This is a genomic window from Streptomyces sp. NPDC006997, assembly GCF_040635175.1.
GTDB lineage: Bacteria > Actinomycetota > Actinomycetes > Streptomycetales > Streptomycetaceae > Streptomyces.
Genome location: NZ_JBEYHH010000029.1, coordinates 1 through 57,671 on the forward strand (window position 1 = coordinate 1; position 57,671 = coordinate 57,671).

Annotated in this window: 46 protein-coding genes, 1 tRNA gene and 1 rRNA gene (1 of these 48 running past the window's edge); 29 read left to right on the forward strand and 19 right to left on the reverse strand. The window is 72.0% G+C overall.

From position 1 onward, the window contains the following. The 3 genes from rrf to ABZ659_RS25990 all read left to right on the forward strand — a co-directional run. Nucleotides 1–91 (forward strand): 5S ribosomal RNA (gene rrf, locus ABZ659_RS25980); the annotation flags it as partial. Nucleotides 92–205: 114 nt separating this feature from the next. Continuing rightward, complete coding sequence (locus ABZ659_RS25985) at nucleotides 206–865, forward strand: DegT/DnrJ/EryC1/StrS family aminotransferase (RefSeq protein WP_360224562.1); 660 nt, start codon at nucleotides 206–208, stop codon at nucleotides 863–865. A gap of 62 nt (nucleotides 866–927) precedes the next feature. Further along, nucleotides 928–1,000, forward strand: a tRNA-Thr gene (locus tag ABZ659_RS25990). 50 nt (nucleotides 1,001–1,050) lie between these two features. On the opposite strand, the gene ABZ659_RS25995 is transcribed toward ABZ659_RS25990, so the two are convergent. After that, nucleotides 1,051–3,804, reverse strand: coding sequence for a SpoIIE family protein phosphatase (locus ABZ659_RS25995; protein WP_360224424.1), 2,754 nt, complete (start codon nucleotides 3,802–3,804; stop codon nucleotides 1,051–1,053). Between the two features lie 313 nt (nucleotides 3,805–4,117). Here ABZ659_RS25995 and ABZ659_RS26000 point away from each other — a divergent pair, with 313 nt between their 5' ends. The 10 genes from ABZ659_RS26000 (at nucleotide 4,118) to ABZ659_RS26045 (ending at nucleotide 19,268) form a co-directional block, all read left to right on the forward strand. Beyond that, nucleotides 4,118–9,577, forward strand: coding sequence for a HAMP domain-containing protein (locus ABZ659_RS26000; RefSeq protein WP_360224426.1), 5,460 nt, complete (start codon nucleotides 4,118–4,120; stop codon nucleotides 9,575–9,577). 307 nt (nucleotides 9,578–9,884) lie between these two features. After that, a complete protein-coding gene (locus ABZ659_RS26005) occupies nucleotides 9,885–10,565 on the forward strand; it encodes a response regulator (protein ID WP_360224428.1) in 681 nt (226 codons plus the stop codon). A gap of 168 nt (nucleotides 10,566–10,733) precedes the next feature. Continuing rightward, entirely contained in the window at nucleotides 10,734–13,466 is a 2,733-nt protein-coding gene (locus ABZ659_RS26010) for a DNA translocase FtsK (RefSeq protein WP_360224430.1), read from the forward strand. A gap of 314 nt (nucleotides 13,467–13,780) precedes the next feature. Beyond that, a complete protein-coding gene (locus ABZ659_RS26015; protein WP_360224432.1) occupies nucleotides 13,781–14,626 on the forward strand; it encodes a RodZ domain-containing protein in 846 nt (281 codons plus the stop codon). Nucleotides 14,627–14,720: 94 nt separating this feature from the next. Further along, entirely contained in the window at nucleotides 14,721–16,205 is a 1,485-nt protein-coding gene (gene rimO / locus ABZ659_RS26020; protein WP_360224434.1) for a 30S ribosomal protein S12 methylthiotransferase RimO, read from the forward strand. Next, entirely contained in the window at nucleotides 16,202–16,978 is a 777-nt protein-coding gene (pgsA, locus tag ABZ659_RS26025; protein WP_360224436.1) for a CDP-diacylglycerol--glycerol-3-phosphate 3-phosphatidyltransferase, read from the forward strand. Before rimO ends, pgsA begins: the two co-directional genes overlap by 4 nt. After that, nucleotides 16,975–17,520 (forward strand): nicotinamide-nucleotide amidohydrolase family protein, encoded by a 546-nt coding sequence (locus ABZ659_RS26030; RefSeq protein ID WP_360224438.1) that lies wholly within the window; start codon nucleotides 16,975–16,977, stop codon nucleotides 17,518–17,520. The genes pgsA and ABZ659_RS26030 overlap by 4 nt, the downstream gene beginning before the upstream one ends. 109 nt (nucleotides 17,521–17,629) lie before the next feature. Beyond that, a complete protein-coding gene (locus tag ABZ659_RS26035; RefSeq protein WP_309097037.1) occupies nucleotides 17,630–18,010 on the forward strand; it encodes a helix-turn-helix transcriptional regulator in 381 nt (126 codons plus the stop codon). Nucleotides 18,011–18,285: 275 nt separating this feature from the next. Next, the gene (locus ABZ659_RS26040; protein ID WP_360224564.1) at nucleotides 18,286–18,756 is read left to right on the forward strand and encodes a DNA starvation/stationary phase protection protein; all 471 of its coding nucleotides are present in this window, start codon (nucleotides 18,286–18,288) and stop codon (nucleotides 18,754–18,756) included. Between the two features lie 152 nt (nucleotides 18,757–18,908). Continuing rightward, nucleotides 18,909–19,268, forward strand: coding sequence for a hypothetical protein (locus ABZ659_RS26045; RefSeq protein ID WP_360224440.1), 360 nt, complete (start codon nucleotides 18,909–18,911; stop codon nucleotides 19,266–19,268). A 10-nt stretch (nucleotides 19,269–19,278) separates the two neighbouring features. Here the strand turns inward: ABZ659_RS26045 and ABZ659_RS26050 are convergent, their stop codons facing one another. From ABZ659_RS26050 to ABZ659_RS26060, 3 genes are all read right to left on the reverse strand, one after another. Continuing rightward, the gene (locus ABZ659_RS26050) at nucleotides 19,279–20,079 is read right to left on the reverse strand and encodes a DNA-formamidopyrimidine glycosylase family protein (RefSeq protein WP_360224442.1); all 801 of its coding nucleotides are present in this window, start codon (nucleotides 20,077–20,079) and stop codon (nucleotides 19,279–19,281) included. Nucleotides 20,080–20,107: 28 nt separating this feature from the next. After that, a complete protein-coding gene (locus ABZ659_RS26055; RefSeq protein WP_360224444.1) occupies nucleotides 20,108–25,045 on the reverse strand; it encodes an ATP-dependent helicase in 4,938 nt (1,645 codons plus the stop codon). A 263-nt stretch (nucleotides 25,046–25,308) separates the two neighbouring features. After that, nucleotides 25,309–26,244, reverse strand: coding sequence for a hypothetical protein (locus ABZ659_RS26060; RefSeq protein ID WP_360224446.1), 936 nt, complete (start codon nucleotides 26,242–26,244; stop codon nucleotides 25,309–25,311). A 78-nt stretch (nucleotides 26,245–26,322) separates the two neighbouring features. On the opposite strand from ABZ659_RS26060, the gene ABZ659_RS26065 reads away from it, so the two are divergent. The 4 genes from ABZ659_RS26065 (at nucleotide 26,323) to recX (ending at nucleotide 30,051) form a co-directional block, all read left to right on the forward strand. Then, on the forward strand, nucleotides 26,323–26,517 hold the full coding sequence (locus ABZ659_RS26065) for a DUF3046 domain-containing protein (protein ID WP_360224448.1): 195 nt from the start codon (nucleotides 26,323–26,325) through the stop codon (nucleotides 26,515–26,517). A gap of 149 nt (nucleotides 26,518–26,666) precedes the next feature. After that, nucleotides 26,667–27,833, forward strand: a complete 1,167-nt coding sequence (locus ABZ659_RS26070) for an AI-2E family transporter (protein WP_360224566.1) — start codon at nucleotides 26,667–26,669, stop codon at nucleotides 27,831–27,833. 227 nt (nucleotides 27,834–28,060) lie between these two features. Then, nucleotides 28,061–29,188, forward strand: a complete 1,128-nt coding sequence (gene recA / locus ABZ659_RS26075; protein ID WP_360224450.1) for a recombinase RecA — start codon at nucleotides 28,061–28,063, stop codon at nucleotides 29,186–29,188. A gap of 2 nt (nucleotides 29,189–29,190) precedes the next feature. Then, nucleotides 29,191–30,051, forward strand: a complete 861-nt coding sequence (gene recX / locus ABZ659_RS26080; protein WP_360224452.1) for a recombination regulator RecX — start codon at nucleotides 29,191–29,193, stop codon at nucleotides 30,049–30,051. 29 nt (nucleotides 30,052–30,080) lie between these two features. Here the strand turns inward: recX and ABZ659_RS26085 are convergent, their stop codons facing one another. The 8 genes from ABZ659_RS26085 to ABZ659_RS26120 all read right to left on the reverse strand — a co-directional run bounded on the left by ABZ659_RS26085 (nucleotide 30,081) and on the right by ABZ659_RS26120 (nucleotide 36,541). Next, nucleotides 30,081–30,482: a rhodanese-like domain-containing protein gene (locus ABZ659_RS26085; protein WP_360224454.1), complete on the reverse strand. Its 402-nt coding sequence runs from the start codon at nucleotides 30,480–30,482 to the stop codon at nucleotides 30,081–30,083. Then, a complete protein-coding gene (locus ABZ659_RS26090) occupies nucleotides 30,479–31,018 on the reverse strand; it encodes a cysteine dioxygenase (protein WP_360224456.1) in 540 nt (179 codons plus the stop codon). Before ABZ659_RS26090 ends, ABZ659_RS26085 begins: the two co-directional genes overlap by 4 nt. Before the next feature lie 69 nt (nucleotides 31,019–31,087). Further along, complete coding sequence (locus tag ABZ659_RS26095; protein ID WP_313960178.1) at nucleotides 31,088–31,174, reverse strand: putative leader peptide; 87 nt, start codon at nucleotides 31,172–31,174, stop codon at nucleotides 31,088–31,090. 57 nt (nucleotides 31,175–31,231) lie between these two features. After that, complete coding sequence (locus tag ABZ659_RS26100; protein ID WP_360224568.1) at nucleotides 31,232–32,932, reverse strand: FAD-dependent monooxygenase; 1,701 nt, start codon at nucleotides 32,930–32,932, stop codon at nucleotides 31,232–31,234. Nucleotides 32,933–33,119: 187 nt separating this feature from the next. After that, a complete protein-coding gene (locus tag ABZ659_RS26105) occupies nucleotides 33,120–34,028 on the reverse strand; it encodes an amino acid ABC transporter permease (RefSeq protein ID WP_360224458.1) in 909 nt (302 codons plus the stop codon). Next, nucleotides 34,025–34,702, reverse strand: a complete 678-nt coding sequence (locus tag ABZ659_RS26110; RefSeq protein WP_360224460.1) for an amino acid ABC transporter permease — start codon at nucleotides 34,700–34,702, stop codon at nucleotides 34,025–34,027. Before ABZ659_RS26110 ends, ABZ659_RS26105 begins: the two co-directional genes overlap by 4 nt. Before the next feature lie 135 nt (nucleotides 34,703–34,837). Then, nucleotides 34,838–35,686: a glutamate ABC transporter substrate-binding protein gene (locus ABZ659_RS26115; protein ID WP_360224462.1), complete on the reverse strand. Its 849-nt coding sequence runs from the start codon at nucleotides 35,684–35,686 to the stop codon at nucleotides 34,838–34,840. Between the two features lie 78 nt (nucleotides 35,687–35,764). Beyond that, nucleotides 35,765–36,541, reverse strand: a complete 777-nt coding sequence (locus ABZ659_RS26120; RefSeq protein WP_360224464.1) for an amino acid ABC transporter ATP-binding protein — start codon at nucleotides 36,539–36,541, stop codon at nucleotides 35,765–35,767. 308 nt (nucleotides 36,542–36,849) lie between these two features. Between ABZ659_RS26120 and ABZ659_RS26125 the strand changes: the two genes are divergently transcribed. Continuing rightward, entirely contained in the window at nucleotides 36,850–37,536 is a 687-nt protein-coding gene (locus ABZ659_RS26125) for a response regulator transcription factor (RefSeq protein ID WP_360224466.1), read from the forward strand. Between the two features lie 9 nt (nucleotides 37,537–37,545). Beyond that, nucleotides 37,546–38,970: a HAMP domain-containing sensor histidine kinase gene (locus ABZ659_RS26130; RefSeq protein ID WP_360224468.1), complete on the forward strand. Its 1,425-nt coding sequence runs from the start codon at nucleotides 37,546–37,548 to the stop codon at nucleotides 38,968–38,970. A gap of 46 nt (nucleotides 38,971–39,016) precedes the next feature. On the opposite strand, the gene ABZ659_RS26135 is transcribed toward ABZ659_RS26130, so the two are convergent. Beyond that, nucleotides 39,017–40,018, reverse strand: a complete 1,002-nt coding sequence (locus ABZ659_RS26135; RefSeq protein WP_360224470.1) for a TAXI family TRAP transporter solute-binding subunit — start codon at nucleotides 40,016–40,018, stop codon at nucleotides 39,017–39,019. Between the two features lie 113 nt (nucleotides 40,019–40,131). On the opposite strand from ABZ659_RS26135, the gene ABZ659_RS26140 reads away from it, so the two are divergent. Together ABZ659_RS26140 and ABZ659_RS26145 are read left to right on the forward strand one after the other, a co-directional pair. Then, a complete protein-coding gene (locus ABZ659_RS26140) occupies nucleotides 40,132–40,536 on the forward strand; it encodes a MazG nucleotide pyrophosphohydrolase domain-containing protein (RefSeq protein ID WP_360224472.1) in 405 nt (134 codons plus the stop codon). Between the two features lie 91 nt (nucleotides 40,537–40,627). Beyond that, nucleotides 40,628–41,419: an AfsR/SARP family transcriptional regulator gene (locus ABZ659_RS26145; protein WP_360224474.1), complete on the forward strand. Its 792-nt coding sequence runs from the start codon at nucleotides 40,628–40,630 to the stop codon at nucleotides 41,417–41,419. Nucleotides 41,420–41,444: 25 nt separating this feature from the next. Here ABZ659_RS26145 and ABZ659_RS26150 read toward each other — a convergent pair whose 3' ends face one another. From ABZ659_RS26150 to ABZ659_RS26165, 4 genes are all read right to left on the reverse strand, one after another. Continuing rightward, complete coding sequence (locus ABZ659_RS26150) at nucleotides 41,445–42,674, reverse strand: ROK family transcriptional regulator (RefSeq protein WP_360224475.1); 1,230 nt, start codon at nucleotides 42,672–42,674, stop codon at nucleotides 41,445–41,447. Between the two features lie 13 nt (nucleotides 42,675–42,687). Continuing rightward, nucleotides 42,688–43,968 carry an ABC transporter permease gene (locus ABZ659_RS26155; protein ID WP_360224477.1) on the reverse strand — a complete coding sequence of 427 codons (1,281 nt, stop codon included), beginning with the start codon at nucleotides 43,966–43,968 and terminating at the stop codon, nucleotides 42,688–42,690. Then, nucleotides 43,965–44,741, reverse strand: a complete 777-nt coding sequence (locus ABZ659_RS26160; protein ID WP_360224479.1) for an ATP-binding cassette domain-containing protein — start codon at nucleotides 44,739–44,741, stop codon at nucleotides 43,965–43,967. Before ABZ659_RS26160 ends, ABZ659_RS26155 begins: the two co-directional genes overlap by 4 nt. Before the next feature lie 120 nt (nucleotides 44,742–44,861). Then, on the reverse strand, nucleotides 44,862–45,947 hold the full coding sequence (locus ABZ659_RS26165) for a substrate-binding domain-containing protein (protein WP_360224480.1): 1,086 nt from the start codon (nucleotides 45,945–45,947) through the stop codon (nucleotides 44,862–44,864). A gap of 315 nt (nucleotides 45,948–46,262) precedes the next feature. On the opposite strand from ABZ659_RS26165, the gene miaB reads away from it, so the two are divergent. Both miaB and ABZ659_RS26175 read left to right on the forward strand, forming a co-directional pair. Beyond that, on the forward strand, nucleotides 46,263–47,789 hold the full coding sequence (gene miaB / locus ABZ659_RS26170; protein ID WP_360224482.1) for a tRNA (N6-isopentenyl adenosine(37)-C2)-methylthiotransferase MiaB: 1,527 nt from the start codon (nucleotides 46,263–46,265) through the stop codon (nucleotides 47,787–47,789). 116 nt (nucleotides 47,790–47,905) lie between these two features. Further along, the gene (locus ABZ659_RS26175) at nucleotides 47,906–48,652 is read left to right on the forward strand and encodes a class III extradiol dioxygenase subunit B-like domain-containing protein (protein WP_360224484.1); all 747 of its coding nucleotides are present in this window, start codon (nucleotides 47,906–47,908) and stop codon (nucleotides 48,650–48,652) included. An 85-nt stretch (nucleotides 48,653–48,737) separates the two neighbouring features. Here ABZ659_RS26175 and ABZ659_RS26180 read toward each other — a convergent pair whose 3' ends face one another. After that, a complete protein-coding gene (locus tag ABZ659_RS26180) occupies nucleotides 48,738–48,992 on the reverse strand; it encodes an antitoxin (protein WP_360224486.1) in 255 nt (84 codons plus the stop codon). Nucleotides 48,993–49,015: 23 nt separating this feature from the next. Next, nucleotides 49,016–49,327 (reverse strand): hypothetical protein, encoded by a 312-nt coding sequence (locus tag ABZ659_RS26185; protein WP_360224488.1) that lies wholly within the window; start codon nucleotides 49,325–49,327, stop codon nucleotides 49,016–49,018. 184 nt (nucleotides 49,328–49,511) lie between these two features. Here ABZ659_RS26185 and miaA point away from each other — a divergent pair, with 184 nt between their 5' ends. The 6 genes from miaA to hflX form a co-directional block, all read left to right on the forward strand. Continuing rightward, nucleotides 49,512–50,450, forward strand: coding sequence for a tRNA (adenosine(37)-N6)-dimethylallyltransferase MiaA (gene miaA / locus ABZ659_RS26190; RefSeq protein ID WP_360224490.1), 939 nt, complete (start codon nucleotides 49,512–49,514; stop codon nucleotides 50,448–50,450). 107 nt (nucleotides 50,451–50,557) lie between these two features. Beyond that, complete coding sequence (locus tag ABZ659_RS26195; protein WP_360224492.1) at nucleotides 50,558–51,085, forward strand: hypothetical protein; 528 nt, start codon at nucleotides 50,558–50,560, stop codon at nucleotides 51,083–51,085. 63 nt (nucleotides 51,086–51,148) lie between these two features. Further along, complete coding sequence (gene dapF, locus ABZ659_RS26200) at nucleotides 51,149–52,027, forward strand: diaminopimelate epimerase (protein ID WP_360224494.1); 879 nt, start codon at nucleotides 51,149–51,151, stop codon at nucleotides 52,025–52,027. A gap of 264 nt (nucleotides 52,028–52,291) precedes the next feature. Continuing rightward, complete coding sequence (locus ABZ659_RS26205) at nucleotides 52,292–54,469, forward strand: HD domain-containing protein (RefSeq protein WP_360224496.1); 2,178 nt, start codon at nucleotides 52,292–52,294, stop codon at nucleotides 54,467–54,469. Between the two features lie 79 nt (nucleotides 54,470–54,548). Next, on the forward strand, nucleotides 54,549–56,093 hold the full coding sequence (locus tag ABZ659_RS26210; protein ID WP_360224498.1) for a M1 family metallopeptidase: 1,545 nt from the start codon (nucleotides 54,549–54,551) through the stop codon (nucleotides 56,091–56,093). Between the two features lie 245 nt (nucleotides 56,094–56,338). Beyond that, nucleotides 56,339–57,671, forward strand: partial view of a GTPase HflX gene (gene hflX, locus ABZ659_RS26215; RefSeq protein WP_360224500.1) — the 5' portion only. Its footprint extends 161 nt past the window's final position; 1,333 of the gene's 1,494 nt are visible here — the first part of the coding sequence; its start codon is at nucleotides 56,339–56,341; its stop codon lies beyond the right edge, outside the window.

Below are 57,671 nucleotides of genomic sequence, written 5' to 3' on the forward strand. Positions count from 1 at the left end.
GCCCGGTTACATTCCGAACCCGGAAGCTAAGCCTTACAGCGCCGATGGTACTGCAGGGGGGACCCTGTGGGAGAGTAGGACGCCGCCGAACAATTATTAGAAGGGTTGGGCCCGAAACTTCGGTTTCGGGCCCAACCCTTTTTTGCTTTGCGTCACTTGGAGTTCACGTTCCGCGCCCAGCATCCCCAGCATGGGTACTGCTGCAATGCTCAGGGCCGCCGGCATCGGAGTCGGCGACGAGGTCGTGGTCCCGGCCTTCGGGAACGTGGAGGTCGCCGAGGCCGTGGTGCTGGCCGGAGCGCGGCCGGTGTTCGCCGAGGTGGATCCGGTGACGTACTGCCTGGACGCGTCGGCGGTCGAGGCGGTCGTCAGTACGCGGACGTCGGGTGTCGTCGTCGTCCACCGGTTCGGGCGGCCCGCTGATGTGGAAGGGCTGCGGGCCGTGGGGCAGCGGTACGGGCTACTCGTGTTGGAGCAGGGGGAGTCCGAGGCGCCGTATGACGAGGTGGCGCAGCGCAGGCAGCGGGCCGCTTATCTCGATGGGAAGTTGAAGGGCGTGCGCACGCCGGACGGAGGCGTGGGGCACACCTATCAGCAGTACGTGGTGCGGGTGCCCGGTAACGGGCGGCCGGACCGGGACGCTTTCGCGCGGGCCTTGCGGGCAAGGGGTGTTGACTGCCGGGTGCCGGTGAAGACGCCGGTGCACCGCCTGCCCGAGTTCCGGCAGTGCGTGTCCCTGCCGGAGACGGAACGGGCGGCGGACGAGACGCTTTCGCTGCCGGTGGACGCGTCGTTGACCAAGCGGGACATGCAGCGAATAGCCTCCGCGTGCAATGCCCTCGGCGGACTCTTGCAGGTGGGTTAGGAGCACGCGCTTGTTCGGGGTATGATCTATTCCGTTGCCGCGGGGAAGTCCGCGAGTGACAGGCCCCTATAGCTCAGTCGGTAGAGCGTCTCCATGGTAAGGAGAAGGTCAACGGTTCGATTCCGTTTGGGGGCTCGGAGATTGAGAAAGGCCCCGCCCGGTTGGGCGGGGCCTTCTTCGTGTCCTCAGGAGTGGTGCGGGACCGGTACCCGCATCGCCAGGATGGCCATGTCGTCGGACGGGGCGTCGGAGGCGAAGCGTTCCACGGCGCGCATGATGCGGGCCGCGACCGCGCCCGCGGTGAGGCCCGTGCATGTCGTGAGGACGTCGGCGAGGCCGTCGTCGCCCAACATGCGGGTGCCCTCGCGGCGTTCGGTGACGCCGTCCGTGACGCAGAGGAGGACGTCGCCGGGGTCGAGGGTGACCGTCTGCTCGTACAGCTCCAGGTCGTCCAGGACGCCGAGGAGCGGCTGGGGTTCGGCGGCTGCCTCGACCGTGCCGTCCTGGCGGAGGCGGAGCGGGAGGGGGTGGCCCGCGCAGACCACCTTCAGCTCGGCGCTGCCGTCCTCCTGAGGTCGCATCTCGCCGTAGAGGAGGGTCAGGAAGCGGCTGCGGGCGCCCTCGTCGAGGATCGCGGAGTTGAGGCGCTGGAGGACGGCCGGGCCGCTGAGGCCCTCGCGGGCGAGCAGGCGCAGGGCGTGCCGGGCGAGGCCCGTGACGGCCGCCGCGTTCGGGCCCGTACCGCAGACGTCGCCGATGGCGAAGCCGTAGGCGCCGTCGCGGATGGGGAAGACGTCGTAGAAGTCACCGCCGACCTCGTTGCCCTCGCCCGCGGCGCGGTAGATGACCTCGACCTCGACGCCGTCGATCTGGGGGAGTTCGGGCGGCAGGAGGCTGCGCTGGAGGGACTGGCTGATGGCGGTGCGCTCGCTGTAGAGGCGGGCGTTGTCCAGGGCGAGGGCGGCGCGGCGGGAGAGGTCCTCGGCGAGTTCGAGGATCTCCTGGCGGAAGTGGTCGTCGGTGGGCTTGCCGAGCGTCAACATGCCGATGACGCGGTTGCGGGCGACGAGCGGGAGGACGACGGTCTCGCCGCCGACGGCGCCGGCGGTCGCGAGCGTCGTGCCGATGCCGGAGCTGACGGTGGCGGGTTCGCCGAGGCCGAGGCTGCGCATGGAGGTGCGCAGGGCGGCCTGGTGCGCGACCTCGGCCGGGGCCGACCAGACGCGGGCGCCGGGGGTGGGGACCGGGTCGGGCGGGGCGATCTTGGAGAGGAGGGACTTGATGCCGTCGATGAGTTCCTCGTCCTCGTGGAGGACGTAGGAGAGGTACGGCTCCGAGGCCTGGTCGGCGATCGTGTAGACCGCGCACCAGGTGGCCAGGGTGGGGACCGTCATCTGGGCCATCAGCGCGAGGGTCTGGTCGCGGTCCAGGGTGCCCGCGAGGAGGTCGGACGCCTCGACGAGGAAGCTGAGGGAGCCACGGCGCAGGCGTTCGAGTTCGCCGAGGCGGGCGGACTCGACGGCGAGGGCGATCCGGTCGGCGGCGAACTGGAGACGGAGCGCCTCCTCGTTCGAGTAGCGGCCGGGAGCCTCCGCGGCGACGCCGAGGGAGCCGGTGAGGCGGCCCTCCACCTTGAGGGGGACGGTGACGACGGAGCGCATCCCGGTGCCGTTGAGGAGGGGGACGGCTCCGGAGACGGCGGTGAGGTCGTCGTGGACGGCGGGCATCCGGGCGGAGCCGTAGCGGCCGGAGCCCCCTTCGACGGGGACGCGGGCGAAGCGCTGGCGGGCCGAGGGCAGGCCGGTGGAGGCGCGTACCTCTAGTTCCGTCTCGTCGTCGGTGGCGAGCAGCAGGAAGGCGGCGTCGCCGTCGAGCATGTCGCGGGCGCGTTCCACGGTGCGCTGGAGGAGGCCGTCGAGGTCGTCGGGGGCGGGGGAGCCGATGAAGACCTCGAAGGGGTCGGTGCTCTGGCCCTCGGAAGTACTACCTGAGTCGGAGGAACCGGTCACCCGCGTGGGCGTCTGCAGGACGGCCCGTTCATGGTCCCGTACCAGCAGGCAGACCGTGGACGGGTCGCCGGAGGTGTCGCGGACGCGCAGGTGGGAGGCGTAGACGGGGGTGACGCGGCCGTTGGCGGCGCGGATGCCGTAGCTGCCCTCCCAGCGGGACAGCCGCAGCGCCTCGGCGATGCCGGTGCTGGTGCCGGGGGTGTGCGGCCAGGCGGCGAGGTCGGTGAGGGGCTTGCCGATGACCAGTTCGGCCGGGTAGCCGAAGAGGTCCTCGGCGTCGTCGTTCCAGGCGGTGACGGCGCCGCCGCGGTCGATCTGGATGACGGCGACGCGGACGCGGCCGTCGGCGAGCGGCAGGAGGTCCGCGGGGAGGGAGGGGCCCGCGGTGCGGGTGCCGACGGAGCGCTGCGGGAGGTCGAGCTGGAACCAGACCTGTTTGTGGGTCGGGGTGTACTCGACGCCCCAGCGGCCCGCGAGGGCGGCGCAGAGCTGGAGGCCGCGCCCGCCTTCCCGGTCGGGGCTGCCCATGTGGACGGGGGAGCCCTGGAGGGGGACCTCGCGCTCGGGGTAGTGGTCGGCGACCTCGATGCGGACCCCGTCCTCCGAGCGCAGGCACAGGACGTCCGCGGCGGTGCCCGCGTGGATGACGGCGTTGGTGACCAGTTCGCTGGTGAGGACGACGGCGTCGTCGACGATGTCACCGAAGCCCCAGCCCTGCAGCGTGTCGCGGACGAAGGAGCGGGCCGACGCGACCGAGCGCCCCACGGGTTCGAAGCTGGCGGCCGCGCGCGCGGTGATCACGGAACTACTCGACCTGCTTTCGACGTGCTGGGCCCCGGGGTCGACGGGCATCCGTCGGGTCTGCGACGGCAGGATGCCCGTCGGCCGGGGGTCCGGGGGCTGTCCCCCCGGGATCAGTCCGGTGGTCATGTTGCGGCCGCCCCTCCGAATGCCCGCTCGTATCCGTGCCACCGCCCAGGCCGGACCGGACCGGCGTGGCTGGACAGCCTCATGCAAGGTTACTTACCTTCGCCGTCTCCGCGGATGCCGGTCGCCTGTGTTTCCGTCCGGAGGGTGTGCGGGCGATGTGCGAAGCTGCCGAACTGTTATGGCCTGGTTCGGCATGGGTGAAACACTGGGCAGGCTTGTGGTGAAGGTCCGGGCAGGCCGAGTGTGATCCGTGTACGGCGGGCAGCAGCACCCGAGCACAGCAGAGATGGTCGACCCCTGCGGGAGGGACACAGTGGAGTCTGGCGCAGCGACGCGGGGCACGAAGACGCGCGCGAAAGGCGGACGGTCCCTGGGCAGTCGGAACGGGACCACCGAGGTCGACACGGCTTCCCTGAACAGGTTGCTGGCGGCTCTGGTGGCGATGCGGGACGGCAATTTCCGCAAGCGGCTCACGGTGTCCGGCGACGGCGTGATGTCGGAGATCGCCGCCGTGTTCAACGAGGTCGCCGACCGCAATCTCCACCTCACGGGTGAGCTGTCGCGCGTACGTCGCATGGTGGGGCGTGAGGGGAAACTCACGGAGCGGCTGGAGACGGGCGCCAGTGAGGGGTCCTGGGCGGCGGCCATCGACGCCTCCAACGCGCTGGTCGACGATCTGGTGTGGCCGGTGTCCGAGGTCAGCCGGGTGCTGTCGGCGGTCGCGGACGGTGATCTGTCGCCGCGGATGGATCTGCGGACGCAGGCGCCGGACGGGACCGGGCATCCGCTGCGGGGCGAGTTCCTCAAGGTCGGGCGGACGGTCAACAACCTGGTCGACCAGTTGTCGACGTTCACCGACGAGGTCACGCGGGTGGCCAGTGAGGTGGGCACCGAGGGCAAGCTGGGCGGGCAGGCCCGGGTGCGCGGTATGTCGGGTTCGTGGAAGGACCTGACCGAGTCCGTCAACACGATGGCGTACCGGCTGACGGCGCAGGTGCGGGACATCGCGCTGGTGACGACGGCGGTCGCGAAGGGTGATCTGTCCCGGAAGGTCACGGTGCACGTGGCCGGGGAGATGCTGGAGCTGAAGGAAACCGTCAACACGATGGTGGACCAGCTCTCGGCGTTCTCCTCCGAGGTGACCCGGGTCGCGCGCGAGGTCGGGACCGAGGGTGAGCTGGGCGGTCAGGCGCAGGTGCCCGGGGTGGCCGGGGTGTGGAAGGAGCTGACCGACTCCGTCAACACCATGGCCGGGAACCTGACGGCCCAGGTGCGCGGGATCGCCGAGGTGACGACCGCGGTGGCCAGCGGTGACCTGTCGCGGAAGGTGACCGTGCCCGCGCGGGGCGAGGTCGCGCAGCTCGCCGAGACGATCAACCAGATGACCGAGACGCTGCGGATCTTCGCCGACGAGGTCACGCGGGTGGCCAACGAGGTCGGCGGCGAGGGGCGGCTCGGCGGGCAGGCGAACGTACCGGGGGCGGCGGGGACGTGGAAGGACCTGACGGACTCCGTCAACACCGTCTTCCGGAACCTGACCACCCAGGTGCGGGACATCGCCACGGTGACCATGGCGGTGGCGGGCGGTGACCTGTCGCAGAAGGTCACCGTGGACGTGGCCGGGGAGATGCTGGAGCTGAAGAACACCGTCAACGGGATGGTGGACCAGCTCTCCGCGTTCGCGGCCGAGGTCACGCGCGTGGCGCGCGAGGTCGGTGTCGAGGGTGAGCTGGGCGGGCAGGCGCAGGTGCCGGGGGCGGCCGGGACGTGGAAGGACCTGACGGACTCCGTCAACACCGCGTTCCGCAACCTCACCGGTCAGGTGCGCAACATCGCCCAGGTGACGACGGCGGTGGCCAACGGCGACCTGTCGCAGAAGGTCACCGTGGACGTGTCCGGCGAGATGCTCCAGCTGAAGAACACCGTGAACACGATGGTGGACCAGCTGTCGTCGTTCGCCGAGCAGGTCACGCGGATGGCGCGGGACGTGGGCACCGAGGGGCGCCTCGGTGGTCAGGCGCGGGTGGACGGCGTGTCCGGCACCTGGAAGGAACTGACCGACTCGGTCAACTTCATGGCGGGCAACCTGACGTCCCAGGTGCGGCAGATCGCCCAGGTGACGACGGCCGTGGCGCGCGGTGACCTGTCGCAGAAGATCGACGTCGACGCGCGCGGGGAGATCCTGGAGCTGAAGAACACCATCAACACGATGGTCGACCAGCTCTCCGCCTTCGCCGACCAGGTGACCCGGGTGGCCCGTGAGGTGGGTACCGAGGGGCGCCTGGGCGGGCAGGCGCAGGTGCCGGGCGTCGCGGGCGTGTGGCGGGACCTGACGGACTCCGTGAACGGCATGGCGTCCAACCTGACCGGCCAGGTCCGCAACATCGCTCAGGTCGCCACCGCGGTGGCGCGCGGTGACCTGTCCCAGAAGATCACCGTGGACGCGCGCGGGGAGATCCTGGAGCTGAAGAACACCCTGAACACGATGGTCGACCAGCTGTCGTCGTTCGCCGAAGAGGTCACGCGGGTGGCCCGTGAGGTGGGCACCGAGGGCATCCTCGGCGGCCAGGCCGAGGTGCAGGGGGTCTCCGGCACCTGGAAGGACCTCACGCAGTCCGTGAACTTCATGGCGAACAACCTGACCATCCAGGTCCGCAACATCGCCGAGGTCACGACCGCGGTCGCCAAGGGCGACCTGTCGAAGAAGATCACCGTCGACGCGAAGGGCGAGATCCTCGAACTCGTCACCACCGTCAACACGATGGTGGACCAGCTGTCGTCCTTCGCCGAGCAGGTCACACGGGTGGCGCGCGAGGTGGGCACCGAGGGCATCCTCGGCGGCCAGGCGCACGTGCCCGGCGTCGTGGGCATCTGGAAGGACCTCAGCGACAACGTCAACCTGATGGCCAAGAACCTCACCGTGCAGGTGCGGAACATCTCCCAGGTCGCGGCGGCGGTCGCCAACGGCGATCTGACGCGGACGGTGACGATCGAGGCGCGCGGTGAGGTGGCGCAGCTCGCCGACACCTTCAACACCATGGTGAAGACGCTGAGCTCGTTCGCCGAGCAGGTCACCAAGGTGGCCCGTGAGGTGGGCACGGACGGCATCCTGGGCGGGCAGGCGCACGTACCGGGTGTGGCGGGCACCTGGAAGGACCTCACCGAGTCGGTGAACCAGATGGCGTCCAACCTGACCGGTCAGGTGCGCAACATCGCCATGGTGACCACGGCCATCGCCAAGGGTGACCTGACGAAGAAGATCGACATCGACGCGCGCGGGGAGATCCTCGAACTCAAGACGACCATCAACACCATGGTCGACCAGTTGTCGTCGTTCGCCGAGGAGGTCACGCGCGTGGCCCGTGAGGTGGGCACCGAGGGGCAGCTGGGCGGTCAGGCACGCGTGCGTGACGTGGACGGCACCTGGCGGGACCTGACGGAGTCCGTGAACGAGATGGCCGGGAACCTCACCCGGCAGGTGCGGGCCATCGCGCGCGTGGCGACCGCGGTGACCCGCGGCGACCTCAACCTCAAGATCGATGTGGACGCCTCCGGGGAGATCCAGGAGCTGCAGGACTACATCAACAAGATGATCGCCAACCTGCGGGACACCACGATCGCCAACAAGGAGCAGGACTGGCTGAAGGGCAACCTCGCGCGGATCTCCGCCCTCATGCAGGGCCGCCGGGACCTGGAGGACGTCGCCTCGCTGATCATGAGCGAGCTGACGCCGGTGGTGTCCGCGCAGCACGGCGCGTTCTTCGTCGCCCTGACGACGGGCGACGGCCAGGACCAGGGCACGGACGGCGACGACCGCTACGAGCTGCGGATGCTGGGGTCGTACGGCTACTCCATGGGGTCCATGCCGACGTCGTTCGCGCCGGGTGAGGCGCTCGTCGGCACGGCGGCCGAGGAGAAGCGCACGATCCTGGTCGAGAACGCGCCCAGCGGCTACCTGAAGATCTCCTCGGGGCTCGGGGAGGCGCCGCCCGCACAGGTGATCGTGTTGCCGGTGCTGTTCGAGGGGAAGGTGCTCGGCGTCATCGAGCTGGCCTCGTTCACGCCGTTCACGCAGATCCAGAAGGACTTCCTCAACCAGATCGCCGAGATGATCGCGACCAGCGTCAACACCATCTCCGTCAACACCAAGACGGAGGTGCTGCTGAGGCAGTCGCAGGAGCTGACCGAGCAGCTGCGGCTGCGCTCGGCGGAGCTGGAACAGCGGCAGAAGGCCCTCCAGGCGTCCAACGCCGAGCTGGAGGAGAAGGCCGAGCTGCTCGCCCAGCAGAACCGCGACATCGAGGTGAAGAACACCGAGATCGAGGAGGCCCGGCAGGTCCTGGAGGAGCGCGCCGAGCAACTGGCCGTCTCCATGCGCTACAAGAGCGAGTTCCTCGCCAACATGTCGCACGAGCTGCGGACGCCGCTGAACTCGCTGCTGATCCTGGCCAAGCTGCTCGCCGACAACGCGGACGGCAACCTCACCCCGAAGCAGGTGGAGTTCGCCGAGACCATCCACGGCGCGGGCTCCGACCTGCTCCAGCTGATCAACGACATCCTCGACCTGTCGAAGGTCGAGGCGGGCAAGATGGACGTCTCCCCGACCCGTATCGCGCTCGTCCAGCTCGTGGACTACGTGGAGGCCACCTTCCGGCCGCTGACCGCGGAGAAGGGCCTGGACCTGTCGGTGCGGGTGTCGCCGGAGCTGCCCGCGACCCTGCACACCGACGAGCAGCGGCTGCTCCAGGTGTTGCGCAACCTGCTGTCGAACGCGGTGAAGTTCACCGACTCCGGCTCGGTGGAGCTGGTCATCAGGCCCGCGCGGGACGACGTTCCGCAGGCGATCCGGGAGCAGTTGCTGGAGGCCGGTTCGCTGACGAACCCGGAGGCGGAGCTGATCGCGTTCTCGGTGACGGACACCGGCATCGGCATCGCGGCCAGCAAGATGCGGGTGATCTTCGAGGCGTTCAAGCAGGCCGACGGCACCACCAGCCGCAAGTACGGCGGCACCGGCCTCGGGCTGTCCATCTCGCGCGAGATCGCGCAGCTGCTCGGCGGTGAGATCCACGCGCAGAGCGAGCCGGGGCGCGGTTCGACGTTCACGCTGTACCTGCCGCTGCACCCGAGCGAGCTGCCCCCGCACGGCTACCAGCAGCCCGTCGCGGCCCTGGACCCCGGGGACCTGATCGTGCCCACGCGCGACATGTCCGGGGTGGCGATCGAGACGCCGGCCGAGGTGAAGTCGTACCACGAGACCCAGAACGGCGCGGCGGCGCTGTTCCGGAGGCGGCGCCGGGCGGCGGCGGCCGAGCCGCTCGCCCTGCCGCAGGGGCAGCCCGAGCAGTGGGCCGGAGGCGAGCAGGACCCGGCGCCGCAGTCGGTGCGGGGCATGAGGTTCGGCGGCGAGAAGGTGCTGATCGTCGACGACGACATCCGCAACGTGTTCGCGCTGACCAGCGTCCTGGAGCAGCACGGCCTGTCGGTGCTGTACGCGGAGAACGGGCGCGAGGGCATCGAGGTCCTGGAGCAGCACGACGACGCGGCGGTCGTCCTGATGGACATCATGATGCCGGAGATGGACGGCTACGCGACGACCACGGCGATCCGGCGGATGCCGCAGTTCGCCGGGCTGCCGATCATCGCGCTGACCGCCAAGGCGATGAAGGGCGACCGGGAGAAGGCCATCGAGTCCGGCGCCTCGGACTACGTGACCAAACCGGTCGACCCGGATCACCTGCTGTCCGTGATGGCGACGTGGATGCGGCAGGAGTGAAGGTGCCGGTCGGGGCCCGTGCAGGTGCGGCGGAAGCCCTCGACAAGTGCGCGGAGTTGTTGACTCGGTGTGGTGGAGGGTGTGTGGAAGCGCGTGATTCGGGGAACCTTCTGGTCTCCCGCTACGTTTCTGCTACGTGCACAGTGACATCGCGGTGACAGGGTGTGGCGACAGGCGGGGTGCGGCTACGATGACCGGCACGAGGACGGGCGGCGCAAGGGAGTCGTCCTCTGGGGTGGCGCCGGGCGGTGCCGCGCCAAGTCCTGCGGACAGGGGAGGCCCCACGCCGGGGCGAGGAGGGCGGGCCATGGTGCAGAAGGCCAAGATCCTCCTGGTCGATGACCGGCCGGAGAATCTGCTGGCGCTGGAGGCGATCCTCTCTGCGCTCGATCAGACGCTGGTGCGGGCATCGTCCGGGGAGGAAGCGCTGAAAGCGCTGCTCACGGACGACTTCGCGGTCATTCTGCTGGATGTGCAGATGCCGGGGATGGACGGTTTCGAGACCGCGGCGCACATCAAGCGACGGGAGCGGACCCGGGACATCCCGATCATCTTCCTCACCGCTATCAACCACGGACCGCACCACACCTTCCGCGGCTACGCGGCGGGCGCGGTCGACTACATCTCCAAGCCGTTCGACCCGTGGGTGCTGCGGGCGAAGGTCTCCGTCTTCGTCGAGCTGTACATGAAGAACTGCCAGCTGCGTGAGCAGGCGGCGCTGCTGCGGCTCCAGTTGGAGGGCGGCGGCAAGGCGGGCGTCGACGGCGGTGGCAAGGAGCAGTCGGCCGGTCTGCTGGCCGAGTTGTCGGCGCGGCTGGCGGCGGTCGAGGAGCAGGCCGAGGCGCTGTCGAAGCAGCTCGACGACGAGTCGGCGGACGCGGCGGCGGTGGCGACGGCCGCGCACCTGGAGCGGAAACTCACCGGACTGCGCCGGGCGTTGGACGCGCTGGAGCCCGGTGTCGGCGGCGCGTCCTCGATGCCGTCCTAGAACCCGTCCCGCCCGCCCGTGTGTTGGCCGGGCGGACCCCTGCTGGCGTCGTGGCGGGCGGACACCCGGTGGCGGCTGGTGGCTGGGCGTCAGCTCCGCGCCGCCCGGAGCGCGACACGAATGGGTGAAGCGGCGTCGGGTCGCGGGTCCACCGGTAACCTCACACCTATGGCCTCACGTCCCTCCGCAGCCAAGAAGCCGCCCGCGAAGAAGGCCGCCGCTTCCCCGAAGGCTCCGGCGAAGAAGGCCGCCGCCAGGAAACCCCCCGCGAAGAGGGCGCCCGCGAAGAGGGCCGCGGCCAAGAAGGCGGCCCCGCCGAAGCCGGCACCCAACCCGACCGGGGGCGTCTACCGACTCGTCCGCGCCCTCTGGCTCGGCCTCGCGCACGCGGTCGGGGCGGTGTTCCGCGGCATAGGGCAGGGCGCCCGCAACCTCGATCCCGCGCACCGCAAGGACGGCGTCGCGCTGCTGCTGCTCGCGCTCTCCCTGATCGTCGCCGCGGGCACCTGGTCGAACCTGCGCGGCCCCGTCGGCGACCTGGTCGAGATGCTGGTCACCGGCGCGTTCGGGCGGCTCGACCTGCTGGTGCCGATCCTGCTCGCGGTGATCGCCGTACGGTTCATCCGGCACCCGGAGAAGCCCGAGGCCAACGGGCGGATCGTCATCGGACTGTCCGCGCTCGTCATCGGCGTGCTCGGCCAGGTGCACATCGCCTGCGGCTCGCCCGCGCGCAGCGCCGGAATGCAGCCCATACGGGACGCCGGCGGGCTCATCGGCTGGGCCGCCGCCACCCCGCTGAACTTCGCCATGGGCGAGGTGCTCGCCGTACCGCTGCTGGTGCTGCTGACCGTCTTCGGACTACTGGTCGTCACGGCCACACCGGTCAACGCCATCCCGCAGCGGCTGCGGCAGCTCGGGGTGCGGCTCGGGCTGCTGCCCGACCCCGAGGCGGACATCGACCCGCTCGGCGAGGACGACGCGCGCTACGACGAGCAGTGGCGCGAGGCGCTCCCCGCGCGCGGCCGTCGCCGCGGCCCGGTCCCGGAGGCCTACGACCCCGACCAGGCCGAGCAGGAGGCCCTCTCGCGGCGTCGCAGCCGCCCCAGGCGGTCCGCGGTGCCGCAGCCCGACATGGAGCGTCAGATGGACGCCGTGGACGTCGCCGCGGCGGCCGCCGCCGCGCTCGACGGGGCGGTGCTGCACGGGATGCCGCCCTCCCCGGTCGTCGCCGACCTCACCCAGGGCGTCGGCCCCGGAGACCGCGAGGAGACCACGCCGACCCCGACGCCCGTCCCGGCCGGGCGACCCCAGCAGGAGAAGCTGAAGCCGAGCCAGCTCAAGGCGGAGGTCCCCGACCTCACCAAGACGCCACCGCCCGGCGAACGCGAACTGCCGCCGCGCGCCGAGCAGCTCCAGCTCTCCGGCGACATCACCTACGCGCTGCCGTCCCTGGACCTGCTCACGCGCGGGGGCCCCGGCAAGGCGCGCAGCGCCGCCAACGACGCCGTCGTCGAGTCGCTCACCACCGTCTTCACCGAGTTCAAGGTCGACGCCCGGGTGACCGGCTTCACGCGCGGGCCGACGGTCACCCGCTACGAGGTCGAGCTGGGCCCCGCCGTGAAGGTCGAGCGGATCACCGCGCTGACCAAGAACATCGCCTACGCCGTCGCCAGCCCCGACGTACGGATCATCAGCCCCATCCCCGGCAAGTCCGCGGTCGGCATCGAGATCCCCAACACCGACCGCGAGATGGTCAACCTCGGCGACGTGCTGCGCCTCGCGGAGTCGGCGGAGGACGACGACCCGATGCTGGTCGCCTTCGGCAAGGACGTCGAGGGCGGCTACGTCATGCACTCGCTGGCGAAGATGCCGCACATGCTGGTCGCCGGTGCCACCGGGTCCGGCAAGTCGTCCTGCATCAACTGTCTGATCACCTCGGTGATGATGCGGGCGACCCCCGAGGACGTCCGGATGATCCTCGTCGACCCCAAGCGCGTCGAGCTGACCGCCTACGAGGGCATCCCGCACCTGATCACGCCGATCATCACCAACCCGAAGCGGGCCGCCGAGGCGCTCCAGTGGGTCGTCCGCGAGATGGACCTCAGGTATGACGACCTGGCCGCCTACGGCTACCGGCACATCGACGACTTCAACCGCGCCGTGCGCGAGGGTAAGGCCAAACCGCCCGAGGGCAGCGAGCGCGAGCTGCAGCCGTACCCGTACCTGCTGGTGATCGTGGACGAGCTGGCCGACCTGATGATGGTCGCGCCGCGGGACGTCGAGGACGCGATCGTGCGGATCACGCAGCTCGCGCGGGCCGCCGGCATCCACCTGGTGCTGGCCACCCAGCGGCCGTCCGTGGACGTGGTCACCGGCCTGATCAAGGCGAACGTGCCGTCGCGGCTGGCGTTCGCCACGTCCTCGCTCGCCGACTCGCGCGTGATCCTCGACCAGCCCGGCGCCGAGAAGCTGATCGGCAAGGGCGACGGGCTGTTCCTGCCGATGGGCGCGAACAAGCCGACCCGGATGCAGGGCGCCTTCGTGACCGAGGAAGAGGTCGCGGTGGTCGTCCAGCACTGCAAGGACCAGATGGCGCCCGTCTTCCGGGACGACGTCGTCGTGGGCACCAAGCAGAAGAAGGAGATCGACGAGGAGATCGGCGACGACCTCGACCTGCTGTGCCAGGCGGCCGAGCTGGTCGTCTCCACCCAGTTCGGGTCGACCTCCATGCTCCAGCGCAAGCTGCGGGTCGGCTTCGCGAAGGCCGGGCGGCTGATGGACCTGATGGAGTCGCGGAACATCGTCGGGCCCAGCGAGGGGTCCAAGGCGCGTGACGTTCTGGTCAAGCCTGACGAGCTGGACGGTGTGCTGGCCGTCATCCGTGGGGAGGATGGTGCGTAGGGAGACGGTGGCCGGTGTCCGTCGCGTGGCTCTCGCGCGGGGGCCCGGTGCGCGGTTCCGACCCGGCCGGTGCCTGATCGGCGCACGGGGTTTCGGCCGGATGCGGGATCGTGACTCACCCGTAAGGGATCAGTGAGCAACCGTTTGCCTGGGTCGCACGTCAAGTTGAGGGAAATCAGAAACAACTCACGCACCATCGGCATGACCGGCCATTCCGATGGCGTACAAAGTCCCTCCGCCCGGTTGCCCCACCCTTTCGCACCCCCCCTAGACTGAACCTCCAGCAGGTGGCTACACGCTCGAAAGGCGCCCCCGTGTCCATCGGCAACTCCCCTGAAGACGAGCGTCCGTTCGAGGGCGTTCCCCAGGAAGAAGCCCGCCCCTCCATCGGCCATACCCTGAAGCAGGCGCGCCTCGCGGCCGGGCTGACCGTCGACGACGTCAGCGCCGCCACCCGGGTCCGTATCGTCATCGTGCACGCGATCGAGGCCGACGACTTCGCCCCCTGCGGCGGCGACGTCTACGCCCGCGGTCACATCAGGACCCTCGCCAAGGCCGTCCACCTCGACCCGGACCCGCTGCTCGAGCAGTACGACGCCGACCACGGCGGGCGCCCCGCTCCCACCCCCGCCGCACCCATGTTCGAGGCGGAGCGCATCCGTCCCGAACGGCGGGGACCGAACTGGACCGCGGCGATGGTCGCCGCGATCGTCGCCGTCGTCGGCTTCGTGGCGTTCACCGCGTTCAAGGGCGGCACCGACGGCGGCGGCTCGGAACAGCAGGTCGCCGAGGGCGGCGCGCCCGAGCAGAGCACCTCGCCGTCGCCCAGCGCCGCGACCAGGAAGCCCGCCGACCCCAAGCCGGACCCGACCGAGAGCGCCATCGCGGCAGCGCCCCGCGACAAGGTCACCGTCCAGGTCGCCGCCGTCGACCGCCCCAGTTGGATCTCGGCCAAGGACCACAACGGCCGACTCCTCTTCGACGGACTGCTCAAAGAGGGTGACTCCAAGACCTTCCAGGACAGCTCCAAGGTCAACCTCGTCCTCGGCGACGCCGGGGCGATCGAGCTGCACGTCAACGGCAAGAAGATCGAGGACGACTTCCAGCCCGGCGCCGTCGAGCGGCTGACGTACACCAAGGGCGACCCGCAGGTCGGCTAGACCGTGGCACGCGACACGGGGCTGGACGCGCCCTTGAGGGCGCGTCCAGCCCCGTCGACGTGGGCTGTCAGTCGGACAAAGTAGTCTTGAGCCCATGCCTGAACGCCGTACCGTCGCACTGGTCACCCTTGGCTGCGCCCGTAACGAGGTGGACTCGGAGGAGCTGGCAGGCCGTTTGGAGGCGGACGGCTGGCAGCTCGTCGAGGACGCCGAGGAAGCGGACGTCGCCGTCGTCAACACCTGCGGATTCGTCGAGGCCGCCAAGAAGGACTCCGTCGACGCCCTCCTGGAGGCCAACGACCTCAAGGGCCACGGCAGAACCCAGGCCGTCGTCGCCGTGGGCTGCATGGCCGAGCGGTACGGCAAGGAACTCGCCGAAGCCCTCCCCGAGGCCGACGGCGTGCTCGGCTTCGACGACTACGCCGACATCTCCGACCGGCTCCAGACCATCCTGAACGGCGGCATCCACGCCGCGCACACCCCGCGCGACCGGCGCAAGCTGCTGCCGATCAGCCCCGCCGAGCGGCAGGAATCGGCGGCCGAGGTCGCGCTGCCCGGGCACGGTCCCCTCGACCTCCCCGAGGGACTCGCCCCCGCCTCCGGCCCGCGCGCGCCGCTGCGCCGCAGACTGGACGGCTCCCCGGTGGCCTCCGTGAAGCTCGCCTCCGGCTGCGACCGGCGCTGCTCCTTCTGCGCCATCCCGTCCTTCCGCGGTTCCTTCATCTCCCGCCGCCCCAGCGACGTCCTGAACGAGACCCGCTGGCTGGCCGAGCAGGGCGTCAAGGAGATCATGCTGGTCTCCGAGAACAACACCTCCTACGGCAAGGACCTCGGCGACATCCGCCTGCTGGAGTCGCTGCTGCCCGAGCTGGCCGAGGTCGACGGCATCGAGCGGGTGCGGGTCAGCTACCTCCAGCCCGCCGAGATGCGGCCCGGTCTGATCGACGTCCTGACCTCCACCCCGAAGGTCGCCCCGTACTTCGACCTGTCCTTCCAGCACTCCGCCCCCGACGTGCTGCGCGCGATGCGCCGCTTCGGTGACACCGACCGCTTCCTGGAGCTGCTGGACACCATCCGCGGCAAGGCGCCCGACGCCGGGGTGCGCTCCAACTTCATCGTCGGCTTCCCCGGCGAGACCGAGGCCGACCTGGCCGAGCTGGAGCGCTTCCTGAACGGCGCGCGGCTGGACGCCATCGGTGTCTTCGGCTACTCCGACGAGGAGGGCACGGAGGCCGCGACGTACGGCGACAAGCTGGACGAGGAGGTCGTCGCCGAGCGGCTCGCCCACATCTCCCGGCTGGCCGAGGAACTGGTCTCGCAGCGGGCCGAGGAGCGCCTCGGGGAGACCGTGCGGGTGCTCGTGGAGTCGGTGGACCCCGAGGAGGGCGTCCACGGCCGCGGAGCGCACCAGGCGCCGGAGACGGACGGGCAGGTGCTGCTCACCAGCGGCGCGGGCCTGCGCGTCGGCCGTATGGTCGAGGCGAAGGTGGTCGGCACGGAGGGCGTCGACCTGGTGGCCGAGCCCTTGCAGGGCGCGCTCGTCGGCGGGTCCGGCGGCAGCGGGGAGGCGGGGAGATGACCGGAGTACCGGCGTCCGCCGCGGGTGGCTCCTCGCGGGCGCAGTCCGTCGGGGGGTCGTCGAAGGCGGGGGGATCCTCCTCGGCGGCGGGTCCCGATGCCGGTACGGGTGCGGGTCCGGGTCCCGGGGTGCATGACGACGGGCGTCCCGCGCGGGGGGCGAAGCTGGCCGCCGCGGCGGTCAACCAGGCCAGCGTCTGGAACATCGCCAACCTGCTGACCATGCTCCGGCTGCTGCTGGTGCCCGGCTTCATCGCGCTGATGCTGGCCGAGGGCGGGTACGACCCGGCCTGGCGGTCGTTCGCCTGGGCGGCCTTCGCCATCGCCATGATCACCGACCTGTTCGACGGCCATCTCGCGCGGACGTACGACCTCGTCACGGACTTCGGTAAGATCGCCGACCCCATCGCCGACAAGGCGATCATGGGGGCGGCGCTGATCTGTCTGTCCGCCCTCGGTGATCTGCCCTGGTGGGTCACCGCGGTGATCCTCGGACGGGAACTCGGGATCACGCTGCTGCGTTTCCTGGTCATCCGGTACGGCGTCATCCCGGCGAGCCGGGGCGGCAAGCTCAAGACCCTCACCCAGGGCGTGGCCGTGGGGATGTACGTGCTGGCACTGACGGGGTGGCTGGCGACCCTGAGGTTCTGGGTGATGGCCGCGGCGGTCGTCCTGACCGTCGTCACCGGCCTCGACTATGTAAGACAGGCCATTGTGCTGCGCAGGCAGGGAATCGCGGAGCGCAAGGCCGCGTTGGAGGAGACGGAAGGGTGAGTTCCACGGCCGCCGACGTCGTGCGACTACTCAGCGTCAAGGGCGGCACGGTCGCCGTCGCCGAGTCGCTGACCGGGGGCCTGGTGGCCGCGGAGATCACCGCGGTGCCGGGGGCGTCCCAGGTGTTCCGGGGCTCCGTGACCGCGTACGCCACCCCCCTCAAGCACCGGCTGCTCGGTGTCGACGCCGCGCTGCTGGAGCGGCGCGGAGCGGTGGACGCGCAGGTCGCGGCCCAGATGGCGGCCGGAGCGCGCCAGCTCCTCGGTGCTGACTGGGGCCTCGCGACAACCGGCGTGGCGGGTCCCGACCCGCAGGACGGGCAGCCCGTCGGCACGGTTTTCGTCGCCGTGGCGGGGCCCGCGGGAGCGGGTTCCGGTTCCGCCGGTGGCGGAAAAGTGCGGGCCCTGCGGTTGAACGGCGACCGGGCGGAAATTCGTAGAGAGAGTGTACGGAGCGTACTCGCCCTGTTGATCGAAGAGCTTACGGGCGAACAGACCGGGAATGAGCGGGCACAGGATACGGAACAGAACGGGGGGTTTTGATGTTTGCAGCCCTGAGTGAACACGACATCGCTCCCCGCACGGCCGCGGCGCGAGGCGGTACGGTGGGGCGTGAAGGATGCGGCTACGCGGTCCGAGGAGGGAGCCACCGATGATTCTGCTCCGTCGCCTGCTGGGTGACGTGCTGCGTCGGCAGCGCCAACGCCAGGGCCGTACTCTGCGCGAAGTCTCCTCGTCCGCCCGAGTCTCGCTCGGCTATCTCTCCGAGGTGGAGCGGGGGCAGAAGGAGGCTTCCTCCGAGCTGCTCTCCGCCATCTGCGACGCGCTGGACGTACGGATGTCCGAACTCATGCGGGAAGTGAGCGACGAACTCGCCCTCGCCGAGCTGGCCCAGTCCGCTGCGGCCACGCCCAGCGAGCCCGTGCCCAGGCCGGTTCGTCCGATGCTGGGCTCCGTCTCGGTGACCGGTGTGCCACCGGAACGGGTGACCATCAAGGCGCCCGCGGAAGCGGTGGACGTGGTCGCGGCGTGATGAACGCCGTACGGCGGCGTCCGCGAGCGACTGGCTGACGACGACGACTCGACCGACGACTCGACTGACGACAACTTCGACGGACGGCGACCCGACGACCGTCTCGATGACTGTGAGGCCCCGGCCGGGGCTTCTCCGGGTGGATCCGGAGGGGCTTGGTCGGGGTTTTCGCGTGGGCTGAGGCAGAGCTGGGCACGGTGTGGGGGTTTGGTCCGTTTGCCGGATCCGGGAGGCGCGGTCATCGTTGAGTGACCGAACGGCCACTGGAGGTACGGATGTACGTCGTCAAGAGCCCGCTGCCCGAATCGGATCTGAAGACCGTCGCCGAGGCGTTGCAGGGCGCGCTGGTCGACCTGGTGGACCTCGCGCTGGTGGGCAAGCAGATCCACTGGAACATCGTCGGCCCGCGGTTCCGGTCCGTGCACCTCCAGCTCGACGAGGTCGTGGACACCGCGCGGACCCACTCCGACACCGTGGCCGAGCGCGCCGCGGCGCTGGGCGTCTCCCCCGACGGGCGGGCGGCGACGGTCGCCGCGGACAGTGCGATCGGGACCGTGCCGCAGGGCTGGGTGAAGGACACCGACGCGGTGGGGGTGCTGGTCGAGGCGCTGGGCGCGGTGATCACCCGGATGCGGGAGCGGGTGACGGCGACCGCGGAGGCGGATCCGGTGTCGCAGGACCTGCTCATCGGGATCACGGCGGATCTCGAGAAGCACCACTGGATGTTCCAGGCGGAGCACGCGTGAGGCGGGTGCCGTCCTGAGGCCCGTCGGCGGCCCGTGGTGAGCGGTGCGCCCTTGTGCCGCTGATGCGCCCTCCCGTGCGATGAGGTGGCTCCCTAGCGTCGTCCTGGTGGGCGAGGACGGCTTACTGGCGTCGGGCTGGAGGTGACGGGGCCGTGGTCGGGCGGATAGCGCGCTGGGGGGCTGTCGCGGGGCTCGGAGCCGTGTGGTGGTGGGCCGCGGTGCGGCTGGTGGTGGCACCGGACGCCGGGGTGCTGGAAGGGGCGGTCGCGGCCGGGGGGTGGGGGCTGAGTCTGTTGCCGGTGCACTGCGTGGCCAAGGGGCGGGCCGTGGGGGCCGTGGAGTGGCGGCGGTGGGTGGCCGTCTGGCGGGGGGAGAAGGTGGCGCGGGGGGATGACGTGGAAGCTGGTGCTGGTGCGGAGGTCCGTCCTGGTGCCGGTTCGGACGGCGGTGCGCGTGTGGGCGCGGTCGGTGGGGGGTCGGCGGAGGCCGGGTGGCGGCGGTACGTCCGGTGAGGGGCGTTCGTCAGGGGGTCGGGCCCGGCTGACAGGTGGGGCACCAGTAGGTGGGGCGTTGGCGGGAGCCGTCGCCCTGGTCGGCGGCGCGGACCGGGGTGCCGCAGCGCAGGCAGGGGCGGGATGAGCGGCCGTACACGAACAGGTCCTGGCCGCGGCGGCCCGTGCCGGTCGTGGTGCGGACGGGGCGCTCCCGGTTGGCCTCCAGGAGTTTCTTCGCGAGGGGGGCGAGCCGTGCGGCGCGGTCGGCGGGGAGGTCGCCGACCGGGAGCCAGGGCGTGACACCCAGCAGGAAGCACAGCTCGCTCTTGTAGACGTTGCCGATGCCCGCCAGATTGCGCTGGTCCAGCAGGGCCTCGCCGAGGGGGCGGGCGGGGTCCTTGAGGAGGTTGGCGAGGGCGCGCTCCGGGTCCCAGTCCGGACCCAGCAGGTCGGGGCCCAGGTGGCCCACCGCTCGGTGCTCGTCGGCGGTGCGCAGCAGTTCCAGGACGGGGAGGCGGTAGCCGACGGCCGTGCGGTCGGCGGTGCCGAGGATGGCGCGGATCTGGTGGGTGGGGCCGCCGGCCCAGCGCTGGCCGGGGGCGTACACCTTCCACGCGCCGTCCATGCGCAGGTGGGAGTGGAGCGTCAGACCGCCCTGGACGCGGGTGAGGAGGTGCTTGCCGCGCGGGGTGACGTCCAGGACGGCGCGGCCCGTGAGGTCGGCGGTGGCGAACCGGGGGACCCTGAGGTCGGAGCGGGTCAGCGGCTTGCCCGCGAGCGCGTCGTGCAGCCGTTTCGCGGCCTGCCAGACCGTGTCTCCTTCGGGCATGGGTCAAGGGTGGCACGGACGGTCCGCGTCAGGCACGCAGGCGCAGGCCGCGCGGGGTGGCGATGAACCCCGCTCCTTCCAGGAGGGCGCCGAAGGGCGAGGTCAGGGCCGGGGTGCCGTTGACGCGTTCGACGGTGACCGTGCCCAGGGAGCCCGCGCGGGCGGCGCTGGCGAGGGACTCCGCGGCGTCCTGGAGGCGGGGGTCGTCGGTGGGTGCGCCGTGCGGGTCGGTGGGCCAGGCCAGGACGGTCTTGCCGCCGCGCTCCATGTAGAGGGCCAGGTCGCCGTCGACGAGGACCACCAGCGACCCCGCCTTGCGGCCCGGCTTGTGGCTCGCGCCGTCCGGCGGTTCGGGCCAGGGGAGGGCGGCGCCGTAGGCGTTGGCCGGGTCGGCGGCGGCCAGGACGACCGCGCGGGAGGTGGCAGAGGGGCGGCTCTGGCGGGAGCCGTAGGTGCTTCGGGGGCCGTGCTGCCAGGAGGGTGTGCCCTGGGGGGCGCGGTCGCGTGGGGAGACGTAGTCGCCGGGGGAGGGGGACGGGTGGGCGGACGGGGTGTCGTAGCCGCCGTCGAGGGGGGCGAAGGGGTCGGGTTCGCCGAAGTCGTGGGTGGTGTGGGGGGCGGCGGGGAACGCGCTGGGTGCCTCCGCCGCGTCCGCGGGGAAGCCGTCGCCGTAGTCGGGGGTGGGCGGGGCGGCGCCGCGGTCGCGGGCGTTGGCCACCGCGCGGAGGCGGTCCACCGCGCCGTCCATCGCGAACTGGGCCGCGCCCAGGCCCTCCACCACATAGCCGCGGCGGGCCTGGCCGGTCTCCTCGAAGGCGGACAGGACCCGGTACGTCGCCGAGAAGCCGCCCTCCACGCCCTCGGCGGCGACGGCGCCCCGGGTGACCACGCCGTGCCGGTCGAGGAGGGTGCGGGCCAGGGCGTGGGCGCGCACGGTGGTGTCCGGTTCGCGGGCGGGCAGCAGGGACCAGCGTCCGGCGACGGTCGGCGGGCCGGTGCGGGACGTCGGGCGGGCGGCGGCCGTGAGGGAGCCGTAACGCCCGCGCGGGACCGTGCGCTTGGCGCGGTGGGCGGTGGAACCCGCGGTGCGGCCGGAGCCCAGCAGGGAGCGCATGGGCGTGAGCGTGTCGTTGGTGAGCCGCCCGGACCAGGCCAGGTCCCAGAGGGCGTCGGCCAGTTGGGGGTCGGTGACGTCGGGGTGGGTGGTGGCGCGGACCTGGTCGGCGACCTGCCGGAAGAACAGGCCGTAGCCGCCGGAGAGGGCGTCGAGGACGGACTGGTGCAGTGCCGTCAGCTCCAGGGGGTGCGGGGGCGGCAGGAGCAGGGGGGCCGCGTCCGCCACGTAGAGGGAGACCCAGCCGTCCTTGCCGGGGAGGGCTCCCGCACCGGCCCAGACGACCTCGCCGGTCGCGGTGAGTTCGTCCAGCATCGCCGGGGTGTAGTGCGTGACGCGGGACGGCAGGACGAGCTTCTCCAGGGCGGAGGCGGGTACGGAGGCGCCCTGCAACTGCTCCACCGCGCGGACCAGGCCGTCGGTGCCGCGGAGGGTGTGGCCCTTGCCGATGTGCTGCCACTGCGGCAGGAACTGGGCGAGCGCCGGGGGCGGCACCGGCTCCAGCTCGTGCCGGAGCGCGGCCAGGGAGCGGCGCCGCAGTCGGCGCAGGACCGCCGCGTCGCACCACTCCTGGCCGATGCCCGCCGGGTGGAACTCGCCCTGGACGACCCGGCCGCTTGCGGCGAGCCGCTGGAGGGCGCCGTCGGTGACCGCGACGCCCAGGCCGAAGCGGGCCGCGGCGGTGGCGGAGGTGAAGGGGCCGTGGGTGCGGGCGTGGCGGGCGAGGAGGTCGCCCAGGGGGTCCTTGACCGGTTCGGTGAAGGCTTCCGGGACGCCCACCGGCAGGGCGGTGCCGAGGGCGTCGCGCAGGCGGCCCGCGTCCTCCACGGCCGCCCAGTGGTCGGCGCCCGCGATGCGGACCCGGATGGCGCGGCGGGCCCCGGCCAGCTCCCCGGCCCACTGGGGTTCGGCGCCCCGCTCGGCCAGCTCGGCGTCCGTGAGCGGGCCGAGGAGCCGCAGCAGGTCCGCGACGCCCTCGGCGTCCTTGACACGGCGGTCCTCGGTGAGCCACTGCAGTTCCCGCTCCAACTCGGTGAGCACCTCGGCGTCGAGCAGTTCGCGCAGCTCCGCCTGGCCTAGGAGTTCCGCCAGCAGGCGGGAGTCGAGGGAGAGGGCGGCGGCGCGGCGTTCGGCGAGCGGGGAGTCCCCCTCGTACAGGAACTGGGCGACGTAGCCGAAGAGGAGGGAGCGGGCGAAGGGGGACGGCTCGGGGGTGGTGACCTCGACCAGGCGGACCTTGCGGGACTCCAGGTCGCCCATCAGCTCGACGAGGCCGGGGACGTCGAAGACGTCCTGGAGGCACTCGCGGACCGCCTCCAGGACGATCGGGAACGAACCGAACTCACCCGCCACCTGGAGCAGTTGGGAGGCGCGCTGGCGCTGCTGCCAGAGCGGGGTGCGCTTGCCCGGGTTGCGGCGCGGCAGCAGCAGCGCGCGGGCGGCGCACTCCCGGAACCGGGACGCGAACAGGGCCGAGCCGCCCACCTGGTCGGTGACGACCTGGTCGACCTCGCCCTTGTCGAAGACGACGTCGGCGGCGCCGACCGGGGCCTGGTCGGCGTCGTACTCCGTGCCCCTGTTCGTGGTCACGGGTTCGGTGTCGAGGAGGTCCAGGCTCAGCAGGTCGGCGTCCGGGAGCCGCAGCACGATGCCGTCGTCGGCGTGCATGACCTGCGCGTCCATGCCGTAGCGCTCGGAGAGCCGGGCGCCCAGCGCGAGCGCCCACGGGGCGTGTACCTGGGCGCCGAACGGGGAGTGCACGACGACGCGCCAGTCGCCCAGCTCGTCGCGGAAGCGTTCGACGACGATGGTGCGGTCGTCGGGGATGTGGCCGCAGGCCTCGCGCTGTTCGCTGAGGTAGGACAGGACGTTGTCCGCCGCCCACGCGTCCAGGCCCGCCGTGAGCAGGCGGAGGCGGGCGTCCTCCGGGGTGAGGGAGCCGACCTCGCGCAGGAACGCGCCCACCGCGCGGCCCAGCTCCAGCGGGCGGCCCAGCTGGTCGCCCTTCCAGAAGGGCAGCCTGCCCGGGACGCCCGGCGCGGGGGAGACCAGGACCCGGTCGCGTGTGATGTCCTCGATGCGCCAGGAGCTGGTGCCCAGGGTGAAGACGTCGCCCACGCGGGACTCGTAGACCATCTCCTCGTCGAGTTCGCCGACCCGGCCGCCGCCCTTCTTGGGGTCGGCCCCGGCGAGGAAGACCCCGAAGAGGCCGCGGTCCGGGATCGTGCCGCCGGAGGTGACGGCGAGGCGCTGGGCGCCGGGGCGGCCGGTGATCGTGCCGGTGACCCGGTCCCACACCACGCGCGGGCGCAGCTCGGCGAACGCGTCGGACGGGTAGCGGCCCGCGAGCATGTCGAGGACCGCGGTGAACGCGGACTCGGGCAGGGCGGCGAAGGGGGCGGCGCGGCGGACCATCGCGAGCAGGTCGTCGACGTGCCAGCTGTCCATCGCGGTCATGGCGACCAGTTGCTGGGCGAGGACGTCCAGGGGGTTGGCCGGGATCCGCAGGGACTCGATGGCGCCGGTGCGCATCCGTTCGGTGACCACCGCCGACTGGACGAGGTCGCCGCGGTACTTCGGGAAGACCACGCCGGTGGAGACCGCGCCGACCTGGTGTCCCGCGCGGCCCACGCGCTGGAGGCCGGAGGCCACGGAGGGCGGGGACTCCACCTGGACGACCAGGTCCACGGCGCCCATGTCGATGCCCAGCTCCAGGCTGGAGGTGGCGACCACGGCGGGGAGGCGGCCCGCCTTGAGGTCCTCCTCGACGAGGGCGCGTTGCTCCTTGGAGACCGAGCCGTGGTGGGCGCGGGCGATGACGGGCGGGGCGCCCTGGGCGGCGCCCGAGCCGCCCATCAGTTCTGCCGGGGCGTGGTGTTCGTCGAGGGTCTCGCCGGTGGCCCGTTCGTAGGCGATCTCGTTGAGGCGGTTGCAGAGGCGCTCCGCCAGGCGGCGGGAGTTGGCGAAGACGATGGTGGAGCGGTGGGACTGGACGAGGTCGGCGATGCGCTCCTCGACGTGCGGCCAGATCGACGGGCGTTCCGCGCGGGTGGGGTCGTCGGGGCCGCTGGCCGCCGCGTCGGAGACCGGGGAGCCGCCCAGTTCGCCGAGGTCCTCCACCGGGACGACCACAGAGAGGTCGAACTCCTTGCCCGACTTCGGCTGGACGGTCTCCACCTTGCGGCGAGGGGAGAGGAAGCGGGCCACCTCGTCGACGGGGCGGACGGTGGCGGAGAGGCCGATGCGGCGGGCCGGCCTCGGGAGGAGTTCGTCCAGGCGCTCCAGGGTGAGGGCGAGGTGGGCGCCGCGCTTGGTGCCCGCCACCGCGTGGACCTCGTCGAGGATCACCGTCTCGATGCCGGTCAGGGCGTCGCGGGTGGCCGACGTCAGCATCAGGAAGAGCGACTCGGGGGTGGTGATGAGGACGTCCGGGGGGCGGGTGGACAGGGCGCGGCGCTCGGCGGCGGGGGTGTCGCCGGAGCGGATGCCGACCTTGACCTCCGGTTCGGGCAGGCCTTGGCGTACGGACTCCTGGCGGATGCCGGTGAGGGGGCTGCGGAGGTTGCGCTCCACGTCCACGGCCAGGGCCTTGAGCGGGGAGACGTACAGGACGCGGCAGCGCTTCCTGGGGTCGGCGGGTGGGGGCGTGGAGGCGAGCTGGTCCAGGGCGGCGAGGAAGGCGGCGAGGGTCTTGCCGGAGCCGGTGGGGGCGACGACCAGGACGTCCGAGCCCTCGCGGATGGCCTGCCACGCGCCCGCCTGGGCGGCCGTCGGCGCGTCGAAGGCGCCCGTGAACCAGCCGCGGGTCGCGGGGGAGAAGCCGTCGAGGGCTCGGTGTGCGTCGCTGACCATGCTCCCTATCCTGCACCTCGGGACTGACATGTGGGCTGAGCTGGTCGTTTGTCTCTGTGCCTGCGACGGCCCGTGCGGGTCGTGGGGTGCCCGTCGCGCCTTGCCGCCGTGGGGGCGGGGGCGGGTCGGGGGTGTCCGTCCTCGGAACGGCGCGGAATCAGGTGGCTGGGGGTGCCGGGGTTGACGCGGCAACCGCTGCGGGCGGACACCCCCGACCCGTCCCCTTCCGTTGTACGGCGGCCTCGCGTCGTCGTTGCTTCCCGTCAGGTGATCGGGCGGCCGTGGGCCTCCAGGGTGCGCAGTGCCTCGATCGTCACCAGGGGGCGGGCCTCCACGGCCGTGGACGGTGCCCACTGGTGCCAGCGGATCGGCCAGCCGCCGTCCTGGTGCTGGGCGGCCGTGAGGAAGTCCAGGGAGCGGCTCATCTCGTCGTCGGTGAACCAGGCGCGCGCCACGGAGCGCGGGGTGCGCGCGTAGTCGTGCGGGAAGTGGTGCTCGCCCGGGGCGTAGCCGGGGGCGGCGGGGAAGGCGTCGGGGGTGTCCGGGTCGAGGACGGCCAGGCGCTGTTCGCGTACCAGTCGGCCCAGGCGGTCGGCGGCGGCCTCCGCGCGGGGGCGGTCGGGCGCGGCGTCCAGGAAGGCCACGGCGGCCTCGACCTCGTAGGGGTGGGACCGCTCCAGGGACTCGACCGCCTGCCAGCAGAAGTCCGTGGCGCGGAACAGCCAGGCGTGCCACACCCCGTTGCGGTGCAGCAGTCCGACCACCGGGCCGGTGGCCAGCAACTCGCCCGGTGGGTCGTCGACGACGGGGATGAAGGGGGCCGCCGGGTAGCCGCGCTGGCTCGGGTGGACGGCCGGGAGCGCGCCCTCCGGGGTGGAGACGCCGGTCAGGTAGCGGCACACGCGTTCGATGCGCTGTCCGGTGCAGCGTCCGATGGCGTCCAGGACGCGCAGGGCGTGCGCGGTGTGCAGGGGCTGGCTGACCGGGCCGCGCAGGTCGGGCTCCAGGCCGTGGCCGTAGCCGCCGTCGGCGTTGCGGTAGGCGTCCAACGCGGTCTCCACGGGGTCCGCGCCGCCGTCGCGGAAGTGGTGGGCGAACAGACGTTGCTCCAGCACCCGCGCGGTGAGCCAGACGAAGTGTTCGGCACGCGAGAGCGGGGAGCGCGCCGGGGGAGGTGGGGATGCTCCTGTTTCGGCCATGGGGCGACCGTAGGGGGTGGCGGCGGCCCGCAGGTGGTCCGCGCGGGAGTGCCCACTCAGGGGCGGGATACTGGGGTCATGCGGTTGACGGTCTTCTGGGAGCGGATGGCGGAGCACTTCGGTGCGGGGTACGCCGACACCTTCGCGCGCGATCACGTGATGTCGGAGCTGGGCGAACGCACGGTGAACGAGGCGCTCAACGCCGGCTGGGAGGCCAAGGACGTCTGGCGCGTGGTGTGCGGCGTCATGAACGTGCCACAGGAGAAGCGCTGACCCGTCACGGAGGTACCGGGACGGTCCCGGATGCCGCCGACGTGGGTGAGACTTGCTCCGTGGCATCCACAGACGAGACCGTGTCCGACCGTCCCCACCCCCCGACGGTGCCCTCCGCGCGGGCCGACGATGTCGCCGCGCCCGCGCGTATGCCGCGCTGGCTGCCGCGCGCGATGGTGCTGGCGCTCGCGCTCGTCGCCCTGTTCCAGCTCGGCAGCTGGGCCTTCCACCAGCTCATCGGCCTGCTGATCAACGTACTCATCGCGTTCTTCCTGGCGCTGGCCATAGAACCGGCGGTGAGCTGGATGGCGTCCCGGGGTATGCGCCGGGGCCTGGCCACCTTCCTGGTCTTCCTGGGCCTGCTCATCGCCGTGGCGGGGTTCGTCACCCTGCTCGGCTCGATGCTGGCCGGGCAGATCGTCAGGATGATCGAGGGGTTCCCGGAGTACCTGGACTCCGTCATCAACTGGATCAACACGACCTTCCGCACCGAGCTGCGGCGCGTCGACATCCAGGACAGCCTGCTGCACTCCGACTGGCTGCGGAAGTACGTCCAGAACAGCGCCACCGGTGTGCTGGACGTCTCCGCGCAGGTGCTGGGCGGGCTGTTCCGGCTGCTGACGGTCGCGCTGTTCTCGTTCTACTTCGCCGCGGACGGGCCCCGGCTGCGGCGCGCGCTGTGCTCCGTGCTGCCGCCCGCGCGGCAGGCCGAGGTGCTGCGCGCGTGGGAGATCGCCGTCGACAAGACCGGCGGGTACCTGTACTCGCGCGGGCTGATGGCGCTGATCTCGGGCGTCGCGCACTATGTGTTGCTGGCGGCGCTGGACGTCCCGTACGCGCCCGTGCTCGCCGTCTGGGTGGGTCTGGTCTCGCAGTTCATCCCGACCATCGGCACGTATCTGGCGGGTGCCCTGCCGATGCTGATCGCCTTCACCGTGGACCCCTGGTACGCGCTGTGGGTGCTGGTCTTCGTCGTGATCTACCAGCAGTTCGAGAACTACGTGCTCCAGCCGAAGCTGACGTCGAGGACCGTCGACATCCATCCCGCGGTCGCCTTCGGTTCGGTCATCGCCGGCACCGCGCTGCTCGGCGCCGTGGGCGCGCTGATCGCCATTCCGGCGGTCGCCACGCTCCAGGCGTTCCTCGGGGCGTACGTGAAGCGGTACGACGTGACCGACGACCCCCGGGTGCAGGGGCACCGGCAGCGGGTGCCGGCGTCGGCGTCGGGGCCGGGGATGCGGGAGCGGGCGCGGCGGCTGTGGGCGCGTGGCATCGGTGCGGATCCAAGGGCGGGGTCCGAGGAGGGGCCCGCCTGAGGGGCGGCTGCCCTCTCCTGAGCGTCGTGTGGCACGCTTGACACGAAAATCGAACATCCATTCTCATGGAGGCTCCGGCGAGGTTCTTGACGGGGATTCTGCCCCAGTTGGGGGTGGGATGTCCGGGAGTTATCCACAGGCCGGACCCGCGTCGAGGCGCATTGTCAGTGGCAGGCGTTAGCGTCTTTGACGTGAAGCGATCGACTCAAGCAAACCGGGTGGAACCCATGGCAGGAACCGACCGCGAGAAGGCGCTCGACGCCGCGCTCGCACAGATTGAACGGCAATTCGGCAAGGGCGCGGTCATGCGCATGGGCGAGCGGTCGAAGGAGCCCATCGAGGTCATCCCGACCGGATCGACCGCCCTCGACGTGGCCCTCGGCGTCGGCGGCCTGCCGCGTGGCCGTGTCGTGGAGATCTACGGACCGGAGTCGTCCGGTAAGACGACCCTGACCCTGCACGCCGTGGCCAACGCGCAGAAGGCCGGAGGCCAGGTCGCCTTCGTGGACGCGGAGCACGCCCTCGACCCCGAGTACGCGAAGAAGCTCGGCGTCGACATCGACAACCTGATCCTGTCCCAGCCGGACAACGGCGAGCAGGCGCTGGAGATCGTGGACATGCTGGTCCGCTCCGGCGCGCTCGACCTCATCGTCATCGACTCCGTCGCCGCGCTCGTCCCCCGCGCGGAGATCGAGGGTGAGATGGGCGACTCGCACGTGGGTCTCCAGGCCCGTCTGATGAGCCAGGCGCTCCGGAAGATCACCAGCGCGCTCAACCAGTCCAAGACCACCGCGATCTTCATCAACCAGCTCCGCGAGAAGATCGGCGTGATGTTCGGCTCGCCGGAGACCACGACCGGTGGCCGGGCCCTGAAGTTCTACGCCTCGGTGCGCATCGACATCCGCCGCATCGAGACCCTGAAGGACGGCACGGACGCGGTCGGCAACCGCACCCGCTGCAAGGTCGTCAAGAACAAGGTCGCGCCGCCCTTCAAGCAGGCCGAGTTCGACATCCTCTACGGCCACGGCATCAGCCGCGAGGGCGGTCTCATCGACATGGGCGTGGAGCACGGCTTCGTCCGCAAGGCCGGTGCCTGGTACACGTACGAGGGCGACCAACTCGGCCAGGGCAAGGAGAACGCGCGCAACTTCCTCAAGGACAACCCCGACCTGGCCAACGAGATCGAGAAGAAGATCAAGGAGAAGCTGGGCGTCGGCGTACGGCCGGAGGAGCCCGCCGTCGAACCGGGCGCGGACGCCGCGGTCACCACCGCCACGGGTGACGCCGCCAAGCCGGTCACGGCCCCGGCGGCGACCAAGGCGGCCAAGACCAAGGCCGCCGCAGCCAAGAGCTGACCGTGACACGACGAACCGACTGGGCCGAGTACGAGTACACGGCCTCCGGTGCCCCACGGGGGAGGGGCATCGGGGACGGTACGGGCCCGGTGTACGGGGATGACGGGGACGGTACGGGCCCGGTGTACGGGGATGACGGGGACGGTACGGGCCCGGTGTACGGGGATGACGGGGACGGTCAGTCTCCTGACGGCGATGTCTCCGGCGGTCCGCGCGATCCGGACGCGGGCGGTGGTCGGCGTCGTGGTGGCGGCGGGGCACGGGGGGCCCGTGGGCGCCGTAGGCGTGGCTTCGGTGAGGCGGACGCCGCTGAGGACGGGGACGCCGCCTCCTTGTCGAGGGCCGAGGCGGCGGCGCCCTCTGGGGACCCGGGTGAGCGGGCACGGGCGATCTGCCTGCGCCTGCTCACCGGGACCCCGCGGACCCGCAAACAGCTCGCCGACGCGCTGCGCAAGCGGGAGATCCCCGACGAGGTGGCCGAGGAGGTGCTGTCGCGGTTCGAGGAGGTCGGGCTGATCAACGACAGCGCGTTCGCGGACGCCTGGGTGGAGTCCCGGCACCACGGCCGGGGGCTGGCCCGGCGCGCACTCGCCCGGGAGCTGCGGACCAAGGGCGTCGACTCCACGCTGATCGACGAGGCCGTCGCCCAGCTCGACTCCGAGCAGGAGGAGGCGACCGCCCGCGAACTCGTCGCCCGCAAGCTGCGCGCCACCCGTGGCCTCGACCGCGACAAGCGGATACGGCGGCTCGCCGGGATGCTCGCCCGCAAGGGCTACCCCGAGGGCATGGCCCTGCGGGTCGTGCGGCAGGCGCTGGAGGAGGAGGGCGAGGACACCGGGTTCCCGGACGGCGAGGAGTACTGACGCGGGGCTGCCGATCGCTGACTGTCGCGCTAGTCCGTCACCGGCAGTCCCGCCGACCGCCACGCCTGGAAACCGCCGACCAGGTCGGTCGCCCGGGTCAGGCCCAGGCGGTGGAGGGACTCCGCGGCCAGGCTGGAGGCGTAGCCCTCGTTACAGACCACGATGATCCGCAGGTCATGGTCGGTGGCCTCGGGGAGTCGGTGGTCGCCGAGCGGGTCGAGGCGCCACTCCAGTTCGTTGCGCTCCACGACCAGGGCGCCGGGGATGAGGCCGTCCCGCTTCCGCAGGGCCGCGTAGCGGATGTCCACCAGCAGCGCCTCACCGGCGCGGGCGGCGCGGTACGCGGTGTGCGGGTCCACACGGTCGTACCCGGCGCGCACCCGCTCCAGCAACGTGTCGATGCGGACGGTCTGTTCAGGGAAGCCGCTCACTGCCAGTCCTCCGGACGTTCGACCTGCTCCAGGCGCAGGATTGATCCGCTGCGACTGTAACGACGGATCCGGGGCAGCGGCGGGTGGTAGGCGTGCACGGAGACGGCGTGTCGGTCGGGGGAGTCGTTGAGGACCTCGTGGACGTGGTGCCTGCCGAAGGACCGGCCCCGTCCGGCGGGGAGGACCCGCTCGCGGTCCACGCCCTCGGTGAGTTCGAGGGTCCGCCAGCCGTCGGTGGGCAGCCGCGCGGCGAGTGAGGACTCCCGCAGCGCCCCGGCGGCGGTGGTGAAGGCGCCGATGGAGTCGGCGTGGTCGTGCCAGCCGGTGCCGGAGCCCGGCGGCCAGCCGATCAGCCACGCCTCGCTGCCGCCCGGCCCGTCCAGCCGCACCCAGGTGCGGCCCCCGGGGTCGAGGGGGAGCGACGCGATCAGCTCGGCGTCGGCGGCGGTGCGTCGTACGAAGTCGAGGAGGTCCGCCTGCGTGGGGGACGCGGTGGAACGGGGCGCGGAGGCGGGGATGGCGGGCGAGACAGACACGGGTACCGTCCTGTGGGCGTTCGCGAGGGGACGCGCGGCATCGCGGCGGCGCGGTGGGAAAACGCGAGTTCAGCAGGACGGACGACACACGCAGCCCGCGTAGCGGACCAGGTCCATATGGACCCTCCGCCACAGGCGCACACAGGTGTCGGTCATGGGCCGGAGTACACCACGGCGGCCCCGGACGGTCAACTCCGCGTCCACGGCCGGTAGTCAGCGCGATCCGGCCGTCGCCTCCGCCTCCGGCGCCGTGGTCGCCCCGCCCGCCGCCGCACCGCCGAGGGCCGTCTCCGCCGCCGTGTAGAGGTCGGCCGGGCGCACCCCGCCGAGCGCGGCGACGAGGTGGCCGTCGGGGCGCACGAGCAGCACGGTGTGCGCCGCCGCTCCCGGATAGCTCTCGGCGACCAGCAGCTCCGCGGGCAGCGGCAGCGCCGCCACCGCGGCCGCCAGCCGGGGCATGACACCGGCCGTCACCCAGTGCTTGCGCTCCCACACGCCCGTACCCGGTGCGACCAGGACGACGAGCAGCGCCCCCCGGCCGAGCCGGTCCCGGAGCCGTACGAACGTGCCGTCCTCCGCCGTGACCCGCACGTCCGTGACCGGCGCCCCCGGCGCCGTGCCGACCGGAACCGCCCCCTCCAGCCCACGGGGCGTCAGCGGCGAGCCGGCGTACGACCCCGGCGCGCCCAGCGCCCCGCGCCCCAGATGGCCGTCGGTGAGCAGGGCGTCGTGGCCCCGGGCGGTGCCGGGGACGTAGGCGCGCAGGCCCTTGCCGCCGCGCAGTATCGGCAGCGCCTGGTCGGCGGCGCGCAGCCGGGCGGCGACCGCGCCGCGCCGCTCGCTCTGGTAGCTGTCGAGGAGCGCCTCCCTGGGCCCGTGGTGCCAGGCCAGCGCCAGCTTCCAGGCGAGGTTGTCGGCGTCCCGCAGCCCCTCGTCGAGGCCCTGCGTGCCGAGCGTGCCCAGGCAGTGCGCCGCGTCCCCGGCGAGGAGGACCCGGCCGACCCGCCAGCGCCGCGCCAGCCGGTGGTGGACGGTGTGCACGCCGGTGTCGAGCAGCTCGTACGACGGTGAGGCGTCGCCCGTCCAGCCGATCAGCGTCTCCCGGATCCGTGCTACCAGCAGCTCGGGCGTGACCAGGTCCTTGCCGGGCGGCAGCAGCCAGTCGAGGCGCCAGACGCCGTCCGGCAGCGGACGCGCGGTCACCTCCCCGCCCGAGGGGCCCGACGTCCGCCACGGGGGCGTCCGGTGGAGCAACGCGCGGCCGGGCCACGGAAGGTCCGTGCGCAGCGCGGCGACGGCGTGCCGCTCCACCGCCGTACGGCCGGGGAAGCGGATGTCCTGGAGTTTGCGGACGGTGGAGCGGGGGCCGTCGCAGCCGACCAGGTAGCTGCCGCGCCACCAGGTGCCGGCGGGGCCGCGGGTGTGGGCGCTGATGCCGGAGCGTTCCTGCTCGATGCCGTCGACGCGGCTGTCGACGACGAGCCTGGCCAGCCGCTGGCGGGCGAGGGCGGCGCGCAGGGCACCGGTCAGGACGTGCTGGGCGAGGTGCAGCGGGGAGGGCCCGGCCGCCTCGGCGGGCTCCTCGCCGGGCTCCTCCTCGGCGGCGCCGAAGCCGAAGTCGGGCTCGTCAGCCGCCGTGCCGGGACCGGCGTCGAAATCGACGGCGCGCATCACCTGCTTGCGCCGCATCGACCGCCATCCGGCCCAGTGCGCGCCCGCCTCGGCGATCGGCGCGCCGGTCAGCCGCGTCAGCAGGGCGACGGTGTCCTCGGGCAGGACGACCGTGCGCGCGAGCCGTGGTTCGTCGTTGCCCGGACCCTCGTCCAGGACCACGGACGGCACCTCCTGGCGGGCCAGCGCCAGTGCGAGCGTGAGCCCCACGGGCCCCGCCCCGACGATGATCACCGGGTCCACGGCGCGGCGCTCCCTGCCCTCGGCGGCGTCCTCAACGGGGACGTATGTGAACAAGAGGTTGGAGCAGGGTGCACGATCACAGAACGTATGCAACCCATTGCCGGTGCTTGCGTCAAGCGACGGAGGCAGTGGCGATCACGCCACTGCCTCCGCAAGGGGCCCTGGGGCCTCACAGGTCACTGGACGGTCAGGTTCCGCCGCCCGCGCCGGTCCCGTGGGTGCCGCCGACCTCCGCCGCGTTCAGCTCGTCGACGTCCTCGACGCCGAGCACCGCGCCCGTGCCGCGCTTGCTGCGCCGCAGCCGGGCCTCCAGCCAGCTCGCGAAGCTGGTGAGGAGGAAGTTGAGGACGATGTAGATGACCGCCACCACGATGAAGCTCGGGATGACGTTGGCGTAGTTGGCGGCGAGCGTGCCGCGGGCGTTCAGCAGCTCGGTGAAGCCGATCATCACGCCGCCGAGCGCGGTGTCCTTCACGATGACGACCAGCTGGCTGACGATGGCCGGGAGCATCGCGGTGACCGCCTGCGGCAGCAGGATGCTGGTCATCGTCTGGCTCTTGCGCAGCCCGATCGCCTGCGCGGCCTCCGTCTGCCCCTTGGGAAGGGCCAGGATGCCCGCCCGGACGACCTCGGCGAGGACGGAGGCGTTGTAGAGCACCAGGCCGGTGACGACGGCGTACAGCGGCCGGTCCGCGCTCTCGACCCCCGTGGAGCGGGCGTAGAACTCGTTGGCGAACAGCATCAGCAGCAGCACCGGGATGGCGCGGAAGAACTCGACCACCGCGCCCGCCGGAATCCGCACCCAGCGGTGGTCGGACATGCGCGCGATGCCGAAGACGGCGCCGAGCGGCAGGGCGATGACCATCGCCAGCGCGGCGGCCTTCAGGGTCTCGCCGAGTCCGGGCAGCAGGTACGTCGTCCACGCCTCCGACTGCGTGAACGGCTTCCACAGGGCCCACTCGAGCTGGCCCTTGTCGTCCATGACCCGCCAGACCCACCACAGCACCAGGGCGAGCAGGGCGAAGAAGACCACCGAGAAGATGACGTTGCGCCGCTTGGCCCTGGGGCCGGGGGCGTCGTAGAGGACGGAGGTCACCGCTTCACCGCCAGTCGCTTGCTCAGCCAGCCGAGGATCAGACCGGTCGGCAGGGTCAGTACCACGAAACCGAAGGCGAAGACGGCGCCGATCAGCACGGTCTGGGCCTCGTTCTCGATCATTTCCTTCATCAGGAGGGCCGCCTCGCCCACGCCGATCGCCGCCGCCACCGTGGTGTTCTTGGTGAGCGCGATCAGTACGTTGGCCAGCGGGCCGATGACCGAGCGGAACGCCTGCGGCAGCACGATGAGCGACAGCACCTGGGTGAAGCTCAGCCCGAGCGCGCGGGCCGCCTCCGCCTGTCCGACGGGGACGGTGTTGATGCCGGAGCGCAGCGCCTCGCAGACGAACGCGGCGGTGTAGGCCACCAGGCCGAGCACCGCGAGCCGGAAGCCCTGGAGCTCGAAGTCGTCGGGGGCGCCCATCGTCACCCCGAAGATGTCGGCGAGGCCGAGGGAGGTGAAGACGATGATGACGGTCAGCGGGATGTTGCGGACGATGTTGACGTACGCCGTCCCGAAGCCTCGCATCAGCGGCACCGGGCTGACGCGCATCGCCGCCAGGATGGTGCCCCAGACCAGGGAGCCGATGGCCGAGAACACGGTGAGCTGCACCGTCACCCAGAAGGCACCCAACAGGGTTGGATTGTCATACTCAGAAAGAAAGTCGAACACGATCTCCCGCGCTTCCGGGTGGGTGGTGGCGGACCGGCGGGCCGCCGCCGTGATCGCGGCGGGCGGCGGCGCGCCGTGCGGACTCCGCGTGACAGGGCGGCGTCCGCGCTGGAACGCCGCCCTGCACGGACTCCGTTACTGGACGATGTCGCCGATCTTCGGGGCGGGCTCGTTCTGGTAGTTCGCCGGGCCGAAGTTGTCCTTCACGGCGGTGTCCCAGGCGCCGTCGCTGACCATCTTCTCCAGCGCCTTGTTGATCTTGTCGACGGTCTCGGTGTCGCCCTTCTTGACGCCGATGCCGTAGTTCTCGTTGCTCAGCTTCAGACCGGCGAGCTTGAACTGGCCCTCGTACTGGTCCTGGGCGGCGAAGCCCGCGAGGATCGAGTCGTCGGTCGTCACCGCGTCCACGGCACCGCTCTGCAGACCGGCGATGCACTCCGAGTAGGTGCCGTACTCCTTCAGCTGGGCCTTCGGGGCGAACTTGTCGGAGACGTTCTGCGCCGAGGTCGAGCCGGTCACGGAGCACAGCTTCTTCGAGTTGAGGTCCGTGGCCTCGGTGATGTCGGAGTCCGTCTTGACCAGCAGGTCCTGGTGGGCCAGCAGGTACGGTCCGGCGAAGTCGACCTTCTCCTTGCGCTCGTCGGTGATGGAGTAGGTCGCCGCGATCATCTTCACGTCACCGCGGGCGAGGGCGTTCTCACGGTCGGCGCTCTTGGTCTCGACCCACTCGATCTGGTCGGCGTCGTAGCCCAGCTCCTTGGCGACGTACGTGGCCACGTCCACGTCGAAGCCGGAGAAGGAACCGTCGGGCTCCTTCAGGCCCAGACCGGGCTGGTCGTACTTGATGCCGACCTTGATCTTGTCGCCGCCACCGGAACCCGAACCCGTGTCCTCGCTGTCGCCGTCGTCACCGCCGCAGGCGGTCGCGGTCAGGGAGAGGACGAGGGCGGCGGCGGCCGCTGCGGTGACCTTGCGGAGCTTCATGGTGAACATCCTTTGCCTGATGAAGGGGGAACCGTCGGTGCGGGTGACGTGGGTGGCCGCCGGGGGCGACCAACGCCGTCAGTGGTGCAGGATCTTCGACAGGAAGTCCTTGGCACGGTCACTGCGCGGATTGCTGAAGAACTGGTCGGGCGAAGCCTCCTCGACGATGCGGCCGTCCGCCATGAACACCACGCGATTGGCGGCGGACCGGGCGAAGCCCATCTCGTGGGTGACCACGATCATCGTCATGCCGTCCCGGGCGAGCTGCTGCATCACCTCCAGGACCTCGTTGATCATCTCCGGGTCGAGGGCCGACGTCGGCTCGTCGAAGAGCATGACCTTGGGGTCCATGGCCAGCGCCCGCGCGATCGCGACACGCTGCTGCTGCCCGCCGGAGAGCTGCGCGGGGTACTTGTCCGCCTGGGTGGCGACACCGACGCGGTCCAGCAGGGCGCGCGCCTTCTCCTCGGCCTTCTTCCTGTCCGCCTTGCGGACCTTGATCTGGCCGAGCATCACGTTCTCGAGCACGGTCTTGTGCGCGAAGAGGTTGAACGACTGGAAGACCATCCCGACGTCGGCGCGGAGCCGGGCCAGCGCCTTGCCCTCGTCGGGCAGCGGCTTGCCGTCGATCGCGATCGCGCCCGAGTCGATCGTCTCCAGGCGGTTGATGGTGCGGCACAGGGTGGACTTGCCGGACCCGGAGGGCCCGATGACCACGACGACCTCGCCGCGGGCGATCGTCAGATCGATGTCCTGGAGCACGTGCAACGCGCCAAAGTGCTTGTTGACACCCTTCAGGACGACCAGTTCGCCGGTCGCGGCCACGTCTTCCTTGGCCACCGATACTTCGGTCATCGCTTGCTGGCTCCGTCCTCCTCGGTTTCGGAGGACAGTAGCTACCCTACGCGACCTGCGTCATTACATCTGAGGCGAATTTGAGTATCACGATCCGATAGCAGCTGGACACGGCTGGTAGCCCCCGGTGACCCGCACCGGTATCGGCCGGATAACGGAACCCGTCACGGGAGCGGAACTCCCTTGACGCCGTCGTCGTCCATCAGCGTGACTGCCATGTGCACGCGCGCGTGGGGGGTGTCCTACCCGCGGGACCGGTCCGGCCGGTGACCCTTTTCCGTACCAGCGATGAACCGAAGGAGGCCAGGGTGAGACTGCTCCTCGTCGAGGACGACGACCATGTCGCCGCCGCTCTGTCCGCGGTTCTCGCGCGGCACGGCTTCGACGTCACCCACGCGCGCAGCGGGGAGGAGGCACTCCGGGCGCTCGTCCCCGAGGGCGCCGGGTTCGGGGTCGTCCTGCTCGACCTCGGCCTGCCCGACCAGGACGGCTACGAGGTGTGCGGCAAGATCCGCAAGCGCACCGCCGTCCCGGTGATCATGGTCACCGCGCGTGCCGACGTCCGCTCCCGCATCCACGGCCTCAACCTCGGGGCCGACGACTACGTGGTGAAGCCGTACGACACCGGTGAGCTGCTCGCGCGGATCCACGCCGTCAGCAGGCGCACCGTGCCGGAGGAGGCGGGCGGGGGCGGCGAGACCGCGCTGCGGCTCGGCTCCGTACACATCGAGCTGCCCACGCGGCAGGTCAGGGTGGACGGCCTGGTCGTCCAGCTGACCCGCAAGGAGTTCGACCTGCTCGCCCTGCTGGCGCAGCGCCCCGGCGTCGTCTTCCGCCGGGAGCAGATCATCAGCGAGGTGTGGCGCACCAGCTGGGAGGGGACCGGGCGCACCCTGGAGGTGCACGTGGCCTCACTGCGCGCCAAGCTGCGGCTGCCCGCGCTGATCGAGACCGTGCGGGGCGTCGGCTACCGGCTCGTCGAGCCCGCCGCCTAGCGGGGCTCGGTGCGCACACGTCTGCTGCCGCTGCTGATCATCCTGATGGCGGCCGTCCTGCTCGCCCTCGGTGTGCCGCTCGCCGTCAGCGTCGCCGCCGCCCAGCAGCAGCGGGTCGTCGTCGACCGGATCGACGACACGGCGTTCTTCGCGGCGCTCGCCCAGTTCGTCACCGACACCCCCGGCGGAGCGCCGCCCGCGCCGCCGAACGAACGCCTGGAGACGCTCCGCCGGGAACTCGACAGCTACCACCGGGTCTACGGCATCAGGGTCGGCGTCTTCTACCGCAACCGCACTCCCATGGCCAACGCCCCGGTGGACTGGCTCCTCCCCCCGACGGGTGAGGTGCGGGACGCCTTCGACGAGGCGCTGCTGAGCCGCCGCAGCGACGATCCCGAGCAGGTGTGGCCCTGGCAGCGGGGGCGCCTGGTAGTGGCGTCGCCGGTCATCCGGGACGGTGACGTCGTCGCCGTCGTCGTCACCGACTCGCCCACCGGCCAGATGCGCTCGCGCACCCTGTACGGCTGGCTGGTCATCGGGGTGGGCGAGATCGCCGCGATGCTGCTGGCCGTCGGGGCCGCGCTGCGGCTGACCGGGTGGGTGCTCAGGCCGGTGCGGGTCCTGGACGCCACCACGCACGACATCGCCACCGGACGGCTGAAGTCCCGCGTAGCCGTCGGCAGCGGGCCACCGGAACTCAGACGGCTGACCCGATCGTTCAACGAGATGGCGGACAACGTCGAGGACGTCCTGGAGCAGCAGCGCGCCTTCGTCGCCGACGCCTCGCACCAGCTGCGCAACCCGCTCTCGGCGCTGCTGCTGCGCATCGAGCTGCTCGCCTTGGAGCTGCCGGAGGGGAACGAGGAGATCGCCTCCGTCCGGGCCGAGGGCCGCCGCCTGGCCCAGGTCCTGGACGACCTGCTCGACCTGGCGCTGGCCGAGCACTCCGAGGCCGACCTCCAGCTGACCGACATCGGCGCGCTGACCGCCGAGCGCGTCGCCGCCTGGGCGCCGACCGCCGAGGCCAAGGGGGTACGGCTGCTGGGGGACTGCCCGCCGACCACCGCCTGGGCCGACCCCGTCGCGCTGTCCAGCGCCCTGGACGCGGTGATCGACAACGCGGTGAAGTTCACGCCGGAGGGCGAGAGCGTCGAGGTCGCCGTCGCCTCCAACGGCGACACCTCGACCGTCGTGGTCGCCGACCACGGGCCGGGTCTGACCGACGAGGAGCTGTCCCGCGTGGGCGACCGCTTCTGGCGCAGCGGACGCCACCAGAACGTCAAGGGGTCCGGCCTCGGCCTCTCCATCTCCCGTGCCCTCCTCGCGGCGGGCGGCGGGCGCATCGCCTACGACCACCATCTGCCGGGCGACACCGACGGGTCGCGGGGGCTGCGGGTGACGGTGACGGTGCCGAGGTCGGGTCCGGCCGCGTAGGAGCCGTCACGGTGATGGCGGCCGGGCGGTCCGGCCGCGCGGGAGGCTACGGCTTGACCGAGCGGTAGTAGCGCCGGGCGCCGTCGTGCAGGGGCAGCGGGTCGGTGTAGATCGCGGTGCGCAGGTCGACGAGCTGGGCGGGGTGGACGTGCCTGCCGATGCCGTCGCGGCTGTCGAGGACGGTGCGGGTGACCCACTCGATCAGCGCCGGGTCGACGTCCTCGCGGGTGATCAGCACGTTGGACACCGCGATGGTGGGCACCGTCCCGGCCTCCCGCTGGCCGGGCCGGTAGGGCGACAGCGGCATGTTGGTGGCGCGGTAGTAGAGGGTGCCGGGGCCCTGCCGGTGCAGCCGGGTGACGAAGTCGGCGTCGAGCGGCACCAGCCGGAAGTCGAACGTCTCGGAGAGTTCCCGCAGCCCGTCCGTGGGCAGCCCGCCGGACCAGAAGAACGCGTCGAGGTCCCCGTTCCTCAGCCGGTCGGGGCCGGTGTCGATGCCGTCGGGCAGCGGGGTGATGTCCTCCTGTGGGCTGATGCCCGCCGTCCGCAGCACCCGCTCCGCGATCAGCCGTACGCCCGAGCGCGGCAGCCCGATGGCGACCCGCTTGCCCTTCAGGTCGGCGACGGACTCGATGTCCGAGCCGAGCGGGACGACGAGGTGGACGTAGTCGTCGTACAGCCGGGCGACCCCGCGCAGCCCGTCGGCGCCCTTCCCGTCGTCGAGCTGGTACGTCTCCACCGCGTCCGCCGCGGCGATCGCGAAGTCGGCCTCGCCGGCCGCCACGCGCGCGATGTTCTGCTGCGAGCCGTCGCTGGTGACGAGCCGTACCGCCAGGTCCGGCATGTCCTTGCCCAGCTCGGTGCGGAGCAGGGTGCCGTACTTCTGGTAGACGCCGCGGGGTGTCCCGGTGCTGAACGTGATCGTGCCGCTCGGCGGTGTCTCACCCAGCGGCAGCAGCCACCACAGCAGCAGCCCGAGCACCACGACGCCGACGGCCGCGCCCCGAAGGGCCCAGCGCCCGCCGACCCGGGGGAACACTCTGGACATGCGCGCGATCCTGCCAGCCGGTGCGCCGTGGTGACCAGGGCCGTTGTCACACCGCAACGCGGGCGGGCCCGAGCGGCACGGCGCTGTCAGTGGGGGTCGTTAGAGTCGGTGGCATGAGTTCGTCGCCCGCAGACCTGGTCCGGGAGTTCCACCGCGCCTTCGGTCTGGACGCCCGCAGCAGACCCACCGAGGTGCCCGCCGAGCTGGCCGCGCAGCGCCGGGCGCTGCTGGCGGAGGAGGCCGCCGAGGTCGCCGAGGTCTCCGTCGGCGGACCGCTCGACCGGCTCGCGCACGAGCTGGCGGACGTCGTGTACGTCGCCTACGGCACCGCCCTCGTGCACGGCGTCGACCTGGACCAGGTGATAGCCGAGGTGCACCGCGCGAACATGACCAAGCGGGGCCCCGACGGGCAGGCGGTCCGGGGCCCCGACGGCAAGGTGCTCAAGGGCGCGCACTACGAGGCGCCGGACGTCACCGCCGTACTGCGGCGGCAGGGCTGGCAGCCGGACGGCGGCTGACCCGGGCGAACGCGCGCTGTCCAGCCGGAGTCTAGGGCGGGCCCCCACAATGCGACGGCATGGCGCAGGTCGCGAGCCTACGGGGGTACTCATGCGGTTCCGGGTCCTGGGCACCGTGGCGGTCGGTACGGGCGGTGCCTACCACGCCGTCCCAGGGCGGCGTCAGCGCGTTCTGCTGGCGAGCCTGCTCGTCCGGGCGCCCGCCGTCGTGCCCGCGTCGACGCTGTACGACGAGCTGTGGACGGACAGCCGGCCGGTCACCGTGGAGAACGCGCTCCAGGCCCACGTCTCGCGGCTGCGGCGCGCCCTGGTCCGGGCGACCGGCGACCCGGCGGCGGACGTGCTGCGCACCCACGGCTCCGGGTACCGCCTGGACGTGTCGCCCGACGACATCGACCTGCACCGCTTCCGCGCGTACGTCCGCCGCTCCCACCGGGCGCTGGCGGGCAACGACCTGTCCGCCGCGCGGGAACTGCTGGACCGGGCCCTCGCGCTGTGGCAGGGCGTGCCGCTCGGGGACGCGGCGGTGGGGCCGCTGTGCCGGAGCGCCGTGGCGGAGTGGGAGGAGGAGTACCTGTCCGCGCGGGAGGACGCCCACTGGCTGCGGATCCGCGCGGGGGAGCCGATGCGGGCGGTGGGGGAGCTGAAGCGGATGAGCATCGCCCACCCGGGGCGGGAGCGGATCACCGAGCTGCTGATGGTGGCGCTCTACCAGAGCGGTCGGCAGGCCGAGGCGGTCGGCGTCTACCACGCGGCCCGGCGGCGGCTCGTCGAGGAGTCCGGCCGGGAGCCGTCCCCGAAGCTGCGCCAGCTGTTCCGGCAGATGCTCGACCAGGCCCCCGGCCTGCACCGCTCCGCCGTGCCGCTGAGACGCACCGCGTGACGGGCGGGGCCGCGACGCGGCCGTCCTACCGTCCGGCCTGCGGCTGCGGCGCCGCGCCGGTGGGGGCCAGCGCTTCCAGCGGGCCGTCCAGGATGCGGGAGAAGGCGAGTTCGGCGGCGCCGACGAGGGCGGCGTCGTCGCCCAGCTCGCCGACCCGCAGCCGCAGGTTCTCCCGCGAGGGCGTGAGGGCGTGGGTGTTCACGCGGCTGCGGATCTGGGCGGCGGAGCCGAGGTACACCTCGCGGAGCGTGCCGCCGAAGACGACGGTGCGCGGGTTGAGGACGTTGACCAGGCTGGCGACGCCGATGCCGAGCCAGTCGCCGACGTCGTGCAGGGCCGCGCGGGCGGCGATGTCCCCCCGGTCGGCGGCCTCCACGACGGCGCGCACGGCCTCCCGGCCGGTGGCCGAGGGGTCCCGCCGGGCGCCCTCCAGCAGGGCGCGCTCACCGGCCTCCGCCTCCAGGCAGCCCCGCGCGCCGCAGCCGCAGGGCCGTCCGCCGCGCGGGTTGACGACCAGGTGCCCGACTTCCCCGCCGTACCCGGTGTCACCGCCCAGCAGCCGGCCGCCGGAGATGACGCCGCCGCCGATGCCGATGTCGCCGTGCAGGTAGAGCAGGTCCTGGCAGCCGGTGCCCGCACCGCGCAGGTGCTCGGCGAGGGCGCCGAGGCTCGCCTCGTTGCCGACCGCCACGGGCAGGCCGAGGTCCAGCCGACGGGTGAGGTCAGCGCCGAACTCCTCGTCCTCCCAGCCGAGGTGGAAGGCGGCGCGGACCAGGCCGTCGGGCCCGCGGACCAGCCCGCGGACGGCGGCCCCCACGCCGACACAGACGGTGCCCTGCCGCGCGCTGGCCGTCAGCTGACCGGCGAAGTCCGCGATCACGGCGGTCACTTCGGCGACGCCGCGGTGACCGGGGGACAGGGGCGTCGCCCGCCGGTCGAGGAAGACCCCGCCGAGGCCGACGCGCGCGGCGGTCAGCCGGTCCACACCGACGTCGAAGGCCAGGACGTACGCCCGGTCGTGCTCGGACCGGACGACCAGGGACGGCCGTCCCGCCCGGCCGGTGTCCCGGGGTAGTTCCTCACGGACCAGCCCGGCCGAGGTCAGTTCGCTGACCAGTCCGAGGATCGTGCTGCGGTTCAGGCCCATACGGTCGGCCAGGACCGCCCGCGACAGGGCGCCGTCGATGTGCACGTGGCGGAGCAGGGTGCCGAGGTTGTGCCGGCGGATCTCTTCCTGCGAGGGACCGGCTTTCATGGTCCCCCGAATCTCATCGTTGTGGGGCGCGGCGACGGGACAGCGCGTCCACGCCCGCGGCCACGAGCAGCACCGAACCCGTGACAGCGTACTTGACCCCCGAGCTGTACCCCATCAGACCCATGCCGTTCTGGATCACCGCGACGACCATGCCGCCGAGCACCGCGTCCACGACCCTGCCCCGCCCGCCGAACAGGCTGGTCCCGCCGATCACCGCCGCGCCGACCGCCAGCAGCAGCACGTTGCTGCCACCGGTGTTGGGGTCCACCGAGTTGCCCCGGGACGCGGCGATGATGCCGCCGACCGCGGCCAGGGACGAGCAGATGACGAACGCGGCGATCCGGACGGCGGCCACGTTGATGCCGGCCCGCCGCGCCGCCTCGGGGTTGCCGCCCACGGCGTAGAAGTGCAGCCCGAACGAGGTGCGCTGGAGTACGAACGTACCGGCGACGAGCAGGGCGGTGATGACCGGCACCACGACCGGGACGCCCTTGAGCGAGTCGACGATGACGTTGCGGCTGCGCTCCTGGTTGAGCAGGTGGACGGCGACCGCGCCGAGCACCGCCAGGCCGCCGATCCGCACCGCGAGCAGCACGGGCGGGGCGGTGGAGAGGCCGCGCCGTCGGCGGTTGAGGTTCTGCCGGAGCTGGATCGCCGCGTAGGCCGCGACGCAGAGGGCCAGGAACACCCAGCCGAGGGCGGGGGAGAGGTTGTCGTTGGCGATGGCCAGGATCGTCTGGTCCCGGACGGAGACGTTGGTGCCCTCCTTCAGCAGCATCAGCACGATGCCCTGGAAGCCGAGGAAGGCGGCCAGCGTGACGACGAAGGAGGGGATGCCGACCCTCGCGACCAGGACGCCGAGCAGCAGGCCGATGACCGAGCCGGTGACGATCGCCGCCCCCACGGCGCCGTACCAGGGCCACCCGTGGTCGGTGAGCAGGATGGCCAGTACGGCGGCGCAGACCCCGCTGGCGTACCCCGCGGACAGGTCGATCTCGCCGAGGAGGAGGACGAAGACCAGCCCCATGGCGATGGCGATGCTGCCCGCGCCCTGGGTGAGCAGGTTGGCGAAGTTCAGCTCGGACAGGAAGACCGGGCGCAGGGCGGCGAAGAACACGCACAGGACGATCAGGCCGAGGACGGCGGGCAGGGCGCCCAACTCGCCGCCGCGCAGCCGCTCGACGTAGCCGTGGGCGATCGAGCGCAGGCTCGCGGGGTCGGCGGTGGCGTTCTTGCCCGGTGTTCCGGAGTCGTCCGGCATGTCCGGCTTCTCGGGGGCGACGGCGGCGGTCATGCGGTGGCTCCGTTGGTGGTGGCGAGGCCGAGGTCTCCGCTGCGGCCCGAGGTGATGAGTTCGACGACCTGGGAGTGCGTCACGTCGGACGCCTTGACCTGGGCGGCCATCCGGCCGAGGTAGAGGGCGGCGATCCGGTCGGACACGGCGAAGACGTCGTTCATGTTGTGCGAGATCAGGACCACGGCGAGGCCGTTGTCGGCCAGCCGCCGGACCAGTTCGAGGACCTGCGCCGTCTGCGCGACACCGAGCGCGGCGGTCGGCTCGTCGAGGATGACCACCTTGCTGTTCCACAGCACGGCCTTGGCGATGGCCACCGTCTGCCGCTGGCCGCCGGAGAGGCTGGAGACCTGCTGGCGGATGGACTTGACGGTGCGGACGGACAGCCCTTCGAGGGTCCTGGCCGCCATCTCCTCCATCGTCGCGTTGTCCAGGACGAGTCCGCGGCGCTTCTCACGGCCGAGGAACATGTTCTGGACGATGTCGAGGTTGTCGCAGAGCGCCAGGTCCTGGTAAACGATCTCGACGCCCAGGGCCGCCGCGTCGCGCGGGTTGTGTACCTGGACCCGCTCGCCGTCGAACCAGTACTCGCCGCCGTCGATCGGGTGGATGCCGCCGATGCACTTGACGAGGGTCGACTTTCCGGCGCCGTTGTCGCCGATGAGGGCGGTCACCTCACCCTCGTGGACGTCGAAGGAAACGTCGTGCAGGACCTGCACCGGGCCGAAACTCTTGTCGATCCCGCGCAGTCGGAGGATCGGGGTCGCTGTCATGGAAGACGGCTCCTTACGGTCGTGAGGTCGCGGGCCGTGGGGGTCAGGTCCCACGGCCCGCGGTCGGCCGGTCCGAACGTCGGTGGAAGCGCGGTCGGTTCGGACCGGCCGGTCGGGGAGCTACTTGATGCCGGCCTCGGCGCACAGGGCGGCGTACTTGCCCGTGCACAGCTCGTCCTTGCTGACGAAGCCGTCGTCCACGACGTCCTTGACGTTCTCCTTGTAGATGGCCACCGGGGTCTCCAGCACGGCCGCCACCTCGCGCTTGCCCTCGGGGTCCTCGACGGTCGCGTTCGTCTCGCCCTTCTCGCCCTTGGCGAGCGAGATGGCCAGCTTGGCGGTGGCGTCCGCCTCCTTCTTGACCGCCTTGTAGACCGTCATGCACTGGTCTCCCGCCAGGATGTTCTGCAGCCCCTGCACGGTGGCGTCCTGGCCGGTGACCGGGACCTCGCCGTTGCGGTTCTGCTTGCGCAGCACGGCGATGGCGGCGTTGCCGAGACCGTCGTTGGCGGCGAGCACACCGCCGACCTCGGGCTCGCTGGTGAGCATCTGCTCGAAGATGGTGCCGGCCTGGGCGTTGTCCCAGTCCGGGACGGACTGGTCGGGGCCCTTGACGTACTCGCCCGACTTGTACTTCGGGTCGAGGACGCCGTTGTACCCGTCGGCGAACAGCGTGGCGTTGTTGTCGGTCGGCGAGCCGTTCAGCGTGGCGATGATCGGCTTCTTGGCCTTCATGTCGCTCAGGCACTTGCTGAGGCCCTCGCCCTGCAACGTGCCGACCTGGGTGTTGTCGAAGCTCACGTAGTACTGCGCGGAGCCGCCGAGGGTGAGCCGGTCGTAGTCGATCGTGGCGACGCCCTGCGCCTTCGCCTTGTCCAGCACGGCCTTGCCGGTGCCGCTGTCGAGGTTGACGATCACCAGGACGTTGACCCCGTTGGTGATCATCTGGTCGGCGATGGTCTGGAACTGCTGCTTGTCGCCCTGCGCGTTCTGGATGTCGTAGTCGACCCCCGCCGCCTTGAACGCCTCGCTGAGGTACTTGCGGTCCGCGGTCTCCCAGCGAGCCGAGGACTTGCTGTCCGGGAGGATCACGCCGATCTTCGGCTGCTCGCCGCCGGAGCCGGAGGAGCCGTCGTCGGAACCGCAGGCGGTGAGCGAGCTGGCCAGCGCCACCGAGGCGGTGATGAGGAGGAGTCCCTTGCGCATGGGCAGGGTCCTTTCTGGTGTTACGGCCGGACGACCGGACGCACGAGGGTGAGGAGATGGCCGAGAAAGGTGCTCTCGGGAGGAATGCCGGATCTCGGATGATCCGCCCGGCTGAATGTTGTGAGCGGGAACTTACGGCGCCCCTGCACCCGTGCGCCAGAGGTAGGGAGCGGTCATTTGTCATCCGCCATAACAATCAGGTGACGCCGCGGGGGCGGCGGCGGGCGTCCCTCCGGGAGGGCCGCCGGGGAGCTCCCCGGTACGGGCAACTCCCCGTGGGCCGGGGCGCTCCCGGCACCCCCTTACCCTTGAGCCATGACCAGCAGCAGCCACCGGAGCCCGGCAGTGGACGTTCCCCGCACCATGACGTACGAGATCCGCACCTACGGATGCCAGATGAACGTCCATGACTCCGAGCGTCTGGCCGGACTGCTGGAGGACGCCGGGTACGAGCGCGCCCCCGACGGGTCGGACGGCGACGCGGACGTGGTCGTCTTCAACACCTGCGCCGTACGCGAGAACGCCGACAACCGGCTCTACGGCAACCTCGGCCACCTCGCGCCGAAGAAGGCCAGGCGGCCCGGGATGCGGATCGCGGTCGGCGGCTGCCTGGCGCAGAAGGACCGGGACACCATCGTGAAGAAGGCGCCCTGGGTGGACGTCGTCTTCGGCACCCACAACATCGGCAAGCTGCCCGTCCTGCTGGAGCGCGCCCGCGTCCAGGACGAGGCGCAGGTCGAGATCGCGGAGTCCCTGGAGGCGTTCCCGTCCACCCTGCCCACGCGCCGTGAGAGCGCCTACGCGGCCTGGGTGTCGATCTCCGTCGGCTGCAACAACACCTGCACCTTCTGCATCGTCCCGGCGCTGCGCGGCAAGGAGAAGGACCGCCGCCCCGGCGACATCCTCGCCGAGGTGGAGGCCCTGGTCGCCGAGGGCGTCTCGGAGATCACCCTGCTCGGCCAGAACGTCAACGCCTACGGCTCCGACATCGGCGACCGCGAGGCGTTCAGCAAGCTGCTGCGGGCCTGCGGCCGGATCGACGGCCTGGAGCGCGTCCGCTTCACCTCCCCGCACCCGCGCGACTTCACGGACGACGTGATCGCGGCGATGGCCGAGACGCCGAACGTGATGCCGCAGCTGCACATGCCGCTCCAGTCCGGCTCGGACACCGTCCTGAAGGCGATGCGCCGCTCCTACCGCCAGGACCGCTACCTCGGGATCATCGAGAAGGTCCGCGCGGCCATCCCGCACGCCGCCATCACGACGGACATCATCGTGGGCTTCCCCGGCGAGACCGAGGAGGACTTCGAGCAGACCCTGCACGTCGTCCGCGAGGCCCGCTTCGCACAGGCGTTCACCTTCCAGTACTCCAAGCGCCCCGGCACCCCGGCCGCCGAGATGGACGGCCAGATCCCCAAGCAGGTCGTGCAGGCGCGCTACGAGCGTCTCGTCGCCCTCCAGGAGGAGATCTCCTGGGACGAGAACAAGAAGCAGGTCGGCCGCACCCTGGAGCTGATGGTCGCCGAGGGTGAGGGCCGCAAGGACGGCACCACCCACCGCCTCTCCGGCCGCGCCCCCGACAACCGCCTGGTCCACTTCACCAAGCCCGACCAGGAGGTACGCCCCGGCGACGTGGTCACCGTCGAGGTGACGTACGCCGCCCCGCACCACCTCCTCGCCGAGGGCCGGGTACGCGACGTCCGCCGCACCCGCGCGGGCGACGCCTGGGAGAAGCGGAACCTTGAGGACACCAAGCCGAAGGGCGTCCTGCTGGGCCTGCCCAAGATCGGCGCCCCGGCACCGCAGCCGGTACCGGCGACCGGGGGCTGCGGCTGCGACTGACGTGTGGCGGGGGGCTGTGGGGTGGGGGCCGGTTGTGTGGGGCCTGTTCCGCGCCCCGCACCGGCCCCGTCCGCCGCACACGCGTCGTCGCGCGCGGCGGGGCTACCCTGCGGATCATGCTTGTCGCCGCCGCAGTCTGCCCCTGTCCGCCCCTCCTCGTGCCCCAGGTCGCCGCCGGTGCCGCCCCCGAGCTGGACGCCGCGCGAGCGGCCTGCGCGGACGCGCTGGGCGTGCTTGCCGCCGCCCGTCCGGACCTGCTGGTGGTGATCGGCCCGGACGACCCCGGGACCGGCACCGACACGGCGGGCACCGACACCCGCTGGTACGCCCAGGGCGCGCCCGGCACCTTCCGGGGCTTCGGCGTCGACGTCGACGTACGCCTCGGGAGCCCGGCCGCGGAGTCCGGCGTCGAGCGCTCCCCGGCGCTCCCGGCGTCGCTCGCGGTGGGCGCGTGGCTGTTGGAGCACACCGGTTGGTCGGATGCCCCGATCGAGGGACTCTCCGTCCGGGAACCGATCCCCGCCGAGCGGTGTATCGAAGTCGGAAGGGCAGTCGCCGCCCGAGCCGCACGGGTGGCACTGCTGGTGATGGCCGACGCCAGCGCCTGCCGGACCCTGAAGGCACCGGGCTACCTCGACGAGCGCGCGGAGCCCTTCGACACCGCGGTCGCGCACGCGCTGGCGACGGCGGACACCGCCACGCTCAAGACCCTGGACCCGACCCTGGCCCACACCCTCAAGGCCGCCGGTCGCCCCGCCTGGCAGGTCCTGGCGGGCGCGGGCGAGGCGGCGTCACTGGCCGCTTCCCTGCTGTACGAGGCGGCGCCCTACGGCGTGGGCTACCTGGTGGCCACCTGGTCGTAGGCCCGTAGGGCGTGTTGCGACGGCGGACGACCGCGGAGCACCAGCTCCGCGGTCGTCCGCCGCGGGACGTGGAGGGACGCCTGGGTCAGGAGCGCGGCGCCGTGCCCGGCCCGTCGCCCGAACCGGTGTCGTCCTTGTGCGCGAGCCGGTCCATGGCGCCCTTGGCCTTGCCCGTGCCCGTATGGATCCTGTCGCTGTACTTGCCCTTGGTCTTCTCGTCCACGGCCTTCGCGGCCTTGTCGAGACCGTGCTGCACCTTGTCCCCGTGCTGTTGCGCGAGGCCCGAGAGCTTGTCCTTGGCAGGGGTGAGCTTGGACTTGAAGTTGTCGAACAGACCCATCGTGCACCTTCCCTCGCGGGCAGTTACGTGCGGACGCCCTCACCGGCCTCGCTGTCGGCCACCGCCTCGGCGGACTGCTGCTTGGGGATGTCGACGCCGTCGGTACCGCCGCCCTCGGCACCGTCCTCCGTCGTCCCCTTCGTGCCCGTACCCGCGTCGGCCTCGGCGGACTCCTCCGTCCCCGCCGCCTCCGCGGTCACCGCCGCCCCGGCCGCCGTCGATCCGGCCTCCGGGGCCCCGGTGTCGGTCTCAGCCGCCCCGGTGTGGGCCTCAGCGGTCTCCGCCGCCTCCTCCGTAGCCTTCGACCTCCGGAAAAGCCGTGCAAAAACGCCCATATCAGCTCCATACGTTACTCGTGTGAGCGAAATCCCGCGTCGCCCGGGTCCGCCTGTGCGAACCGTCCGTGCGAACCGCCAGTCCGAACCGGCAGCGAGAACCTCGCAACGGGCAACGAGACCGGACGCGCGCTGTCACGTAACTCGTTCGAGGGCGCGGGCGGAGGTTTGGGAGACTGGTGCCGTGAGCAGCGCAGCCCCCGCCCCCCGAGTCATCGCCGTCGTCGGACCGACCGCGGCCGGAAAGTCCGATCTGGGCGTCTTCCTCGCCCGGAAACTCGGCGGCGAGGTCGTCAACGCGGACTCCATGCAGCTCTACCGTGGGATGGACATCGGAACCGCCAAGCTGACGCCCGCCGAGCGTGGCGGCGTCCCCCATCACCTGCTGGACGTCTGGGACGTCACCGTCACGGCGTCCGTCGCCGAGTACCAGCGGCTCGCGCGGGAGCGCATCGACGCCCTGCTCGCGGCCGGGCGCTGGCCCGTCCTCGTCGGCGGCTCCGGGCTCTACGTCCGCGCGGCCGTCGACAACCTGGAGTTCCCCGGCACCGACCCCGAGGTCCGGGCCCGCCTGGAGGAGGAACTCGCGCTGCGCGGCTCCGGCGCCCTGCACGCCCGCCTCGCCGCCGCCGACCCGGAGGCCGGACGGGCGATCCTGCCCGGCAACGGCCGCCGGATCGTCCGCGCCCTGGAAGTGATCGAGATCACCGGCCAGCCCTTCACCGCCAACCTCCCCGGCCACGACTCCGTCTACGACACCCTCCAGATCGGCGTCGACGTGGCCCGCCCGGAACTGGACGAGCGCATCGCGCGCCGGGTCGACCGGATGTGGGAGCGGGGCCTCGTCGACGAGGTGCGCGCACTGGAGGCGCAGGGCCTGCGCGAGGGGCGTACGGCGGGCCGCGCGCTCGGCTACCAGCAGGTACTCACGGCACTCGCCGGGGAGTGCACCCTGGAGGAGGCCCGTACGGAGACCATCCGTGCCACCAAGCGCTTCGCGCGCCGCCAGGACTCGTGGTTCAGGCGCGACCCGCGCGTGCATTGGCTGAGTGGGGCCGTGACGGACCTCCCGGAACTTCCGCGACAGGCACTGACGTTGGTCGAACGACCGGTTACAGCCTGATCACGTCATGGCATCGGGACGCTCCGGCCGTCATCGGGGCCTGTGGTGCCGTGCCATCATCGACCTTCGATCGACCAGTGGAGTCCAAGTTGGGAGGGCGCGTGGCGATGGAGGCCAGCCCTCGCGACACCGCACAGGAAACGGCGCAGGACGCCGAGCACGTCGACGTCGCCCCTGCGGCGGACGGTGACGGACCCGGGCGGGACGACGACCGTCTGACCCCTGACGGGCCGGACGACACGCACGACGGCGTGACCGCCGACGGCCCCGAGCCGGACGAGATCTTCGTCGGCGGGCCCGAGGTCGAGGTCGAACTGCGGCCGCAGCGCCGGATGCGGATCTGGCAGCTCGCGCCGATCGTCGGCCTGGGCGCGCTGGGCTCCCTGATGTTCGCCTTCCCGCTCGCCTTCGACTTCGGCGACAGCGGGGCCATGATCGCGATGCTGGGCCTGCTCATCTGCTCCTGCGCGGCGGGCTGGGGCATGATGGCCGCCCGCAGGGTGGGCTACACCTGGCCCGGCCTGCCCCAGCGCGGCTCCGGCCGCCGCCTGGACTGGCGGGTCGTCGTCGCGTACGTCGTGATGGTGGCCGCGGTGGTCGTGCTCGCCGTGTGGCGCGTGGCCCGCCTGCGCTGACCGGCCGCCGCCGGACCGCTCCGCGGCGCGGTCGCTGTCGTACCCACCCCGTACGATCGAGGAATGAGCACGCGGATCGCCTTCCTCAAGGGGCACGGCACGGAGAACGACTTCGTGATCGTCCCGGACCCCGAGAACACCGTCGACCTGCCCCCGGCCGCCGTCGCCGCCCTGTGCGACCGCCGCGCGGGCATCGGCGGTGACGGGCTGCTGCACGTGGTGCGGTCCGCCGCCCACCCGGAGGCCCGGGAGATGGCGGCCGAGGCGGAGTGGTTCATGGACTACCGCAACGGTGACGGCTCCGTCGCCGAGATGTGCGGCAACGGCGTACGCGTGTTCGCGCGCTACCTCCAGCACGCCGGGCAGGTCACCGAGGGGGACCTCGCCGTCGCCACGCGCGGGGGCGTCAAGGCGGTGCACCTCGCCAAGGACGGCGACATCACCGTCGGCATGGGCAGGGCGCGGCTCCCCGAGGGCGACGTCACCGTGCGCGTCGGCGGGCGCAGTTGGCCCGCGGTCAACGTCAACATGGGCAACCCGCACGCGGTCGCCTTCGTGGCCGACCTGGCGCAGGCCGGGGACCTGCACGAGGCGCCGCCGTTCAGCCCGGCCTCGGCCTACCCCGAGGGCGTCAACGTCGAGTTCGTGGCCGACCGCGGCCCCCGGCACGTGGCGATGCGCGTGCACGAGCGCGGCGCCGGCGAGACCCGCTCCTGCGGCACCGGCGCGTGCGCCGTGGCGGTCGCCGCCGCCCGCCGCGACGGCGCCGACCCGGCCGCCACGGGCGTCCCCGCGACGTACACCGTCGACCTTCCCGGCGGACGCCTGACGATCACCGAGCGGCCGGACGGCGAGATCGAGATGACCGGTCCCGCGGTGATCGTCGCCGAGGGCGAGATCGACGCGGAGTGGCTAGCGGACGCCGTGCGCGGCAGAGCCTGAGGGCGGGCGGGACGGCCCGTCGGCCCGGCGCGGACCGCATGGGAGTTCGGCCCGCGGCCTTTCCGTGGCACGACAGAACGGTCGTAAACGTTCAAACCTTCGCTCGAATGGGTGATCCGTTTCACGCTCGGCGAGAGGCGGTCAGTCGCACGTGATGGGCTCGGTAGCATCAAGCACCGGCCCGGACGGGGGAGAAGTCGCCATCTCCTGAGCCGTGTCCGCCATGGGGCACCGCGTCCGCCGGTCCAGCAGCCGGAGGTGCCCATGAGTGCGGAGGCCACGAACCCAGCGACCCCGGGCCCCGTGGTGCCAACAGCCCCCCGCAGGCGGGCTCGGCCACGACTTGATCTGCGCCGTCTGGGCCGCGCCGCGCTGCTCGGCCCCGGCGCCCGCGACCGGCTGCCCGACGCCATCGGCCACGTCGTCGACGCGCACCGCGCCCACCACCCCGACGCCGACCTGGAACCGCTGCGCCGCGCCTACGTCCTGGCCGAGTCCTCGCACCGCGGCCAACTCCGCAAGAGCGGCGAGCCGTACATCACGCACCCGCTCGCCGTCACCCTGATCCTCGCCGAACTGGGCGCTGAAACGGTGACGTTGACCGCCTCCCTGCTCCACGACACCGTCGAGGACACCGACGTGACCCTGGATCAGGTGCGGGACGAGTTCGGCGAGGAGGTCCGCTACCTCGTCGACGGCGTCACGAAGCTGGAGAAGGTCGACTACGGCGCCGCCGCCGAGCCCGAGACCTTCCGCAAGATGCTCGTCGCCACCGGCAACGACGTCCGCGTGATGTCGATCAAACTCGCCGACCGGCTGCACAACATGCGCACCCTCGGCGTGATGCGCCCCGAGAAACAGGCCCGCATCGCCAAGGTCACCCGCGACGTCCTCATCCCGCTCGCCGAACGCCTCGGCGTCCAGGCCCTCAAGACCGAACTGGAGGACCTGGTCTTCGCGATCCTCCACCCCGAGGAGTACGCGCACACGCGCGAGCTGATCGCCGGGAACGCGGCACGCGCGGACGACCCCCTCACGGCGATCGCCGAGGAGACGCGCGCCGTCCTGCGCGAGGCCGACATCCCCGCCGAAGTCCTCATCAGGCCCCGGCACTTCGTCTCCGTACACCGCGTCTCCCGCAAGCGCGGACGGCTGCGCGGCGCCGACTTCGGGCGGCTGCTGGTGCTGGTGAACGAGGACGCCGACTGCTACGGCGTACTGGGCGAACTGCACACCTGCATGACGCCGGTCGTCTCGGAGTTCAAGGACTTCATCGCCGTCCCCAAGTTCAACCTCTACCAGTCGCTGCACACCGCCGTCGCCCGCCCGGACGGCCAGGTCGCCGAAGTCCTCATCCGCACCTACCAGATGCACAAGGTCGCGGAAGCGGGCGTCGTGGCGCTCGGCAACCCGTACGCGCCCCCCGTCTCCGACGAGCCGGGCGACGACGAGCGCGCCGACCCCACCCGGCCCGGCTGGCTCTCCCGCCTCCTCGACTGGCAGCGCGGGGCCCCCGATCCCGACACGTTCTGGTCGACCCTGCGCGAGGACCTCGCCCAGGACCGGGAGATCACCGTGTTCCGCCCCGACGGCGGCCACCTCGGCCTGCCCGAGGGCGCGACCTGCGTGGACGCCGCGTACGCGCAGTACGGCGAGGACGCGCACGCCTGCATCGGCGCCCGCGTGAACGGCCGTCTGGCGACGCTCAGCACGGTGCTCCGGGACGGGGACACCGTCCAGCTCCTCATGGGGCAGGACCCGGCCTCCGAGCCTTCCCGGGAGTGGCTGGAGCACGCCCACACCCCCGCCGCGCGGATCGCCATCCAACGCTGGATCGCGACGCACCCGACCACCGCGGACCCGGCGACCACGGAGCCCCCTGGGGTGCGGACCGGCACGGACGACGCGGCGACCGCCAGCGGACACGCCTCGCAGGCCGGGCGGCCCGACGCGCCCCCCGCCCCCCGCTCCGCCTCCGCCAGCGCGACGGTGGAGCTGCCCGGCGCCAGCGTGCGCCTCGCGCGCTGCTGTACCCCCGTACCACCCGACGAGGTCACCGGCTTCGCCGTACGCGGGGGCGCGGTGACCGTGCACCGCGTGGGGTGCGCGGCGGTGGCGCGGATGAAGAGCGCGGGGCGCGCGGAGGTCGGTGCGCGCTGGGAGGAGCCCACCACGGACGGCACGACCGGCTGTCGGGTCACCCTCTTCGCTGAATCGTTCGGCCGCCCGCACCTGCTGGCCGACCTCACCGAAGCCATCGCCCTCCAGGGCGCCGAGATCGTGTCCGCCACCGTGGAACCCCCCAGCCAGCAACGGGTCCGCCACACCTACACCCTGCAACTCCCCGACGCCGCCCTGCTGTCCGCCCTGATGCGCGCCATGCGCAACGTCCCCGGGGTGTACGACGTGAGCCGCGCGCAGCACCCGGTGTCGGCCTCCTGACCCGGCCCGCCCACCTCGTTCGGGTGCGCTCGGCGCGCGTCGTCGCCGTGCGGTACGCGCGCGCTGATAGCCGTGGGACATGCTGCTCACCTCCCGTACCGGGCTCCGCACGTCCTCCCGACGGCTGAAGGCGGCGCTGCTCGCCCCGGCCGTCGCCGCCTGCCTCGTCGCCGCGAGCGCCCCGCCGACGCCGCTGGGCGTGGGCGACGCGCTCTTCCCGCACCTCGGCAACCCGGGGTACGACGTGGCGTCGTACGACCTCGCCTTCACCTACTCCGGCAGCAACAGCGAGCCGCTCCAGGCGGTCACCACCATCGAGGCCTGGACCACGGCCTCGCTGGACCGTGTCAACCTGGACTTCGGCCGTGGCGAGGTCCGCTCGGTCGAGGTCAACGGGCTGCCCGCCGAGTACGCCGAGGCGGGGGAGGACCTGGTGGTCACGCCCCCGACCTCGCTGCCGGAGGGCAGCTGGATGCGGATCACCGTGCGGCACACCAGCCATCCCGTGCCTCCGAAGGGCGGCCGGGGCGGCGGCTGGGTGCGCACCGCGGACGGTCTCGCCATGGCCAACCAGGCCGACGCCGCGCATCTGGCGTTCCCGTGCAACGACCACCCCTCCGACAAGGCGATGTTCACCATCCGGGTCACCGCCCCACAGGGCTACACGGCCGTCGCCAACGGACTGCGCAGCGCTCTGAACCGGGCGGGCAAGGCCACCACCTGGACGTACCGCACCCAGCACCCCATGGCCACCGAACTGGCCCAGGTCTCCGTCGGCCGCTCCACCGTCCTGCGCCGCACCGGCCCGCGCGGGCTGCCGGTCCGCGACGTGGTGCCCACCGAGCACCGAGCGAAGCTGGAGCCGTGGCTGAAGAAGACGCCGGAGCAGATCGCCTGGATGGAGGAGAGGGTCGGTCCCTACCCCTTCGAGACCTACGGCGTCCTCATGGCCGACGCCTCCACCGGTTTCGAACTGGAGACGCAGACACTCTCCCTCTTCGAGACCGACCTGTTCACCGACGACGCCCTGCCCGAGTGGTACGTCGACTCGATCATGGTGCACGAGCTGGCCCACCAGTGGTTCGGCGACAGCGTCAGCCCCCGCACCTGGTCCGACCTGTGGCTGAACGAGGGGCACGCCACCTGGTACGAGGCGCTCTACGCCGACGAGAAGGGCGAGCGCACGCTCGACACCCGTATGAAGGCGGCCTACCGCGCCTCCGACCTGTGGCGGGCGGCGGGAGGACCGCCCGCCGCCCCCAAGGCGCCCGAGAACGGCGACCGGCTCGGTATCTTCCGCCCCAACGTCTACGACGGCGGCGCCCTGGTCCTCTACGCGCTGCGCCAGGAGATCGGGCACACCGCGTTCGAGCGCCTGGAACGGGCCTGGGTCAGCCGCCACCAGGACGGCACCGCCGCCACGGACGACTTCGTGCAGCTCGCCTCCGCCATCGCCGGACGCGACCTGAACGGCTTCATGAAGGGCTGGCTGTACGACGCGAAGACCCCGCCGATGCCGGGCCACCCGGACTGGAAGCCGGGGACACCCGCCGAGGGGTCGAAGGCGCGGCCGGGCGCCGCGCCGCACGCGGGTGCCCGGCACGGGGCGGCAGGCGGGCGATGACGGGCCCATGACCGGGGCATCCGCCGGGAGACGCGCCGGTGAACGGCCCGGCGATAACACGGTGACGAGACGGGGCGTTCCGTGCGACCATCGTCAGGTCGGCGGCGCGGTCCAGCCCCGCTCGGGCCACGGGCCGCGGGAATCCCCCGGGGCGCTCGTGCGTTGTGAGTGGTGACGGACCGGCTCCGGAGCCCGGCTCCGGCCCCCGTCGTCGCATACGGAATCCCCATCGACGTAAGGACCCAATGACCTCCTCTTCTTCCCCTTCCCAGGACACTCAGCGCGCCGCGCACACCTCCCCCGAAGGTCTTCGGGCCGATGCCCTGATGGAAGAGGACGTCGCCTGGAGCCACGAGATCGACGGAGAGCGGGACGGCGACCAGTTCGACCGCTCCGAGCGCGCGGCCCTGCGCCGCGTCGCGGGCCTCTCCACCGAGCTTGAGGACGTCACCGAGGTCGAGTACCGACAGCTCCGACTGGAGCGGGTCGTCCTCGTCGGCGTCTGGACCTCGGGGACCGTGCACGACGCGGAGAACTCCCTCGCGGAGCTGGCCGCCCTCGCCGAGACCGCGGGCGCGCTGGTGCTCGACGGGGTGACCCAGCGCCGTGACAAGCCCGACGCGGCCACCTACATCGGCTCCGGCAAGGCCCAGGAACTGCGGGACCTGGTGTTGGAGAGCGGCGCGGACACCGTCATCTGCGATGGCGAGCTGAGTCCGGGCCAGCTGATCCACCTCGAAGACGTCGTCAAGGTCAAGGTCATCGACCGTACGGCCCTGATCCTCGACATCTTCGCCCAGCACGCCAAGTCCCGCGAGGGCAAGGCCCAGGTCGCGCTCGCGCAGATGCAGTACATGCTGCCGCGGCTGCGCGGCTGGGGTCAGTCGCTGTCCCGGCAGATGGGCGGCGGCAAGGGCGGCGGCCTCGCCACCCGTGGCCCCGGCGAGACCAAGATCGAGACGGACCGGCGGCGGATCCGCGAGAAGATGGCGAAGATGCGCCGGGAGATCGCGGAGATGAAGACCGGCCGCGACATCAAGCGGCAGGAGCGCCGTCGCCACAAGGTGCCCTCCGTCGCCATCGCGGGTTACACCAACGCGGGCAAGTCCTCCCTGCTCAACCGCCTCACCGGCGCGGGCGTGCTGGTGGAGAACGCGCTGTTCGCGACCCTCGACCCGACCGTGCGCCGGGCCGAGACACCGAGCGGACGGCTCTACACCCTCACCGACACCGTCGGCTTCGTCCGGCACCTGCCGCACCACCTGGTCGAGGCGTTCCGCTCCACCATGGAGGAGGTCGGCGACGCCGACCTGATCCTGCACGTGGTGGACGGTTCGCACCCGGACCCGGAGGAGCAGCTCGCCGCCGTACGCGAGGTGATCCGTGAGGTCGGTGCCACCGGCGTACCGGAGATCGTCGTGGTCAACAAGGCGGACGCGGCCGATCCGCTGGTCCTCCAGCGGCTGCTGCGGATCGAGAAGCGGTCCCTGGCCGTCTCGGCCCGCACCGGCCAGGGTGTCCCCGAGCTGCTCGCGCTGATCGACAGCGAGCTGCCGCGGCCGAGCGTCGAGATCGAGG

Coding starts and splice junctions, on each gene's coding strand:
- ABZ659_RS25985 (WP_360224562.1), top strand. CDS start 206: ATGCTCAGGGCCGCCGGCATCGGAGTCGGCGACGAGGTCGTGGTCCCG.
- ABZ659_RS25995 (WP_360224424.1), bottom strand. CDS start 3,804: ATGACCACCGGACTGATCCCGGGGGGACAGCCCCCGGACCCCCGGCCG.
- ABZ659_RS26005 (WP_360224428.1), top strand. CDS start 9,885: ATGGTGCAGAAGGCCAAGATCCTCCTGGTCGATGACCGGCCGGAGAAT.
- ABZ659_RS26010 (WP_360224430.1), top strand. CDS start 10,734: ATGGCCTCACGTCCCTCCGCAGCCAAGAAGCCGCCCGCGAAGAAGGCC.
- rimO (WP_360224434.1), top strand. CDS start 14,721: ATGCCTGAACGCCGTACCGTCGCACTGGTCACCCTTGGCTGCGCCCGT.
- pgsA (WP_360224436.1), top strand. CDS start 16,202: ATGACCGGAGTACCGGCGTCCGCCGCGGGTGGCTCCTCGCGGGCGCAG.
- ABZ659_RS26035 (WP_309097037.1), top strand. CDS start 17,630: ATGATTCTGCTCCGTCGCCTGCTGGGTGACGTGCTGCGTCGGCAGCGC.
- ABZ659_RS26040 (WP_360224564.1), top strand. CDS start 18,286: ATGTACGTCGTCAAGAGCCCGCTGCCCGAATCGGATCTGAAGACCGTC.
- ABZ659_RS26050 (WP_360224442.1), bottom strand. CDS start 20,079: ATGCCCGAAGGAGACACGGTCTGGCAGGCCGCGAAACGGCTGCACGAC.
- ABZ659_RS26055 (WP_360224444.1), bottom strand. CDS start 25,045: ATGGTCAGCGACGCACACCGAGCCCTCGACGGCTTCTCCCCCGCGACC.
- ABZ659_RS26060 (WP_360224446.1), bottom strand. CDS start 26,244: ATGGCCGAAACAGGAGCATCCCCACCTCCCCCGGCGCGCTCCCCGCTC.
- ABZ659_RS26065 (WP_360224448.1), top strand. CDS start 26,323: ATGCGGTTGACGGTCTTCTGGGAGCGGATGGCGGAGCACTTCGGTGCG.
- ABZ659_RS26070 (WP_360224566.1), top strand. CDS start 26,667: ATGCCGCGCTGGCTGCCGCGCGCGATGGTGCTGGCGCTCGCGCTCGTC.
- recA (WP_360224450.1), top strand. CDS start 28,061: ATGGCAGGAACCGACCGCGAGAAGGCGCTCGACGCCGCGCTCGCACAG.
- ABZ659_RS26095 (WP_313960178.1), bottom strand. CDS start 31,174: ATGACCGACACCTGTGTGCGCCTGTGGCGGAGGGTCCATATGGACCTG.
- ABZ659_RS26115 (WP_360224462.1), bottom strand. CDS start 35,686: ATGAAGCTCCGCAAGGTCACCGCAGCGGCCGCCGCCGCCCTCGTCCTC.
- ABZ659_RS26120 (WP_360224464.1), bottom strand. CDS start 36,541: ATGACCGAAGTATCGGTGGCCAAGGAAGACGTGGCCGCGACCGGCGAA.
- ABZ659_RS26135 (WP_360224470.1), bottom strand. CDS start 40,018: ATGTCCAGAGTGTTCCCCCGGGTCGGCGGGCGCTGGGCCCTTCGGGGC.
- ABZ659_RS26140 (WP_360224472.1), top strand. CDS start 40,132: ATGAGTTCGTCGCCCGCAGACCTGGTCCGGGAGTTCCACCGCGCCTTC.
- ABZ659_RS26145 (WP_360224474.1), top strand. CDS start 40,628: ATGCGGTTCCGGGTCCTGGGCACCGTGGCGGTCGGTACGGGCGGTGCC.
- ABZ659_RS26150 (WP_360224475.1), bottom strand. CDS start 42,674: ATGAAAGCCGGTCCCTCGCAGGAAGAGATCCGCCGGCACAACCTCGGC.
- ABZ659_RS26155 (WP_360224477.1), bottom strand. CDS start 43,968: ATGACCGCCGCCGTCGCCCCCGAGAAGCCGGACATGCCGGACGACTCC.
- ABZ659_RS26160 (WP_360224479.1), bottom strand. CDS start 44,741: ATGACAGCGACCCCGATCCTCCGACTGCGCGGGATCGACAAGAGTTTC.
- ABZ659_RS26165 (WP_360224480.1), bottom strand. CDS start 45,947: ATGCGCAAGGGACTCCTCCTCATCACCGCCTCGGTGGCGCTGGCCAGC.
- miaB (WP_360224482.1), top strand. CDS start 46,263: ATGACCAGCAGCAGCCACCGGAGCCCGGCAGTGGACGTTCCCCGCACC.
- ABZ659_RS26175 (WP_360224484.1), top strand. CDS start 47,906: ATGCTTGTCGCCGCCGCAGTCTGCCCCTGTCCGCCCCTCCTCGTGCCC.
- ABZ659_RS26180 (WP_360224486.1), bottom strand. CDS start 48,992: ATGGGTCTGTTCGACAACTTCAAGTCCAAGCTCACCCCTGCCAAGGAC.
- ABZ659_RS26185 (WP_360224488.1), bottom strand. CDS start 49,327: ATGGGCGTTTTTGCACGGCTTTTCCGGAGGTCGAAGGCTACGGAGGAG.
- ABZ659_RS26195 (WP_360224492.1), top strand. CDS start 50,558: ATGGAGGCCAGCCCTCGCGACACCGCACAGGAAACGGCGCAGGACGCC.
- dapF (WP_360224494.1), top strand. CDS start 51,149: ATGAGCACGCGGATCGCCTTCCTCAAGGGGCACGGCACGGAGAACGAC.
- ABZ659_RS26205 (WP_360224496.1), top strand. CDS start 52,292: ATGAGTGCGGAGGCCACGAACCCAGCGACCCCGGGCCCCGTGGTGCCA.
- ABZ659_RS26210 (WP_360224498.1), top strand. CDS start 54,549: ATGCTGCTCACCTCCCGTACCGGGCTCCGCACGTCCTCCCGACGGCTG.